At 62.5% G+C, this 57,671-nt stretch carries 48 protein-coding genes (1 of these 48 running past the window's edge); 22 read left to right on the top strand and 26 right to left on the bottom strand.

Annotated features, from left to right (window positions below; all coding sequences use genetic code 11):
* The 3 genes from AB5Y89_RS11770 to AB5Y89_RS11760 form a co-directional block, all read left to right on the top strand.
* Nucleotides 1-637: the 3' end of a TerC family protein gene (locus tag AB5Y89_RS11770; RefSeq protein ID WP_045524375.1), read on the top strand. 905 nt of this gene lie to the left of the window's left edge; the window shows 637 of its 1,542 coding nt (coding positions 906-1,542); its start codon lies off the left edge, out of view; it ends in the stop codon at nt 635-637.
* A gap of 176 nt (nt 638-813) precedes the next feature.
* On the top strand, nt 814-1,923 hold the full coding sequence (locus AB5Y89_RS11765) for an alkene reductase (RefSeq protein ID WP_368223831.1): 1,110 nt from the start codon (nt 814-816) through the stop codon (nt 1,921-1,923).
* Between the two features lie 139 nt (nt 1,924-2,062).
* Nucleotides 2,063-3,049, top strand: a complete 987-nt coding sequence (locus tag AB5Y89_RS11760; RefSeq protein WP_368223830.1) for a zinc-binding dehydrogenase — start codon at nt 2,063-2,065, stop codon at nt 3,047-3,049.
* A 74-nt stretch (nt 3,050-3,123) separates the two neighbouring features.
* Here the strand turns inward: AB5Y89_RS11760 and AB5Y89_RS11755 are convergent, their stop codons facing one another.
* The gene (locus tag AB5Y89_RS11755) at nt 3,124-4,143 is read right to left on the bottom strand and encodes an adenosine deaminase (protein WP_368223829.1); all 1,020 of its coding nucleotides are present in this window, start codon (nt 4,141-4,143) and stop codon (nt 3,124-3,126) included.
* A gap of 201 nt (nt 4,144-4,344) precedes the next feature.
* Here AB5Y89_RS11755 and AB5Y89_RS11750 point away from each other — a divergent pair, with 201 nt between their 5' ends.
* The 5 genes from AB5Y89_RS11750 (at nt 4,345) to AB5Y89_RS11730 (ending at nt 8,894) form a co-directional block, all read left to right on the top strand.
* Nucleotides 4,345-5,094: an HAD-IIA family hydrolase gene (locus AB5Y89_RS11750; RefSeq protein WP_005337281.1), complete on the top strand. Its 750-nt coding sequence runs from the start codon at nt 4,345-4,347 to the stop codon at nt 5,092-5,094.
* 141 nt (nt 5,095-5,235) lie between these two features.
* Complete coding sequence (locus AB5Y89_RS11745) at nt 5,236-5,604, top strand: cupin domain-containing protein (protein WP_201888224.1); 369 nt, start codon at nt 5,236-5,238, stop codon at nt 5,602-5,604.
* 205 nt (nt 5,605-5,809) lie between these two features.
* Nucleotides 5,810-7,474 carry an asparagine synthase B gene (gene asnB, locus AB5Y89_RS11740; RefSeq protein WP_010675117.1) on the top strand — a complete coding sequence of 555 codons (1,665 nt, stop codon included), beginning with the start codon at nt 5,810-5,812 and terminating at the stop codon, nt 7,472-7,474.
* 167 nt (nt 7,475-7,641) lie between these two features.
* The gene (locus AB5Y89_RS11735; protein WP_109113015.1) at nt 7,642-8,142 is read left to right on the top strand and encodes a thioredoxin family protein; all 501 of its coding nucleotides are present in this window, start codon (nt 7,642-7,644) and stop codon (nt 8,140-8,142) included.
* A 128-nt stretch (nt 8,143-8,270) separates the two neighbouring features.
* Complete coding sequence (locus AB5Y89_RS11730) at nt 8,271-8,894, top strand: glutathione S-transferase family protein (protein ID WP_139737036.1); 624 nt, start codon at nt 8,271-8,273, stop codon at nt 8,892-8,894.
* 72 nt (nt 8,895-8,966) lie between these two features.
* Here the strand turns inward: AB5Y89_RS11730 and maiA are convergent, their stop codons facing one another.
* The 6 genes from maiA to AB5Y89_RS11700 form a co-directional block, all read right to left on the bottom strand.
* Nucleotides 8,967-9,605, bottom strand: coding sequence for a maleylacetoacetate isomerase (gene maiA, locus AB5Y89_RS11725; RefSeq protein WP_010675120.1), 639 nt, complete (start codon nt 9,603-9,605; stop codon nt 8,967-8,969).
* 69 nt (nt 9,606-9,674) lie between these two features.
* The gene (locus AB5Y89_RS11720) at nt 9,675-10,673 is read right to left on the bottom strand and encodes a fumarylacetoacetate hydrolase family protein (protein ID WP_336580857.1); all 999 of its coding nucleotides are present in this window, start codon (nt 10,671-10,673) and stop codon (nt 9,675-9,677) included.
* A gap of 10 nt (nt 10,674-10,683) precedes the next feature.
* Nucleotides 10,684-11,832, bottom strand: a complete 1,149-nt coding sequence (locus tag AB5Y89_RS11715) for a homogentisate 1,2-dioxygenase (protein WP_368223827.1) — start codon at nt 11,830-11,832, stop codon at nt 10,684-10,686.
* Nucleotides 11,825-12,979 carry a 4-hydroxyphenylpyruvate dioxygenase gene (hppD, locus tag AB5Y89_RS11710; protein ID WP_052814552.1) on the bottom strand — a complete coding sequence of 385 codons (1,155 nt, stop codon included), beginning with the start codon at nt 12,977-12,979 and terminating at the stop codon, nt 11,825-11,827. The genes AB5Y89_RS11715 and hppD overlap by 8 nt, the downstream gene beginning before the upstream one ends.
* Nucleotides 12,980-13,218: 239 nt before the next feature.
* Nucleotides 13,219-13,872 carry an HAD family hydrolase gene (locus AB5Y89_RS11705; RefSeq protein WP_069651423.1) on the bottom strand — a complete coding sequence of 218 codons (654 nt, stop codon included), beginning with the start codon at nt 13,870-13,872 and terminating at the stop codon, nt 13,219-13,221.
* On the bottom strand, nt 13,869-14,513 hold the full coding sequence (locus AB5Y89_RS11700) for a TIGR01621 family pseudouridine synthase (protein ID WP_029314720.1): 645 nt from the start codon (nt 14,511-14,513) through the stop codon (nt 13,869-13,871). Before AB5Y89_RS11700 ends, AB5Y89_RS11705 begins: the two co-directional genes overlap by 4 nt.
* Before the next feature lie 88 nt (nt 14,514-14,601).
* Here AB5Y89_RS11700 and AB5Y89_RS11695 point away from each other — a divergent pair, with 88 nt between their 5' ends.
* Nucleotides 14,602-16,194, top strand: a complete 1,593-nt coding sequence (locus AB5Y89_RS11695) for a GGDEF domain-containing protein (RefSeq protein WP_010675126.1) — start codon at nt 14,602-14,604, stop codon at nt 16,192-16,194.
* Nucleotides 16,195-16,297: 103 nt separating this feature from the next.
* Here the strand turns inward: AB5Y89_RS11695 and AB5Y89_RS11690 are convergent, their stop codons facing one another.
* Nucleotides 16,298-17,851, bottom strand: a complete 1,554-nt coding sequence (locus tag AB5Y89_RS11690) for a PAS domain-containing methyl-accepting chemotaxis protein (RefSeq protein WP_113977538.1) — start codon at nt 17,849-17,851, stop codon at nt 16,298-16,300.
* A gap of 382 nt (nt 17,852-18,233) precedes the next feature.
* Here AB5Y89_RS11690 and prpB point away from each other — a divergent pair, with 382 nt between their 5' ends.
* From prpB to prpF, 4 genes are all read left to right on the top strand, one after another.
* On the top strand, nt 18,234-19,133 hold the full coding sequence (gene prpB, locus AB5Y89_RS11685) for a methylisocitrate lyase (RefSeq protein ID WP_160837110.1): 900 nt from the start codon (nt 18,234-18,236) through the stop codon (nt 19,131-19,133).
* Nucleotides 19,134-19,197: 64 nt separating this feature from the next.
* The gene (prpC, locus tag AB5Y89_RS11680) at nt 19,198-20,355 is read left to right on the top strand and encodes a 2-methylcitrate synthase (RefSeq protein ID WP_124244567.1); all 1,158 of its coding nucleotides are present in this window, start codon (nt 19,198-19,200) and stop codon (nt 20,353-20,355) included.
* Nucleotides 20,355-22,973, top strand: a complete 2,619-nt coding sequence (gene acnD, locus AB5Y89_RS11675) for a Fe/S-dependent 2-methylisocitrate dehydratase AcnD (RefSeq protein WP_368223825.1) — start codon at nt 20,355-20,357, stop codon at nt 22,971-22,973. The genes prpC and acnD overlap by 1 nt, the downstream gene beginning before the upstream one ends.
* A gap of 156 nt (nt 22,974-23,129) precedes the next feature.
* Complete coding sequence (prpF, locus tag AB5Y89_RS11670; RefSeq protein ID WP_368223824.1) at nt 23,130-24,329, top strand: 2-methylaconitate cis-trans isomerase PrpF; 1,200 nt, start codon at nt 23,130-23,132, stop codon at nt 24,327-24,329.
* Nucleotides 24,330-24,433: 104 nt separating this feature from the next.
* Here prpF and AB5Y89_RS11665 read toward each other — a convergent pair whose 3' ends face one another.
* The 3 genes from AB5Y89_RS11665 to AB5Y89_RS11655 form a co-directional block, all read right to left on the bottom strand.
* The gene (locus tag AB5Y89_RS11665) at nt 24,434-24,667 is read right to left on the bottom strand and encodes a DUF6719 family protein (RefSeq protein WP_102983837.1); all 234 of its coding nucleotides are present in this window, start codon (nt 24,665-24,667) and stop codon (nt 24,434-24,436) included.
* A 159-nt stretch (nt 24,668-24,826) separates the two neighbouring features.
* Nucleotides 24,827-25,873, bottom strand: coding sequence for an alpha/beta hydrolase (locus AB5Y89_RS11660; protein WP_368223823.1), 1,047 nt, complete (start codon nt 25,871-25,873; stop codon nt 24,827-24,829).
* A gap of 96 nt (nt 25,874-25,969) precedes the next feature.
* Nucleotides 25,970-28,126, bottom strand: a complete 2,157-nt coding sequence (locus AB5Y89_RS11655) for a TonB-dependent siderophore receptor (protein ID WP_368223821.1) — start codon at nt 28,124-28,126, stop codon at nt 25,970-25,972.
* 130 nt (nt 28,127-28,256) lie between these two features.
* On the opposite strand from AB5Y89_RS11655, the gene AB5Y89_RS11650 reads away from it, so the two are divergent.
* The 4 genes from AB5Y89_RS11650 (at nt 28,257) to AB5Y89_RS11635 (ending at nt 32,887) form a co-directional block, all read left to right on the top strand.
* Nucleotides 28,257-29,195: a helix-turn-helix transcriptional regulator gene (locus tag AB5Y89_RS11650; protein WP_368223820.1), complete on the top strand. Its 939-nt coding sequence runs from the start codon at nt 28,257-28,259 to the stop codon at nt 29,193-29,195.
* Nucleotides 29,196-29,358: 163 nt separating this feature from the next.
* A complete protein-coding gene (locus tag AB5Y89_RS11645) occupies nt 29,359-30,015 on the top strand; it encodes a Bax inhibitor-1/YccA family protein (RefSeq protein WP_010675134.1) in 657 nt (218 codons plus the stop codon).
* A gap of 264 nt (nt 30,016-30,279) precedes the next feature.
* Nucleotides 30,280-32,430 carry a YccS family putative transporter gene (gene yccS, locus AB5Y89_RS11640; RefSeq protein ID WP_368223818.1) on the top strand — a complete coding sequence of 717 codons (2,151 nt, stop codon included), beginning with the start codon at nt 30,280-30,282 and terminating at the stop codon, nt 32,428-32,430.
* A gap of 112 nt (nt 32,431-32,542) precedes the next feature.
* Entirely contained in the window at nt 32,543-32,887 is a 345-nt protein-coding gene (locus AB5Y89_RS11635) for a TusE/DsrC/DsvC family sulfur relay protein (protein WP_368223816.1), read from the top strand.
* A 105-nt stretch (nt 32,888-32,992) separates the two neighbouring features.
* Here AB5Y89_RS11635 and dedD read toward each other — a convergent pair whose 3' ends face one another.
* From dedD to AB5Y89_RS11600, 7 genes are all read right to left on the bottom strand, one after another.
* Complete coding sequence (gene dedD / locus AB5Y89_RS11630) at nt 32,993-33,790, bottom strand: cell division protein DedD (protein WP_368223814.1); 798 nt, start codon at nt 33,788-33,790, stop codon at nt 32,993-32,995.
* A 179-nt stretch (nt 33,791-33,969) separates the two neighbouring features.
* Complete coding sequence (gene folC / locus AB5Y89_RS11625; protein ID WP_239053740.1) at nt 33,970-35,229, bottom strand: bifunctional tetrahydrofolate synthase/dihydrofolate synthase; 1,260 nt, start codon at nt 35,227-35,229, stop codon at nt 33,970-33,972.
* 2 nt (nt 35,230-35,231) lie between these two features.
* Nucleotides 35,232-36,095, bottom strand: a complete 864-nt coding sequence (gene accD / locus AB5Y89_RS11620) for an acetyl-CoA carboxylase, carboxyltransferase subunit beta (RefSeq protein WP_010675139.1) — start codon at nt 36,093-36,095, stop codon at nt 35,232-35,234.
* 119 nt (nt 36,096-36,214) lie between these two features.
* Entirely contained in the window at nt 36,215-37,024 is an 810-nt protein-coding gene (gene truA / locus AB5Y89_RS11615; protein ID WP_041214976.1) for a tRNA pseudouridine(38-40) synthase TruA, read from the bottom strand.
* 166 nt (nt 37,025-37,190) lie between these two features.
* Complete coding sequence (locus AB5Y89_RS11610; RefSeq protein WP_368223812.1) at nt 37,191-39,317, bottom strand: FimV/HubP family polar landmark protein; 2,127 nt, start codon at nt 39,315-39,317, stop codon at nt 37,191-37,193.
* Nucleotides 39,318-39,610: 293 nt separating this feature from the next.
* Nucleotides 39,611-40,627 (bottom strand): aspartate-semialdehyde dehydrogenase, encoded by a 1,017-nt coding sequence (locus tag AB5Y89_RS11605; protein WP_069785217.1) that lies wholly within the window; start codon nt 40,625-40,627, stop codon nt 39,611-39,613.
* 147 nt (nt 40,628-40,774) lie between these two features.
* Nucleotides 40,775-41,896, bottom strand: a complete 1,122-nt coding sequence (locus AB5Y89_RS11600; protein ID WP_069785218.1) for a 4-phosphoerythronate dehydrogenase — start codon at nt 41,894-41,896, stop codon at nt 40,775-40,777.
* 250 nt (nt 41,897-42,146) lie between these two features.
* Here AB5Y89_RS11600 and AB5Y89_RS11595 point away from each other — a divergent pair, with 250 nt between their 5' ends.
* Nucleotides 42,147-42,869, top strand: a complete 723-nt coding sequence (locus AB5Y89_RS11595; RefSeq protein ID WP_368223810.1) for a phosphatase PAP2 family protein — start codon at nt 42,147-42,149, stop codon at nt 42,867-42,869.
* Between the two features lie 53 nt (nt 42,870-42,922).
* Here the strand turns inward: AB5Y89_RS11595 and AB5Y89_RS11590 are convergent, their stop codons facing one another.
* Nucleotides 42,923-43,744, bottom strand: coding sequence for a MetQ/NlpA family ABC transporter substrate-binding protein (locus tag AB5Y89_RS11590; RefSeq protein ID WP_041214971.1), 822 nt, complete (start codon nt 43,742-43,744; stop codon nt 42,923-42,925).
* Nucleotides 43,745-44,085: 341 nt separating this feature from the next.
* On the opposite strand from AB5Y89_RS11590, the gene AB5Y89_RS11585 reads away from it, so the two are divergent.
* Nucleotides 44,086-44,538, top strand: a complete 453-nt coding sequence (locus tag AB5Y89_RS11585; RefSeq protein ID WP_102948550.1) for a VOC family protein — start codon at nt 44,086-44,088, stop codon at nt 44,536-44,538.
* Between the two features lie 14 nt (nt 44,539-44,552).
* Here AB5Y89_RS11585 and AB5Y89_RS11580 read toward each other — a convergent pair whose 3' ends face one another.
* A complete protein-coding gene (locus AB5Y89_RS11580; protein ID WP_010675148.1) occupies nt 44,553-44,750 on the bottom strand; it encodes a hypothetical protein in 198 nt (65 codons plus the stop codon).
* Between the two features lie 220 nt (nt 44,751-44,970).
* Here AB5Y89_RS11580 and AB5Y89_RS11575 point away from each other — a divergent pair, with 220 nt between their 5' ends.
* Nucleotides 44,971-45,510 carry a hydrolase gene (locus AB5Y89_RS11575; RefSeq protein ID WP_368223809.1) on the top strand — a complete coding sequence of 180 codons (540 nt, stop codon included), beginning with the start codon at nt 44,971-44,973 and terminating at the stop codon, nt 45,508-45,510.
* A gap of 215 nt (nt 45,511-45,725) precedes the next feature.
* Here the strand turns inward: AB5Y89_RS11575 and modF are convergent, their stop codons facing one another.
* Together modF and ppsA are read right to left on the bottom strand one after the other, a co-directional pair.
* On the bottom strand, nt 45,726-47,180 hold the full coding sequence (gene modF, locus AB5Y89_RS11570; RefSeq protein WP_286701167.1) for a molybdate ABC transporter ATP-binding protein ModF: 1,455 nt from the start codon (nt 47,178-47,180) through the stop codon (nt 45,726-45,728).
* 118 nt (nt 47,181-47,298) lie between these two features.
* The gene (gene ppsA / locus AB5Y89_RS11565; protein WP_048207926.1) at nt 47,299-49,671 is read right to left on the bottom strand and encodes a phosphoenolpyruvate synthase; all 2,373 of its coding nucleotides are present in this window, start codon (nt 49,669-49,671) and stop codon (nt 47,299-47,301) included.
* Between the two features lie 307 nt (nt 49,672-49,978).
* On the opposite strand from ppsA, the gene AB5Y89_RS11560 reads away from it, so the two are divergent.
* Nucleotides 49,979-50,791, top strand: a complete 813-nt coding sequence (locus AB5Y89_RS11560; RefSeq protein WP_010675153.1) for a pyruvate, water dikinase regulatory protein — start codon at nt 49,979-49,981, stop codon at nt 50,789-50,791.
* Nucleotides 50,792-50,920: 129 nt separating this feature from the next.
* Here the strand turns inward: AB5Y89_RS11560 and AB5Y89_RS11555 are convergent, their stop codons facing one another.
* Nucleotides 50,921-51,196 (bottom strand): hypothetical protein, encoded by a 276-nt coding sequence (locus AB5Y89_RS11555; protein ID WP_081000923.1) that lies wholly within the window; start codon nt 51,194-51,196, stop codon nt 50,921-50,923.
* A 356-nt stretch (nt 51,197-51,552) separates the two neighbouring features.
* Here AB5Y89_RS11555 and AB5Y89_RS11550 point away from each other — a divergent pair, with 356 nt between their 5' ends.
* Entirely contained in the window at nt 51,553-52,929 is a 1,377-nt protein-coding gene (locus AB5Y89_RS11550) for an amino acid permease (protein ID WP_368223808.1), read from the top strand.
* Between the two features lie 161 nt (nt 52,930-53,090).
* Here AB5Y89_RS11550 and AB5Y89_RS11545 read toward each other — a convergent pair whose 3' ends face one another.
* From AB5Y89_RS11545 to AB5Y89_RS11535, 3 genes are all read right to left on the bottom strand, one after another.
* Entirely contained in the window at nt 53,091-53,792 is a 702-nt protein-coding gene (locus AB5Y89_RS11545) for an SIMPL domain-containing protein (RefSeq protein ID WP_010675156.1), read from the bottom strand.
* 54 nt (nt 53,793-53,846) lie between these two features.
* Complete coding sequence (locus AB5Y89_RS11540) at nt 53,847-54,404, bottom strand: hypothetical protein (protein WP_010675157.1); 558 nt, start codon at nt 54,402-54,404, stop codon at nt 53,847-53,849.
* Between the two features lie 87 nt (nt 54,405-54,491).
* On the bottom strand, nt 54,492-57,653 hold the full coding sequence (locus tag AB5Y89_RS11535) for a beta strand repeat-containing protein (protein WP_368223807.1): 3,162 nt from the start codon (nt 57,651-57,653) through the stop codon (nt 54,492-54,494).
* Nucleotides 57,654-57,671 lie beyond the last annotated feature (18 nt).

Here is a 57,671-nt window from a genome sequence, read left to right as displayed (position 1 = left end):
CATCATGACCCCGCGCTCCGAGATGGAGTGGATCGACGTGAGCGACAGCGAGGACGAGATCCGCGCCCTGCTGCAACGGGCCCCCCACAGCCTGTTCCCGGTCTGTGACGGGGAGCTGGACGAGATCATCGGGGTGGTCAAGGCACGGGATCTGCTGTTTGCCCTCAACGAGGGGCAATCCCTGGCAGCACTTGCCAGACAGAACGAGCCCGTCATCGTGCCCCAGACCATCAACGTGATCCGGCTGCTGGCGGAGCTGCGCCAGGCCAGGGGCAGCCTCATCCTGGTGGCGGACGAGTTTGGCGTCATCCAGGGGCTGGTCACCAACCACGATCTGCTGGAGGCCATCGTCGGCGAGCTGCCGGACGAGGACGAGACCCCCGATGTGGTGCGCGAGGGCGAACACTGGCTCATCCACGGCACCACCAACATCCATCAGGTGGAGCAGGCCCTGAACTGCGACGGTCTGGTGAGCGAGAGCGACGAGTACGTGACCCTGGCGGGCATGTTGCTCTCCCACTTCGGCAGCCTGCCCGACGTCGGTCAGCAGTTGCACCTCGGCCAGTTCCGCTTCGAGGTCATGGCCGTGAGCGAGCGGCGCATCGAGCGAGTACGGGTTACCCCACTCTCCCCCTGATCATCGGCGGCAATCACAGCAAAAGAGGGCCCTTGGCCCTCTTTTTTCTGGCGCGAGCCCGGCCCCTCCCGGGCCATTGCTGCGATAACGGCAATTCTCTTCTGTAATACCCCCTCTTTTTCACAATAACAATCCCCTTTAGAGTCACCTCACTCCCAAAGATTGAGGAATCCATCATGCACCACGATCCCCTGTTCTGCCCCCTTCGCCTCGGCCAGCTGCACCTTGCCAACCGCATCGTCATGCCCCCCATGACCCGCTCCCGCGCCAGCCAGCCCGGGGACGTGGCCAACGCCATGATGGCGACCTACTACGCCCAGCGTGCCGGGGCCGGCCTCATCATCAGCGAAGGCACCCAGATAGATCCCCTGGGCAAGGGCTACGCCTGGACGCCGGGCATCCACAGCGCCGAGCAGGTGGCAGGCTGGAAGCAGGTAACAGACGCGGTCCACGCCGAGGGGGGCATCATGTTCGCCCAGCTCTGGCACGTGGGCCGGGTCACCCATCCTGACAACATCGGCGGCGCCCAGCCCCTCTCCTCCTCCGCCATCCAGGCCAAGGGAGTGAAGGTGTTCGTCGACAACGGCAGCGATGCCCCGGGGTTTGTGGAGACCGTCACCCCGCGCGCCATGACCCAGGCCGACATCGACGCCGTGGTGGGGCAGTTTCGCCGGGCCGCCCGCAACGCCATGGAAGCGGGCTTTGACGGCATCGAGTTGCACGCCGCCAACGGCTACCTCATCAACCAGTTCCTCGACTCCGAGTCCAATACCCGCACCGACGGCTATGGCGGTTCGCTCGAAAACCGGCTGCGCTTCCTCAAAGAGGTGACCGAGGCGGTCTGTGACGAGATCGGTCCCGACCGGGTCGGGGTACGCCTTGCGCCGCTCACCACCCTCAACGGCACCGTGGATGCCAACCCCCAGAAGACCTATCTGGCTGCCGCGCGCCTGCTGGGCCAGCTCGGCGTGGTCTATCTGCACGTCGCCGAAGCGGACTGGGACGACGCCCCCCTGATGGCGGAGAGCTTCAAGCAGGGGCTGCGCGACGCCTTCCCCAACACCCTCATCTACGCCGGCAAGTACGATGGGGAGCGCGCCCGCGCCGCCATCGAGGCAGGCTGGGCCGACATGATTGGCTTCGGTCGCCCCTTCGTGGCCAACCCCGACTTGCCGAACCGCCTGCGCCACGGCCATCCGTTCGCTCCCCATGATCCCGCCACCCTGTTTGGCGGCGGCGAGAAAGGGCTGACCGACTACCCCGTCTATGGGGCAGAGCGGGCATAAGGCGGCTGGCGCTTAACCTCTTCCCGGGCGGACCCCACCAGCGTGGGGTCCGCCTTGTTGTCTTGCCAGTGCAACAACAACCCAAGACATTGTTGCGCCATGTAATTCAATCTGCGCCCCTCTCTTTCAAGGAGTCACCATGAACCATACCCAGGCCTGGTGCTGGCACGCCCCCGGCGAACCGGACCAGCTCATCCTCACCCGGCAGACGCTCCCCGCCCCCGGGCCCGACGAGGTCCTCGTCGCCAACCGGATCATCGCCTTCAATCCGGTGGACTGGAAACTCATCGAACAGGGTCATCCCCACTGGCAGCCAGGCCATGTGCCCGGCGTCGATGGCATGGGCACCTTGGTGGCACTGGGGGCCAACGTCACCCACCTGCGCCCCGGCACCCGGGTCGCCTATCACACCGACCTGCGCCACGGCGGCAGCTTTGCCCGCCACACCCTGGTGCCGGCTCGCGCCCTGATGCCGGTGCCCGATGCCCTGAGCGACGAGGCGGCCGCCGCGCTCCCCTGCCCCGGCCTCACCGCCTGGCAGGCGCTGGCCAAGCTGCCGCACCTGCACGGGGAGGCCCTGCTCATCACGGGGGCTGGCAGCAGTGTCGGCCGCTTCGCGGTGCAACTTGCCCTTAAGCAGGGGGCCCGCGTCTTTGCCAGCGCCAGCCCGCGCCACCACCAGTGGCTCAAACAGCTAGGCGTGCAGGGGGTGGCGGACTATCGGGATCCCGACTGGCTGGCCCAGTTGCAGGCCGCCAACGGCGGTGAACCCTTCGATGGGATCATCGATCTGGTCTCCAGCCAGCAGGCAGAAGCCTTGCTGCCTGCCCTTGGCTATTACGGCCACATGGTGACGGTGCTCGGGCGCATCGCGCGCAACCCGCTGCCCGCCTTTAGCCATTGCCACTCATTGCACGAGATTGCCCTCGGCGCCCAGCACGCCTTTGGCTCGGACAAACAGTGGAGCCGTCTGGTAGCGGCCGGTGTCGCCATGATGGCGCAGATGGCGAGCGGCGAGCTGACCCTGCCGCCGCTGGTGGTGGGCGACTTCGACGCCCTGCCCTCCCTTCTCACTCGCGTCAAGCAGGAGGGACAAGGGGAAAAGTATCTGGTGAGAGTGGGTTGATACCCGCCCAACGATGGCACAAAGAGGCCCGTCATGGCGGGCCTCCTCCATTCAAGGTGTGCAAGGCGACCTGCTCAGTGCAGGCTCACCCCGTGCAGGGCGGCATGGAGGCGAATGTCCCGGGTCAGACGCACCTTGTCCGCGAGGCTCAGCCAGCTCGCCTCCACGGCATTGAGACTGAGGCGGCACAGCTGCTCCTGGCTGGCGCCAAGCCCGTCGGCCAGGGCCTGAAAGTTGGCCCCCAGGTATCCCCCGAAATAGGCGGGATCGTCGGAGTTCACGGTGACGCAGAGCCCCTGCTCCAGCAGCCTCAGCACATTGTGGTGGGCCATCTGGTCAAACACCCTGAGCCGCACGTTGGAGAGGGGGCAGACGGTGAGGGGCAGCCGGGTGTCGGCAAGATAGCTCAGCAGCGCGGGATCCTCGACGCAGCGCACCCCGTGATCGATGCGTTGCACTCCGAGCTCCCGGATCGCCTGCCAGATGTAGTCCGCAGGTCCCTCCTCCCCCGCGTGGGCCACCAGCGGCAGCCCCAGCTCGCGGCAGCGAGCGAAGACCCGGGCAAACTTGCTGGGCGGGTTGCCCTGCTCCCCCGAATCGAGGCCGACCCCGTGCAGGCGCGCCAGGTACGGCGTGGCCTCTGCCAGGGTGGCGAATGCCGCCTCTTCACTCAGGTGGCGCAGGAAGCTCATGATAAGCCGCCAGCTGATGCCAAAGGCTGCTTCGCCAGCCTGCAGCGCCCGCTCGATGCCCCCCAGCACGGTGGCAAAGGGCACGCCGCGGGCGGTGTGGGTCTGGGGGTCGAAAAAGATCTCCACGTGCACCACGTGATCGGCAACGCAGCGCTCGAGATAGGCCCAGGTGAGGTCGAAGAAATCCTGTTCGTGGATGAGCACGCTGGCGCCGAGGTAGTAGAGATCGAGGAAGGATTGCAGGCCGTCGAACTCATAGGCGGCGCGCAGGCTGTCGACATCGGGCCAGGGCAGCGCCACCCCGTTGCGCTGACCGAGGGCGAACATCAGCTCGGGTTCGAGGGTCCCCTCGATATGCAGGTGCAGTTCCAGCTTGGGCAAGCCGGCAATAAAGTGCTCCATGATGACGGCTCCATCGTCAGACTCCGTGCGGGCACCACCGGGGCGGCGCCCTCCCTTCGCCTTCATTGTGCACCCATCTGGCCCGCCGGAGGAGACTTGTCATCAAAGGGCCTTATAATGGCGGCACAAAAACCATAACCGATTGAAGAGACGAACAGAGGGATGCCCTGTCCCCGCTCTTGCGCCCTACAAGGAGAATTCATGAAGAAAAACGTCATCTGTGACATTGACGGCGTCATCCTGCACAACAACGATCTCATTCCCGGCGCCGACCGCTTCGTCCACCGCCTGCTGGAGCAGGGCAGCAAGCTCCTGTTCCTCACCAACTACCCGGCCCAGACCCAGAAAGATCTGCAAAACCGCTTCCGCTCCGCCGGAATAGAGGTGCCCGAGGAGTGCTTCTACACCTCCGCCATGGGCACCGCCGACTTTCTCAAGCGCCAGGATGGCAAGAAGGCCTATGTGATTGGCGAAGGGGCCCTGACCCACGAGCTCTACAAGGCCGGCTTCACCATCACCGATATCGACCCGGACTTCGTGGTGGTGGGGGAGACCCGCAACTACAACTGGACCATGATGCAGCAGGGCGCCAAGTTCGTGGATCAGGGGGCCCGCTTCATCGCTACCAACCCGGATACCCACGGCCCCATGATGCACCCGGCCTGCGGCGCCCTGTGTGCCCCCATCGAGCGGATGACCGGCAAGAAGCCCTTCTATGTCGGCAAGCCGAGCGCCTGGATCATTCGCGCGGCCCTCAACCGGATGGAGGCCCACTCCGACGACACCATCATCATCGGCGACAACCTGCGCACCGACATCCTGGCAGGCTTCCAGGCCGGTCTCGAGACGGTGCTGGTGCTCTCCGGGGTGAGCAAGGTGGCGGACATCGACCGCATGCCGTTTCGACCGAACCACATCTTCGACTCCGTGGTGGACATCGACATCGTCTGATCCCGGGTGCCGCCCTTCCGGTAGCCTTCAGCCTGCACGGGCCCCCTTGGCAAAGGGGGCCCGTTTCGTTTAACGTAAGCGCAACATCGTTAAACAAACTAAACGGGAGCAGGATGCTCCTTCGCCACTCAAGGACGCACCATGAAGAGCCTGAACGACTGGATCCTGCTGGACAAACACACTGTCTCCCCCACCCCGCTGATGCCGGCCCCCGAGCGCATCAAGGCCGGGACGCCGAGCCAGACGGCATGGAACCACTACTCCGACCCGAGCCAGCAGTTTCACGTGGGCTTCTGGGCTTGCGAGCCGGGCTGCTGGGCCGTTCACTATACCGAACACGAATACTGCCAGATGCTGGAAGGGGAGGCGGTGATCCACGACGAGCAGGGCGGCCGGCTGCACCTCAAACCGGGGGATCAGTTCGTCATTCCCGCCGGTTTTGTCGGGCAGTGGGAGACCCTCACCCCTTGTCGCAAGCTCTATGTGATCTTCGAACCCGCCGCGACTTGACGCGCACGTCAACCCTGACCCTCTCTCTTCAGGCGGCCGGACGGCCGCCATCCCCTGCGCAACTTGACGCTTACGGCATGATTTTCTGCGGTTTTCCCGCTTGCAAAAGGGTTTTCCGCTAGGCATTGTGATTGGCGAGGAATGTAAATGGAATTTCGAGCCCAAACGTGGGGGGCTCATATAAAAATCAAGAGGATTACCGCCAATGTGTTCTATTTTCGGCATTCTGGACATCAAGACCGACGCCACTGCCCTGCGCAAATCGGCCCTGGAGATGTCCAAGCGACTGCGTCACCGCGGGCCTGACTGGTCCGGCGTCTACAGCTCCGACAAGGCCATCCTGGTGCACGAGCGCCTGGCCATCGTCGATCCGGGCAACGGCGCACAGCCTCTCTACAACCCCGAGCGCACGCACGTATTGGCCGTCAACGGCGAGATCTACAACCACAAGGAGCTGGAGAAGAACCTCAAGGTCGACTTCCAGTTCCAGACCCACTCCGACTGTGAAGTGCTGCTGGCCCTCTACAAGGAGAAGGGCCCGGCGTTCCTGGACGATCTAAACGGCATCTTCGCCTTCATCCTCTATGACGCCGAGCAGGATGCCTACCTGATTGGTCGCGACCACATGGGGATCATCCCCCTCTATACCGGCCGCGACGAGCACGGCAACTTCTACGTCGCCTCCGAGATGAAGGCCCTGGTGCCCGTGTGCAAGAGCGTCGAGACCTTCCCACCGGGACACTACCTGTGGAGCAAGGATGGCGAGCTCAAACAGTGGTACAAACGGGACTGGATGGAATACGCGCCGGTCGAGCACAACGTCAGCGACAAGGCCGAGCTCAAAGCGGCCCTGGAAGCGGCGGTCAAGCGCCAGCTGATGTGCGACGTGCCCTACGGCGTGCTGCTCTCCGGTGGTCTGGATTCGTCCGTCATCTCCGCCATCACCAAGCTCTATGCCGCCCGCCGGGTGGAAGACGATGGCAAGAGTGAAGCCTGGTGGCCCCAGCTGCACTCCTTCGCCGTCGGCCTGGAAGGGTCGCCGGATCTCGCTGCCGCCCGCAAGGTGGCCGATCACCTCGGCACCATCCACCACCAGATCCACTTCACCGTGCAGGAAGGACTGGATGCCCTGCGGGACGTCATCTATCACCTCGAGACCTATGACGTCACCACCATCCGCGCCTCTACGCCCATGTATCTGATGGCCCGCTACATCAAGGCGATGGGCATCAAGATGGTGCTGTCGGGAGAGGGCTCCGACGAGCTGTTCGGCGGCTACCTCTACTTCCACAAGGCCCCCAACGCCCGTGAGTTCCACGAGGAGAACGTGCGCAAGCTCGCCTCCCTGCACCTCTATGACTGCCTGCGCGCCAACAAGTCCATGGCCGCCTGGGGCGTGGAAGGCCGCGTGCCCTTCCTCGACAAGGAGTTCATGGACGTGGCGATGCGCCTCAATCCCGCCGACAAGATGTGCGGCAAGGGCAAGATCGAGAAGCACATCCTGCGCGAAGCCTTCGAGGATCTGCTGCCCCACGAAGTGGCGTGGCGTCAGAAGGAGCAGTTCTCCGACGGTGTGGGCTACTCCTGGATTGATAGCCTCAAAGCCATGGTCGAGGAAGAGGTGACGGATCAGATGTTCGAGGCAGCGGCCTTCCGCTTCCCCGTCAATACCCCGCTCACCAAGGAGGCGTACTACTACCGCGCCATCTTCGACGAGCACTTCCCGCTGGAGTCCGCCGCCCGCACTGTGCCCTACGGCAAGTCGGTCGCCTGCTCCACCCCGACCGCGCTCGAATGGGATGCCAAGTTCAAGGAGATGGCCGACCCCTCCGGTCGCGCCGTGATGGACGTCCACCAGCAGGGTTACTGATCGCCCCTGACCTGAATACAAAGCCCCTCTCGAGGGGCTTTGTTGTTTTCTGCCATTCCATTGCCGCTTTTTGCCTTCCCCTTCCCTGTTTGCGGCTTGGCGCAGGAAACGCCTCGTGTCACATTGTCTGCGCCTGGAAGCAAAGATAACGACACAAGGAAGAGACCATGAAACGACTGTTACTGCCCCTGATACTGGGCACCCTCCTTTTCAATGGCGCCGCCTGCGCGGGCGACCACCTCTGGAGTCAGAGCCTGCCCGATTACAGCCAGGGTTATGACGAGACGCGGGATCCGGCCCGCGATCTCGCCGCCGCTACCGCCAAGGCCAGTGCCGAGGGCAAGAAAGTCCTGTTGCTGGTGGGGGGCGAATGGTGCAGTTGGTGCCAGGAGATGAACCGCTTTCTGGACCGGGAACCCGATCTCGCCGGCCAGCTCAACCGCACCTTCGTGGTGGTCAAGGTGAACGTCAGCGAGCAGAACAAGAATGAATCCTTCCTGAAAGCCTATCCCGAGTATCTGGGGGTCCCCCACTTCTACGTGCTGGATGCCAAAGGCAGGCTGCTCGAGTCCTTCAACACCGGGCTGCTGGAGAAGGGGAAGAGTTACGACGGGGAGAAACTCGGCAAATTTATCGCCTATTTCCAGCCCAGGACCACCCACGGCTGACTCGCCAGTCAATAAAACAGAGCCCCGCACGGTCAGTGACAGTGCAGGGCACTGATGGCTACGCAAACAGGGAAGTGGCATGTCTGCGACAAACAGGCCATCCATCACCCCGGACAAGGACGAAAAAGATGTTGCGAATACTGGGCAAGGCGTCGTCAATCAATGTGCGCAAGGTACTGTGGACCTGCGCCGAACTGGCCCTCCCCTTCGAGCTGGAGGAGTGGGGATCCGGCTTCAAACCCACGGACACCCCGGCGTTTCTGGCGCTCAACCCCAATGCCATGGTGCCCGTCATTCAGGATGAGGATTTTACGCTGTGGGAGTCGAACACCATCATCCGCTACCTGGCGACGCGCCATGGTGCCAATGCACTCTATCCCGCCGAGGCGAGAGCCAGGGCTCGGGTCGATCAATGGATTGACTGGCAGGCATCGGACTTGAACACCGCCTGGCGCTACGCCTTCCTGTCGCTGGTGAGGCGCTCCCCCCAGCATCAAGACCATCAGGCCCTTCACGCAGCTTGCCTGCAGTGGTCTCACTGCATGGAGATCCTGGAGAGACAGCTTCAAACAACCGGAGGATATGTGGCCGGTCCGCACTTCTCGCTGGCAGACATTCCCATCGGGCTGTCAGTCAACCGCTGGCTGGAGACGCCCTATGATCGCCCGTCGCTACCCGCCGTGGACGACTACTACCAGCGACTGAAAGAGCGGCCGGGGTTTCGACGCTATGGGGCCAATGGCACGCCCTGAGGCGAGCAAGATAACCCGGGCAAGGAAAGAAACGGCAGACCGGGCCAACGCGCTGGCCCGGTCTGCACAGCTTCAGGGCTGGGCATCCGGCTGATTGGCGGGGGCGGCCTTGATAAAGGCCTGCAACTGCTCGCAGTTGGCGACGATGCGCGCAATGGTGGGGTAGTCATCCAGGGTCATGTCGAAACGGCGGGCGTTGTAGACCTGGGGCACCAGCATGCAGTCCGCCAGGGTGACCTCGTTGCCCACGCAATAGATGCCGGCGGTGGTCATGAGAAGCTGTTCCAGCGCGGTGAAGGTCTCGTCTATCCAGTGGCGATACCATGCATCCCGCGCCATCTTGCTCTGCCCCAACTCCTGCTCCAGGTAGTGCAGCACGCGCAGGTTGTTGAGGGGGTGGGTGTCACAGGCGATCATGTTGACTATCTGGCGCACCCGGGCACGTTCGATGGGGGCGGAGGGCATCAGGGGGTAGGCGGGATAGGTCTCGTCGAGGTACTCCATGATGGCCACCGACTGACCCAGATGCACGTCATCGTCCACGAGAAACGGCACCAGCCCCTGGGGATTGACCCGGCGGTAGGCCTTCTCCTTCTGCTCACCCTGCCGCAAGTTGACCGGGTGCTGCTCATAATCGAGCCCCTTGAGTTGCAGTACCAAACGCACGCGAAAGCTGGCCGATGAGCGCCAATATCCAAACAACTGCAGCATAGTGTGTCCCTGTGGTGGCAGGTGTCTGCCACCTGCCGTGTCGCCCGCCCCTCCAGGGGTCGGGCTCTCCTAGCTCGCCCGCTCGGCCGTTGCTTGCGTGACCCGCTGCAAAATGGTGCCAAACAGACTCATCCCGTTGCGATCCTGCATCGCGATGGACACTGTATCACCAAAGCGCAGAAAGGGTGTAGTGGCTTGACCTGACTCGATAATTTCCAGCATCCGCCGCTCGGCAAGGCAGGAGGATCCCCGGCTTCTGTCGTAGTTGGAGACGGTGCCCGAGCCGATGATGCAGCCCGCCCCGAGCGGCCTTGTCTTGGCGGCATGGGCAATCAGCTCATCAAAGTTGAAGGTCATGTCCACCCCGGCGTCGGGCTGCCCGAACAGGGCGCCGTTGAGGTGGGTCACCAGGGGCAGGTGGACCTTGCCATCGCGCCAGTCATCCCCCAGCTCGTCCGGGGTGATGGCCACCGGCGAGAAGCTGCTGGAGGGCTTGGACTGGAAGAAGCCAAAGCCCTTGGCAAGCTCCCCGGGAATGAGGTTGCGCAGGCTCACGTCGTTGACCAGCATCAAGAGCTTGATGTGGCTCGCCGCCCCCTGCGAACGGGTACCCATGGGCACGTCGTCGGTGATGACGGCGACTTCCGACTCGAAGTCGATCCCCCACTCCTCGGAGCCCATCACGATTGGGCCACGGGGCGGCAGGAAGCTGTCAGAGCCTCCCTGATACATCAGGGGATCGTGCCAGAAGCTTGCTGGCATGTCGGCGCCGCGCGCCTTGCGCACCAGCTCCACGTGATTGACGTAGGCACTGCCGTCAATCCACTGGTAGGCGCGAGGCAGCGGGGAGAGACAGGCCTCCTCATCGAAGGGGAAGGCGTCGGGGCAGGCGCCCTCGTTGAGTCGCTGATAAACCTTCGCCAATTGCGGCGCCACTTCGCCCCACTGATCGAGGGCCGACTGCAGGGTCGGGGCAATGGTCGTCACGTGGACGGCGCGCGCCAGATCGCGGCTCACCACCACCAGGGCGCCGTCGCGCTTGCCATTGTTCAGGGTTGCCAGTTTCATATCGAATTCCTTATTTGCCGAGCGTCTCTGGACGCTGCCAGCTGGTGACATAACCGGGGTGTTCGACCCCTTCGCAGATCGGGCCGACGGCCAGGGCATCCCGGGTGTCGAGCATCACCGCCACCTCGTCGGTGAAGGTCTTGGCATGGGCCAACCCCGCCGCAAAGGCCTTGGGATGGGGACCATGGGTGAAGCCGGCAGGGTGGAAGGTGACCATGCCCCGCTTGATGTTGTCCCGGCTGAAGAAGTCCCCGGCGTGGTAGAAGAGCACTTCGTCGAAGTCGTCGTTGCTGTGGTAGAAGGGCACCCGCAGGGCGCCTGGGTCGCTCTCGATGGGACGCGGCACGAAGGTGCAGACCACGAACCGGCTCGCAACGAAGGTGGAGTGGGCCGAGGGAGGCAGGTGGTAGCGGTGGCTCATCAGCGGGCGGATATCCCGCCAGTTGAGGCGCACCACGCACAAGTCCCCGTGCCACCCTTGTGCATCCAGCGGGTTGAACGGCCAGGTGACGACCGAGACCTGATCGTGGCGCTTGATCTGCAGCGACCAGGGGTTTTCATCCTGCTGGGCTAGGAAGCGCTCGTTGATGGCGGGCACGTCCAGGGCCGCCGGATCGAAGATGGCGTGATTGCCCACCAGTCCCTTGTCCGGCAGCTGATAACTGTCTTCCGTCGCCTCGATCATCAGGATGAAGAGGGGTGCGGTGGGCTCGATGCGCCACATGGTGCCACGGGGGATCACCACGTAGTCCCCCTCCCGCAGGGTCAGATGGCCGTAGTCGCAGAAGAAGTCGCCTCCCCCCTCGTGAATGAACAGGAGCTCGTCGCCATCGGCGTTGCGCACCAGAAACGGCATCCTCTCGCTCAGGCGCCAGATGCGGTAGCGGCAGTGGGGGTTGCTGAGCAGATCCGGCATCACCCAGGGGGAGAGGGAGCTCACCTCCTCCTGCAGATCGTTCAAGTCAAACGCCCGTGGCCGAAGCGGCCCTTCCCAGTTGACCCAGTCGGTGGGAGCGTGCTTGTGGTGCATGTGGGTGGCCGGACCGAAGAAGCCCAAGCGCCCCAGCTCGCGCTCATAGATGGCCTGCTCCGGCAGATCGGCATGGGCCTGGCGGGAGTGGGTTCCCTCCCGATGGGGGAAGCTTATCCAGTTACGCATCGCTCGGTTCTCCGTTTTTCTGGCCCTGCGCGGCACTGTTCACCTCCCCTTGCGTGGATCCGTCCAGCACGCCACGGCGGATCTGATCCAGCTCGATGGATTCGAACAATGCCTGGAAGTTGCCCTCACCAAAGCCCTCGTTGCCCTTGCGCTGGATGATCTCGAAGAACACGGGACCGATGACGGTGTCGGTGAAGATCTGCAGCAGGATGCCGTCCTTCGTCGGCGAGCCGTCGATGAGGATGCGCAGCGTCTTCAGCGCGGCCAGATCCTCCTGATGACCCGCGACCCGGCTGTCCACCTTCTCGTAGTAGGTGTCCGGCGTCGGCATGAAGCCGGTTCCCCGCCCTCTGAGCGTGCGGATGGTGTGATAGATGTCGGCAGAGGCGAGCGCGATGTGCTGGATCCCCTCCCCCTTGTACTGGCGCAGGTACTCCTCTATCTGGGACTTGTCGTCCGCCGACTCGTTGATGGGGATGCGAATTTTGCCGCAAGGGGCCGTCATGGCGCGCGAGTGCAGTCCTGTCAGCTTGCCCTCGATGTCGAAGTAGCGGATTTCCCGGAAGTTGCCGATCCGCTCGTAGAAATTCGACCAGAGGTTCATATTGCCGCGGTGGACGTTGTGGGTCAGGTGGTCGATCTCATAGAGCCCTGCGTCCACCTCGGCCATGCGGGCCTGCCAGTCGGGGTAGAAGATAAAGTCCACGTCATAGATGGAGCCCCGCTCGCCATAGCGATCGACAAAGGAGAGGGTACTCTCGCCGATGCCGTAGATGGCGGGGATGTTGAGTTCCATGGGGCCGATTTTGCCCACAAACGGCTTGGCCCCCTGGCCAATGGCGTACTGCTGGGCACGGCCGGCATCGCTCACCCGAAACGCCATGCCGCACACGCTCGGACCATGGGCCCGGGCAAACTCCTCCGCCTGGGAGTGGGGCTCGGCATTGACCACGAAGTTGATGTCTCCCTGGCGATAGAGCCAGCACTGCTTGTGCCTGTGCTTGGCCACTTCGGCAAAGCCCAGTGAGACGAACAGCGCCTTGAGGGCCGCAATGCCCTTGAGATCCGGCGCCGTGTACTCGACGAACTCAAACCCGTCGGTGCCAAGGGGGTTGATGGTGTGAGTACGGGAAGAGGGGGTGGTCATGATGCGCTCCTTGCGATGAACTGATAACGAAACGGTTCACGCCGCAAGGGCTCGACAGGCAGCCCGCACGGCATTGTTAATAACTTGTTTCATTAGAGTGGCGAGCGCAGGGAATGAGAAGGGGCGGCGTTCAGATAGTTTGGCGGGGATCCGCGCCAAAAAATGTAAATGAAATGTGACATAGCAGCCCCAACCTTGCACTGCGCTCGTTAGCGTCCCGCAAGGCTGTCAGCTTTGCCTTACAGCGACCAATAACGGGGTTCGATATGGGGCAGCACCGCCCTCGCCTTTAGCAATCGAGTCCTTTGCGGGTTGATGAGCCAGGCCTGCTCCCCCAACGCCAGCAGGGGCAGATCGTGCAGGCTGTCACTCAGGGTGAGTGCGGCCTCCAGGGTCAGGAGCTCGGGCAGCAGCTTGTGCCTGCCATGGCAATAGAAGCGCGGCACCAGGCCGCCGAAACGGTAACCCATCCGCGAGCCGATGATGCGGTGAGGGAGCCTTGGCAGTTGACGATGGAGCTGGGCACGGACCAGGGCGCGGGGACTGGCGGAGATGACCCAGCAGCGGTGCCCCTCCCCCGTCAGGAGGGCTCGCGCCTCCCGATACAGACCGGGCCGGGTCAGGCTGTACTGCCGTACCAGGGCGCGCCAGGCCAGGGGGGATAGCCCGAGGGTGATGGCCCACCAGATGAGTGCAATGCCGCGACTGCGCTGACCTGGCAGCAGATAGTTCACGGCACCGAACGCCATCAGTGGCCACAGCAGCAGCGGCCAGATACGGCGGCGCAAGATGAAACGCAGCAACCCCGCATGGCTGTCATCCGGCGCCAGGGTGTCATCGAAGTCGGCCAGGATCCAGCCGCGGGCTGGGACTCTCGCGGTTGCTGCGCTCATTCGGTGATCTCTGCGATGGCGGCATGCAACTCGGGCAGGAGGAACAGCGCCCCCTCATCGGGCGGACAGACGAGATCGAAGCTCTCACCTGCCAGGGTGAAGGCGAGGCGCCAGGCGTGCAGATAACCGCGATCCGCCGCCGTGCCGCCGTAACGCTCATCTCCGAGGATGGGGGCTCCCACGCTCTTCAAGGCCACCCGGATCTGGTGGGTCTTGCCGGTCCGGGGCTTGATGCGATAAAGGCGCAGCCCCTCGCGCACCGAAACGGAGTCGAACCAGCTGATGGCCGGGTTATCCTGGGTGCGGCTCAGCATCCAGCTGCCGCCTCGCCCTTTCTCCATGTCACCCTTCACCCAGCCCTGCTTCTTCTTCGGCTTGCGATCGGAGAGTGCCAGATACTGCTTGCTCACTTCCCGCGCCGCGAAAGCCATGCTGAGGGCGCGATTCGCTTCGGCGGTGCGGGCCAGCAGCACCAGCCCAGAGGTCATCTTGTCCAGTCGATGGACCGGATAGAGGTCAAGACCGGTATCCATTCTGACCCGATTGACGAGACCCGGCTCGCCCGCATCATCGTGCATGCCAATGCCCGGACGCTTGTTGATCACCATGAAATCTTTGTGCTGCAATTGTATCCGGTACATGTATAACCCTTTAGAATGTTACTTGTTAACAACTTGAATGCAGGCCTGCAGGCCATCTTCATGGACCCTCAGCACAAGAATCGCACGAATGAAAAAATGCCTGTTTTGGCTGTTGTTGCTTGGCATCACTTGCTTCTCGCCCCTCCAGGCCAGTGAACGGACACGTGATCTGCCGGAGAAGGTGGTATTGCAGTTGCGCTGGCTGCATCAGCCCCAGTTTGTGGGCTATCACATGGCCAAGGCCAAGGGGTATTACGCCGACGCCGGTCTGGATGTCGAGATAAGGCCAGGTGGCAAGGGAATAAGTCCGGTTCAGGAGGTGCTGGCCGGACGCGCCGACTTTGGCGTCGGCAACACCGAGGTGCTGACCCACTACGCCCAGGGCAAGCCGCTGCTGGCGCTGGCCAGCGTCTACCAGCACTCTCCCTCCATCTTCCTGGCACGCCGCGACAGCGGCATTCTCACCGTTGCGGACATGCGTGGCAAACGGATCATGATGTTTCCGGGTCATCAGGATGCCGAACTGCTGGCCACCCTCTACTATCAGGGACTTCACGAGCGCCAGCTCATCCCGGTACCCACTTCGGTCAACATCGACGATCTGATCGCCGGCCGGATAGACATCTTCAACGCCTATCTGAGCAATGAGCCCTTCTATCTGGAAGAGCGCGGCATCTCGGTGTCCGTCATCAACCCTCGCAACTACGGCATCGATTTCTACAGCGACATTCTCTTCACCACCCAGGCACAGGAGCGGCTCAATCCGGAGCGGGTGGCACGTTTTCGTGCAGCCAGCCTCAAGGGATGGCGCTATGCCCTCACCCACCCCGAGGAAGCCATCGCCCTGCTGCGCACGGAGTATGGCGTCAACCGCAGCCAGGCCCACATGGAATACGAGTTGCAGATGAGCAAGGAGATGATCCAGCCGCTCTATGTGGAGATCGGGTATATGAATCCGGATCGCTTCGCTCACATCATGCAGCAGCTGGTCGAGATAGGCCTCCTTGCCAAACCGGTCTCCCTGACCCGTTTTCTCTATCAGGTTCCCTCAGAACAGTGGAGCTTCTGGCGTCCATGGTTCCTGCTGAGCCTGGGTGTTGGTGGTCTCATCCTGCTGCTCTCCCTCTATCTTCTGATGAGCAACAAGCGGCTCAACCAGGAAGTGGCCCTGCGCAAGCAGCGAGAGCAGGAGATACTGCAACTGGCCCGCCTCGATCCCCTTACCGGGCTGCCCAATCGCCTGAGCCTGATGGAGCAGTTGAAACACCAGGTGCAAAGCGACAATCCGGGCTGCCTGCTGTTTTGCGATCTCAATGACTTCAAGCGCATCAACGACAACTTCGGCCACAGCCAGGGGGATGCCATCCTCTGCCAGCTGGCCCGACGGATCCACGACGCCATCGGCCACCAGTGCTATTTTGCCCGCTTGGCGGGGGACGAGTTCATCCTGCTGCTGCCGGGCTACGATATCCGTCAGGCAGAGGAGGTCACCGCCGTGATCCGCCAGGCCATGCAGGCCCCCTTCGTGGTCAATGACCAGCCGATGCAGGTGGGCATCAGCATCGGCGTCAGCCACTACCAGCATGACTGGAGCCCGGAGCAGTGGCTCATTCAGGCCGACAGGGCCATGTATTGTGACAAAGGTGGCCGCGTCATCACGCTGGCGGAGCAGTCCGGCTGACTGGTTCATCTCCCGGCACACAGAGCCGATACCCCCATGAAACCAATAAACAGGAAGGCCACCCCAGGGGTGGCCTTCCTGCATTGCATGAGTCTGACCGCTCTTACCCGAAGGTCTGCCCCAGGGATTTGAGCTGGCGAGCCTTGGTGAGCAGGATGTCGCTCGAAGCGTCCATGTCCTGCATCTTGTTGCTGTTGGTGTGGGAGTGCTGGGAGATGGCGTTGACGTTGCGGCTGATGTCCTCCACCACCGCCTGCTGCTCCTCTGCCGCCGTCGAGATCTGGGCCGAGAGGTCCACCACCCGTTCTATTTCCGCCAGCACCTGATGCAGGCTCTCTGATCCCTGGCGGGTCAGGGTCACGCAGGATTGGGTCTGTTGCAGGTTCTGCTGCATCATTCCCTTCCAGCCGTTCAGGGTACGCTGGATCTGGCCTATGCTGCTCTGGATCTGCTCGGTCGCCTTGTGGGTGCGCGTGGAGAGGGTTCGCACCTCGTCCGCCACCACCGCAAAGCCTCGCCCCTGCTCCCCTGCCCGCGCCGCCTCGATGGCGGCGTTGAGCGCCAGCAGATTGGTCTGATCCGCAATGCCCTGGATCTCGCTCATCAGCACACCGATGCGGTCCGACTCCTCCGCCAGTGCCACGGCGGCCGTGAAGGCATGCTCTGCCTGGGTGGCCAGCTCCGTCACCCTGTGCTGGGTATCTTCCAGCTGCTGATCGGTGTGTTGGCAGTGCGCCTTGGCCTGGGCTATCTGGTTGTCCGTCTCCAGGATATTGCGGGCAATCTCGTGGGCTGTCGCCGCCATCTCGGTGATGGCCGTCGCCACCTGCTGGGTCTGGATATCCTGTTCGGCGATGTCGGCGCTCGCCTCGCTGGAGGCTGTTTTCAGATGCACCGCGAGATCCTGCAGGGAGAGGGTCGCATCGTCCACTCGTCCAAGGACGGTGCGGATCCTGGCCTGCAACAGCTTGATGTGGAAGTCTGCAATGGCACTGGCATCCTCCCCCGAATAGATGAGCCGGGTCAGGCTGTCATATTCGTCCGCGAGCTGTCGCAGATAACGGGGGGTAGTGATGAGGGTGTCACGATAGATCAGGGCCAGCCACAAGAGAGGCAACAGGGTGAACAACGGCCCCCAGGGCCCCATCAGATAGGCCCCCCCTGCCAGCATCAGCAAGACACCGATGATGGCCAGCCCGTGGCGCATCGGGCGCAGGCTCAATCCGCCCTTTCGCTCCCCCCGCTCCACGCTCTTCAATCTGGCATAGGTGCGCCCGGCCACGGCTTTCATCTCCGGCGCGGCGCGACTGCGGACCGACTGGTAGCCATTGATCCGCCCCTGCTCGAAGATAGGGGTGACATAGGCATCCACCCAATAGTAACGCCCATCCTTGCAGCGGTTTTTCACCATGCCGCGCCAGGGTTTGCCCTGCTTGAGCTTGCCCCAGAGGTCAGCAAAGGCAGCCTTGGGCATGTCCGGGTGGCGAACCATGTTGTGGTGCTGGCCGATGAGCTCAGCCCGGCTGTACCCCGCTACCCGGCAGAAGTGATCATTGGCGTAGGTGATCACACCCTGCAGGTCCGTAGTGGAGACCAGCTGTTCATTGGCAGGAAAATCCACCTCTTCGTCGATGAGATGAACCTGGCTTTTCTTCATGGCGCACACCCCTTGTTTGATCACCCACTGAGCGTAGCCAAACGCCTACGGGCAAGCAACGCAGAGACCCAGTCGGGGAGGATGGCTGAGACACAATTTGCATCCTGTTTGACGCCGCGCAAGATTTTGACCCCAAAAGCCCAGGTTTGGCCAAAAAACACTCGGCATTTTCCCAGGTTCACCGCTCTCCCACACGATGCATCACACCAAAAAATGGTTCCAACGAGTCTGTGGTGCTGGCGTTGCCAGGGGTCCGTCAGGGGAGAGCACACTTGATACGACCTTGGACCTAAGCATAATTGACGTTAACGTAAACGTAGTGTGAGATGATACCGTTCACCCTACACATCCAGCAGACACGCACCCCATGAAAGGAGTCACCATGTCCAACCTCTCCCCCTCGGCCGGCAAGCGTTTTCGCACGGCCCTGGCCAACGAAAAGCCCCTGCAGATTGTCGGCACCATCAATGCCTACATGGCGCTGATGGCAGAGCGCAGCGGCTTCCAGGCCCTCTATCTCTCCGGCGCCGGGGTAGCGAACGCCTCCTATGGCCTGCCGGACCTCGGCATGACTTCCATGAATGACGTGCTCATCGATGCCGAACGCATCACGGCTGCCACCCAGGTGCCACTCTTGGTGGACATCGACACCGGCTGGGGGGGCGCCTTCAACATCGCCCGCACCATCCGCGCCTTCGAGCGCGGCGGTGTGGCCGCCGTCCACATGGAAGATCAGGTGGCCCAGAAGCGTTGCGGCCACAGGCCGAACAAGGCGGTGGTCACGGTCTCGGAGATGGTGGACAGGATCAAGGCCGCGGTGGATGCCCGCCAGGACGAGCACTTCGTCATCATGGCCCGCACCGACGCCCTGGCGGTGGAAGGACTGGGCTCGGCCCTGGAGCGGGCCGCCGCCTATGTGGAGGCCGGAGCCGACATGATCTTCGCCGAGGCGGTCACCGAGCTGGATCAGTACGACCGCTTCAAGCAGGCGGCCGGGGTGCCGATCCTCGCCAACATGACCGAGTTCGGCAAGACCGAGCTGTTTGACAAGGAGGCGCTCGCCTTGCATGGCGTGGACATGGTGCTCTACCCCCTGAGCGCCGCCCGCGCCGCCAACCAGGCCGCCCTCAACGTCTATCAGACGCTTCGCCGCGACGGCCACCAGCGCGCCGTGGTCGACACCATGCAGACCCGGGAGTCCCTCTACGATTTTCTCGGTTACCACCACTACGAGCAGACCCTGGACAGGCTGTTCACCCAGGATCTTTCGACCAAGGAATAAGACGGCGACCGGCCGCCTTATGCTGGCGGCTGGCGCATCAACGGACTGAATGAGGAAACATGTGATGAGCGCCCTGCCCGAAACCACCGGCTTCAAGCCGAAGAAATCCGTCGCCCTTTCCGGCACCGCCGCCGGCAATACCGCCCTGTGCACCGTGGGCCTCAGCGGCAACGATCTGCACTACCGTGGCTACGACATCCTGGACGTAGCCACCAGCTGCGAGTTTGAAGAGATAGCCCACCTGCTGGTGCACGGCCACCTACCCAATGTGGCGGAGCTCGCCGCCTACAAGGCCAAGCTCAAGGCCCTGCGCGGCCTGCCCACCGGGGTCAGGACCGCCCTGGAGCAGTTGCCTCCCTCCGCCCACCCCATGGACGTGATGCGCACCGCCGTCTCCGTGCTGGGGTGCCTGTCGCCGGAGAAGGACGATCACAACCACCCGGGCGCCCGGGACATCGCCGACAAGCTGATGGCCTGTCTCGGCTCCGTGTTGCTCTACTGGTACCACTTCAGTCACAACGGCAAACGCATCCATGTGGAGACCGACGACGACTCCATCGGCGGCCACTTCCTGCACCTGCTGCACGGGCACAAGCCACGCGACTCCTGGGTTCGCGCCATGCACACCTCTCTCATCCTCTACGCCGAGCACGAGTTCAACGCCTCCACCTTCACCGGCCGCGTCATCGCCGGCACCGGCTCGGACATGTACTCCTGCATCACGGGAGCCATCGGTGCCCTGCGCGGGCCCAAGCACGGGGGCGCCAACGAGGTGGCCTTCGAGATCCAGAAGCGCTACGAGAACCCGGACGAGGCGGAGGCCGACATTCGCGCCCGGGTCGAGAAAAAAGAAGTGGTCATCGGCTTCGGCCACCCGGTCTACACCGTCTCCGATCCGCGCAACAAGGTGATCAAGGAGGTGGCGCGCGAGCTCAGCCAGGAGCAGCACAACACCAAGATGTTCGACATCGCCGAGCGGCTGGAATCCACCATGTGGGAAGTCAAGAAGATGTTCCCGAACCTCGACTGGTTCAGTGCCGTCAGCTACCACATGATGGGGGTGCCCACCGCCATGTTCACCCCGCTGTTCGTCATCGCCCGCACCTCAGGCTGGTCGGCCCATGTCATCGAGCAGCGCATCGACGGCAAGATCATCCGCCCGAGCGCCAACTACGTCGGCCCGGAGGATCTCAGGTTCGTGCCGCTCAAGGAGCGCAAGTGATGATCAACACGCAATATCGCAAGCCCCTGCTCGGCACACAGCTTGACTACTTCGACGCCCGGGAGGCGGTGAACGCCATCGCCCCCGGCGCCTGGGACAGGCTCTCCTACACCGCCCGCGTCCACGCCGAGAACCTGGTTCGCAAATGCGATCCGACCATCCTCGGCGAGTGCCTCGGCCAGATAGTCCATGGCAAGCGCGATCGCGACTTTCCCTGGTTCCCGGCCCGGGTGGTCTGCCACGACATCCTGGGGCAGACCGCCCTGGTGGATCTGGCGGGCCTTCGCGACGCCATCGCCGAGCAGGGGGGAGATCCCGCCCAGGTGAATCCTGTGGTGCCGGTGCAGCTCATCGTCGACCATTCCCTCGCCGTGGAGTGCGGCGGCTTCGACCCCGATGCGTTCGAGAAGAACCGCGCCATCGAGGATCGCCGCAACGAGGATCGCTTCCACTTCATCAACTGGACCAAGCAGGCGTTCAAGAACATCGAGGTGATCCCGCCAGGCAACGGCATCATGCACCAGATCAACCTGGAGAAGATGTCCCCTGTCATCCACGCCGATCGCGGCCTCGCCTACCCGGACACCTGCGTCGGCACCGACAGCCACACCCCCCACGTGGATGCCCTCGGTGTCATCGCGGTGGGTGTGGGTGGGTTAGAGGCCGAGAACGTCATGCTGGGGCGCGCCTCCTGGATGCGGCTGCCTTCGATCGTCGGCGTGGAGCTCTCCGGCAAGCCGCAACCCGGCATCACCGCCACCGATCTGGTGCTGTCGCTCACCGAATTCCTGCGCCAGCAGAAGGTGGTCGGCGCCTACCTGGAGTTTCGTGGCGAGGGGGCCGCCGCACTGACCCTGGGGGATCGCGCCACCATCTCCAACATGGCGCCGGAATACGGCGCCACCGCGGCCATGTTCTTCATCGACCAGCAGACCCTCGACTATTTGCGGCTCACCGGCCGTGACGACGACCAGGTGAAACTGGTGGAGACCTACGCCAGGGAGGCCGGCCTCTGGGCCGATGCCCTGGCGAGCGCCCAGTACGAGCGGGTGCTGCACTTTGACTTGTCCACCGTGGTGCGCACCCTGGCTGGCCCCTCCAATCCCCACCGTCGCCTGCCGATCTCCGCCCTGGCGGAGCGCGGAATCGCCGTGGATTTGGACAAGGCTCGTGCCCAGGAGGCGGACGGCCTCTTGCCCGATGGCGCCGTCATCATCGCCGCCATTACCAGTTGCACCAACACCAGCAACCCGCGCAACGTGATTGCCGCAGGCCTCCTGGCCCGCAATGCCAACAAACTCGGTCTGGTGCGCAAGCCCTGGGTCAAGTCGTCCCTGGCCCCCGGATCCAAGACAGTCGCCCTCTACTTGAAAGAGGCGGGACTGGACGAGGAACTTGAGCGGCTCGGCTTCGGCGTGGTGGCCTTCGCCTGCACCACCTGCAACGGCATGTCCGGTGCCCTGGATCCCGCCATCCAGCAGGAGATCATCGACCGGGATCTCTACGCCACGGCGGTGCTCTCGGGCAACCGTAACTTCGATGGCCGCATCCACCCTTATGCCAAGCAGGCGTTTCTCGCCTCCCCGCCCTTGGTGGTGGCCTACGCCATCGCCGGCACCATCCGCTTCGACATTGAAAAAGATGTGCTGGGGGTGGTGGACGGCAAGGAAATTCGCCTCAAGGATATCTGGCCGTCTGATGAAGAGATCGACGCCGTGGTCAAGGCGTCGGTCAAGCCGTCCCAGTTCCGCCAGGTCTATATCCCCATGTTCACCCAGGAAGAGGATCAGGGTCCCAAGGTTACGCCCCTGTACGACTGGCGTGCGCAAAGCACCTATATCCGTCGCCCGCCTTACTGGGAGGGGGCACTGGCGGGCGAGCGCACCCTGCGCGGCATGCGGCCACTGGCGCTGTTGCCGGACAACATCACCACAGACCACCTCTCCCCTTCCAACGCCATCCTGCCCGGCAGCGCGGCGGGGGAATACCTGGCGAAGATGGGCCTGCCGGAGGAGGACTTCAACTCCTACGCCACCCACCGCGGCGATCATCTGACCGCCCAGCGCGCCACCTTCGCCAACCCCCAGCTGGTCAACGAGATGGCGGTGGTGAACGGCGTGGTGCAGAAGGGGTCCCTCGCCCGCGTCGAGCCGGATGGCAAAGTGATGCGGATGTGGGAAGCCATCGAGACCTACATGGCGCGCAAGCAGCCGCTCATCATCGTCGCCGGTGCCGACTACGGTCAGGGCTCGTCCCGGGACTGGGCGGCCAAGGGGGTACGCCTTGCAGGGGTGGAGGTGATCGCGGCGGAAGGCTTCGAGCGCATTCACCGCACCAACCTCATCGGCATGGGGGTGCTGCCGCTCGAGTTCAAACCGGGCACCACCCGCCTCACGCTGGGCCTCGATGGCACCGAGACCTATGACGTGGTGGGAGCACGCCAGCCGCGCACCGATCTCACTCTGGTGATCCGCCGTCGCAGCGGCGAAGTGATCCAGGTGCCCATGACCTGCCGCCTCGACACCGCCGAGGAGGTCTCGGTCTATGAGGCGGGCGGCGTGCTGCAACGCTTCGCCCAGGACTTCCTGGCGTCGACCGCGCAAAAGGCCGTGAGCTAAATCGCAACCCGCTCCACCCCTTTGAAAAAGGGGGAGGCATAAGGCACCCTCTCTCTTTGGGAGAGGGTTGGGATGAGGGGAAAGTCTCCTCATCCGCCCTTCGGGTACCTTCTCCCAGAGGGAGCAGGATCTATGACTCTTTTCAGGACACTCTCTATGGCCCACATACCACAAGTAAAAATCCCGGCCACCTACCTTCGCGGCGGCACCAGCAAGGGGGTCTTCTTTCGCTTATCTGACCTGCCCGAGCGCTGCCAGCAGCCGGGCCCGGCACGGGATGCCTTCTTCCTGCGGGTCATCGGCAGCCCCGACCCCTACGGCGCCCACATGGACGGCATGGGGGGGGCCACCTCCTCCACAGCCAAGTGCGTGATCCTCTCCAAAAGCCAGCAACCCGATCACGATGTGGACTACCTCTACGGCCAGGTCGCCATCGACAAGGCATTCGTGGACTGGAGCGGCAACTGCGGCAACCTCTCCACCGGCGCCGGGGCCTTCGCCATCCACGCCGGCCTGGTGGACCCGTCCCGCATCCCGGAGCACGGCACCTGCGAGGTGCGGATCTGGCAGGCCAATATCGGCAAGACCATCCTCGCCCACGTGCCGGTGACGGGCGGTCAGGTGCAGGAGACAGGCGATTTCGAGCTGGACGGGGTGACCTTCCCCGCCGCCGAGATCGTGCTGGAGTTTCTCGACCCGTCCGACGAGGGTGAAGACGGCGGCGCCCTCTTTCCCACCGGCAATCTGGTGGACGATCTGGAGGTACCCGCGTCTGTTGTAAAGAGCGGCGTACTGAAAGCCACCCTGATCAGCGCCGGCATCCCCACGGTGTTCGTCAACGCCGAGGACATCGGTTATGAGGGCACCGAGCTGCGCGAGGCGATCAACACAGATCCGCAAGCGCTCGCCCGTTTCGAGGCGATCCGGGTTGCCGGTGCCCTGCGCATGGGGCTCATCAAGCGCCCCGAAGAGGCGGCTACTCGCCAGCACACCCCGAAAATTGCCTTCGTCGCACCCGCCAAGGATTACCGCACCGCCAGCGGCAAGGAGATTATTGCCGGCGAGATCGATCTGCTGGTGCGGGCCCTCTCCATGGGCAAGCTGCACCACGCCATGATGGGCACCTGCGCCGTGGCCATCGGCACGGCGGCGGCCATTCCCGGCACCCTCGTCAATCTGGCCGCCGGGGGCGGCGAGCGCGAAGCGGTGCGCTTTGGTCACCCCTCCGGCACCCTGAGAGTCGGAGCCCAGGCAGAGCAGGTAGCGGGACAGTGGACGGTCACCAAGGCGGTGATGTCCCGCTCCGCCCGCATCCTGATGGAAGGCTGGGTGCGGGTCCCTGGAGATGCCTTCTAGCCCGCTGCGGCATCACACCGACCAGGCCAGCCAGACGAAAAGAGCCCCAAGGCGACTGCCTCAGGGCTCTTTCTTGGATGTTTCAGGCTGTGAAAATCTCATCATCATTGCGGTCTTGCCACACACTCCACCTTTCTTGGCACATTGTGCTTCGCGTCCCCGCCGATGAGCCGCTTGACCTGCCCGGGTGGGCAGCGACCGTCATCCACATAGGCGGTCTCCCCAAGGGGCAGCCTGCCTGGGGGCGGATCCTGACTCAGATAGGTGACGGGAATGGGCGCAGGCGCAAACCCACTGCACCCCGACATCAGGAGTGCGCCGCACCACAGAGCCAGCATGCCTCCCCTCTTTCCTGCAACCGCCATCGCTCACTCCCTCTGTCGGGGCACCGACCCGGCGCCCCTCGTTTCGGCAGTCTACCCAGGGATGGCGCCGGACCGACACCCGTCTCCGGCGCCGTTGTGACGATTCCAGACACAGGCAAAAATATCGGCTTTTCACGGCTTCGCCCCGTAGTAGTGGGCCAGCAGGGCATCGGCCTCGTCCACGGAGATCGCCATCTGCGGCCAGCGCGCGGCCTTCTCCCTGATGTCCCGCAGGCTCCCCAGCTCCGGGCGCAGTGCGCTGCCGAGGTGGCGGTTCAGGGCATCAAAGCGGGCGATCACCCCCTGTCGGCTGAAGTGCCCGGGCGCCAGATCCAGCCGGTAGCCCTGAAACAGCCACTGGAGTCCCTGATAGACGGCGGGGTGGTAGACGCTGTGGTGATCCTCCTCCTCGAAGTAGCGGCTGGTGACGTGCAGGTTTGCGCCGGGTGCCCCCACTACCTGCCGCGCAAACTGCTGCAGGCGATCCCGGTGAAACGCCGAGCGCCCGAATCCCGGGGTGAAGGGGTTGTTGGCCACCGCCATGAACAGCGAGGAGGCGTGCTTGAGCGGCCCGGTCAACTCCGACGCGATGCGCTCGTAATTGCGGGGGTAATCGAACCAGAGGCTGGCGTCGATGGCGATCACTCCCTGGAACTGGCCGCTATCTTGCGCCTGTGCATCGAGCGCCAGCAGGCCGCCGAGGGAGTGGCCCACCAGCAGGGCCGGCGCCTGGGTCCGAAACCTCTCCTCGATGAGGGGGCGCAGCTCCTCACTCAGATAGCGCAGGAACCGGGGCCCGCCCCCCGTCACGGCATAGCCGGGCCCCGCCGGTGCCCCATTGGGCAAGGTCATGGTGTGGCTCGGGGTGTAATCCCGCATCCGGTCGGTGTTGTGCACCGCGACGATGATGAGGGGGGGAATCGCCGGATTGAGCCCGGCCCGCAGGGCCCGGGTGATGCCGACAACCTCCAGCAGACTCTTCTCCCCGTCGAGCAGATAGAGCACGGGGAACCGAGCCCCGGGCTCGCGCTCATATTCCTGGGGCAGAGAGACGCTGTATTGCCGCGTCTCCCCCAGCAGGGCCGAATGGTGGGTGAAGCGCTGGGCGTAGTGGAGCATGTCTGCCTGGGCAGAAGAGAGTGTGATCATGGTGAGCAGCAGGATGATGAGTCTTGTCATTGGATGAACCAGGATTGCGTCGCCAGCCTTGGGGATCCCCCGTAGGGCGGCGCACAGAGACGACAACAGGGCCCGAGGCCCTGCTGTCGTCGGTCGTTACAGCTTGTAGGTGAAGCCTGCCATCAGGTTCGCCGGCTCGCCGTACATATTGAAGGTGCTGGTGGAGCCGACCCGGTAGAAGTACTCCCGGTCGAGCAGGTTGTAGAGGTTCAGGGTCGCCTGCATCCTGTCGTTGATCTCGTAACGCACCGCCGCATCGAACAGGGCATAGCCCCCCTGATGGGTCTCGACCCCCTTCTGGTTGAAGCCGTAGTCGCTCACCGCCGTCATCCCGGCCCCGAGGTGCAGCCCCTGCACCCAGTCGGCCAAGTGGTAGTCGGTCCAGAGTGAGAGGGCGTGACGGGGGATGGTGTCGAATTTCGGGTTGTGATCCCCGGCCTTCTCCTCGATGTCGGTGAAGGTATAGCCGGTCATCACCATCCAGTTCTGGCTGAGATAGCCGCTCGCCTCCAGCTCCACCCCTTGCGTCTCCACCTTGCCGGTGGCCCAGTAGGTGTTGGTGATGGCAATGCCCTGATCGTCGTAGGCCTGGGCCGCGATGTTGTCGTCCTTCATCAGGAAGAGGGTCGCCCGGGTGTTGAGCAGGCCGTCACGCAGCGAGGACTTGATGCCGGTTTCCCACTGGCTGCCCTCCCGGGGCTTGAGCAGGTTGCCGCTCTCGTCCTGGCTGGTCTGGGGTTTGAACACCTTGGAGTAGCTGGCATACCAGGCGTGTGCGTCGCTCAGGTCATAGACGGCCCCCGCGTAGGGGGTGAGCTTGCCGTTGAACGCATTGGACTCGCCACTCTGGGCTCCGGAACTCAGGGTCGTGCTGACGGCATCCAGATCGTACCAGGAGACGCGGGCCCCGGTGATCACCGCCAGCGGCTCCATCAGCCGCCAGGTCACCTTGCCATACAGACCGAGCTCCGACTGCTCCTCATGGTCATTCTTGGTGTAGCTGTAGTCCGGCTTGGCGACCCGGGTCGGGTCGAAATCGAACACATTGATCTTGCCGAGGTTGCGGTTGGTGTAGGTCTGAATGTCCGACTCGTAGCGCTTGTAGTCGGAGCCCAGCACAAACTCGCTCTTGTGCCCCAACAGATCGAACATCTGACTGTAGTTGGCATCGAAGGCCATGTTCTTCTGCTGGTTCCCCTGGCCGTTGAACATCAGCCCGGTGTTGCCCGCCGCGTCCACGGGGCCGTTGGTGAAGGTCTGCTCCAGCCGCATGTCGTGATCCATGTAGCGGGCCGAGACCTGGCCCACCCCGCCGTTGGCAAAGGCGTGTTGCAGCGAGGCCCCCACATCCGTGGTGTCGGCGTCGAAGAAGTCTTCAGCCGACCCCAGGTAGGTGCTGCGGCCGATGTCAAGCAGGGAGCCGTCCTTGTACGCCGGCAGGCCGTTGGTGGGCAGGATGTCCTTGGTCTGGTGCAGGGCGTAGACGGAGAGGCGGGTGCGATCCGAGAGATCGAACTCCAGGGTGCCGTAGTAGGTACCGTTGTCGTTGTTGTTGTAGTCCACCTGGTTCTTGATGTCGGCGTTGGCCACCACGACGCGGCCGCGCAGGGAACCCTCGTCGTTGAGTGCGCCCCCCATGTCCGCCTCCAGGTAATGCCTGTCCCAGCTGCCATAGCGCGCCGTGACCGAGCCCTTGAAGGCGTCGGTCGGACGCTTGAGCACCATGTTGATCACGCCCCCCAGCTCGCTGGTGCTGTTGAAGAGGCCGGAGGGGCCCCGCATGATCTCCACCCGATCCACCGCCGCCAGCGACGGCAGGGTGCCGTACTTGCTCTGCATGGGCGATGGCAGGCCGTTGAGGTTCACTTCGTCGTACTCATAGCCACGGGAGAAGATGGAGGAGCGACCGCTGTCGTTGACCAGGGTGCGCAGACCCGGCGTGAACTTGGCCAGATCGTCCACCGCCACGAAGTTGCGCTCCTCGATGTAGTCGTTGGTCAACACGGTGATCGACTGGGGGATGTCTTTGAGGGCCGCCGGCGTCTTGGTGCCAACGGTGGCCGAGTCGACCCCATAGCCTCCCGTCTCCTCCGACGGCGACATCCCGTAGAGTGGATTGCCATAGACGACCAGGGTTTCGTCCGGCTTGATGTCCGGTGTGTGTGCCCCTGCCGGGGCGGCAACGGTGACGGCCAGAGCGGCAGAGATGGCCAGAGCCAGCGGGCTTCGCGCTTTATCCTTCAAGACAACCATAGTAAGAGTGACCCCAAGATAGAGATGATAATCATTTTCATTTAATTTTCCGGGGGCTAATATATCACTCCATCTTCCGCCGCAGTTTTGCGGTGTGGTCATTTCACTCTTCGACATGGTCAAATTGCACATGACTGACACAGTGGCAAGGGACACCAGCGCACGCCAACGGGGGCGCTTCACCGGCAGGGTGGAGAACCTGGTGATCCAGGAGGGTCTTCGCTTTCACAACAAGGACATCGTTCACAAGGCAGACTTCGCCACCGAGCGGGAGTTGCCGCCGCAGTTGATCATCGCCATTCCCCTCGAGAGCCGGGCCCTGATGACCTATGGCGCCACTCACAGGCTCAAGGGGTGTCGCTTCCACGAGTCCGACCCCATAGTGGCAACCGCCATCCTCTATACCGAGCCCGACATCGTGCAGGGGGCGGCCAAAGCCCAGGTGCGCAGCCGCAGCATCGTCCTCTCCCTGGACCACACCTGGCTCGCCCACAACCTGGCACAGGCGCATCGCAAGGCTTTCGCACAGACCTTCAGCCGCCATCTGAGCCGCGTCGACTGGACCCTGCCCGCTGCCCTTGGACAGATTGCGGAAGCGCTCAATCTCACCAGCAGCCAGAACGCCTCCGAGATGCTGATGCGCAAGGCCTTTGCCCTCAGTGTCTGGGAGAGCCTGATGACCAACCTCCAGCAGGCCGCCTCCCCCTGTTGCCAGCGCCAGAACGAGCAACCGACGCGCCTCAAGATGCTGCTCAGGGATGAAAAAGCGGACGAGATGACCCTGACCGAGATCGCAGCCACCCTCGGCATGAGCGTCTCCACCTTGCAGCGAGCCGCAAAAAAAGAGCTGGGCATGAGCCTGCAGCGCTACCTTCGCCAGCGAAAGCTGCAGGAAGCGCGGGCCAGGCTGGAGGCGCGCAGCCTCTCTCTGCAAGGGGCCGCCGCCCACGCCGGCTATGACCATGTGGCCAATTTCATCACGGCGTTTAGAAAGCAGTTCGGCTTCTCGCCGACGCGGATTGCCAGACAGGGGAAAGAGCAGGAGCAGGCGCCCTCTGCAACGCCTTGAGCCTCCTTGTTCATGCGCAATACATCTTTGCTCTGGGATAGTAGGCACCACGCAGGTGGGGTGGCGCTTGAAATCAGCGCTCGTCATCCACACATTCAGTGCATACAATGCGTTAACGAAGCACACTTGGTCGCTTCACCCCGGAAATCAAGAGGACATCAAGATGGATACCCGTTCTATCTACACTGGCACCCAGGGTGCCGTGCGCGACACCAACAAGGTGCTGCGCAACACCTACATGCTGCTCTCCCTCACTCTTGGCTTCTCAGCCGTGGTAGCCGGGGTAGCAACCGTCATGAACATGCCGCCCCTGCACTGGGCCGTGTTCCTCATCGGTGTCTACGGCCTGATGTTCCTGACCGAGAAGAACCGTGACAACGGCATGGGGCTGGTGTTCACCTTCGCCCTGACCGGCCTGCTGGGCTATAGCCTCGGCCCCATCATCAACATGTACATGAACAATGGCGGCGGCGAGATCGTGATGACGGCGCTGGGCGGTACTGCGCTCACCTTCTTCGGCCTGTCTGCCTATGCCCTGACCACCAAGCGGGATCTCTCCTTCCTCGGCGGCATGCTGTTCGTCGGGTTCTGGGTACTGCTGGTAGCCATGGTCGCCAACATCTTCCTGCAGATGAGCGCCCTGAGCCTGGCCCTGTCCGCCATGTTCATGCTCTTCTCCTCCGGCGCCATCCTGCTGACCACCCAGCAGATCGTGCGCGGCGGCGAGACCAACTACATCTCTGCCACCGTCACTCTGTATGTCTCCATCTACAACATCTTCCTGAGCCTGCTGAGCCTGCTTGGCGGCAACCGCAACTGATGGATGCTTAAGATGCACAAGACCCCGCTTCGGCGGGGTTTTTATTGGCGCCCATTTCTGTCAGGATAAGTTGCAAATCAAGGATATGAAGCGAAGTGGCCCTGATCCAAATCAGGGCCGTTTCGTTATCGACAGGTTATGCTGTCGCTTTCGTTTCGCTCAAGGGTTGCCTTCATCCCATGCCCATGGACTTCTCAGGTTTATTGCGCCGTCTGCTGACCGACAGCCACATCGATTTCACCTCGTTCAAGGGTGGTTCCTAGCATGCCGATGGATTTCTCCGGCCTGCTGCGCCGGCTGCTGACAGACAGCCACATCTATTTCGCCCTCAAGGTCCTGCTCGCCATCGCGGGGCTGCTCGCCTTCGCGCTGGCAACCGGTGACATCCAGCTCACCGTGCTGCTCTCCCTCGGGGTGGTGGCCGGCGCCATCGCCGAGACCGACGACAGCCTCTGGGGCCGGGTCAAGAACCTCGCCATGACCCTGCTCTGCTTCCTGTTCGCCTCATTGTGCGTGCAGTATCTCTTCCCCACCCCCTGGCTCTTTGCCATCGGGCTCGCGGGCTCCACCTTTATCTTCGTCATGGTGGGTGCCCTCGGCCAGCGCTACGCCACCATCAGCTTTGGTTCCCTGCTGATTGCCATCTACACCATGCTGGGGGCAGCCAAGGCGCCGGATCTCTTCTATCAGCCGCTGGCCCTGTGCGCCGGGGCCCTCTGGTACGGCCTGGTGTCCCTGGTCTGGCTCTGGCTGCTGCCCTACAAGACCCTGCACGAGCAACTGGCCCAGAGCTACTTCGCCCTCGCCCGCTACTTGCAGGAGAAATCCCGCTTCTTCCCGGCCGACGAACACGGCGCCCAGGCCATCCGCCACAATCTGGCCCAGCTCAACATCAACCTGGTCAATGCCCTGAACCAGGCCAAGACGGCGCTCAATGCCCGTCTTCATGCCCCCGGCCGCCACGGGGTTGCCCCCGAGCTCGCGGGCCTGCTGCGCCTCTACCTGCTTGCCCTGGAGATCCAGGAGCGGGCCACCTCCAGCCACTACCCCTACAGCAAGCTGGAAGCGGAGCTCAAGCAGGGCATCGTCCTCGACGGCTTCCAGGAGGTGCTGTCACAGCTTGCCGACGCCTGTCAGCAGCTTGGCTACGCCATCCTGGTGCACAAACCCTACACCCACCACAAACGCATTCACTGGACCCTGGAGGCCCTCGGCGATCAGCTGGAGTTCACCCACCTCAAGCAGCACTACCCCAAGACCCTGCTGACACCGATGAAGTTCCTGCGTCGCAACCTGGCCAGCATCAACCAGTTGCTGCAAAGCGCCGAAGAGCTGCAAAACCCCGCCGCGCCGCCCACCAGCCTGCCTCCCCTGGCACGGCCGGTCGCCCTGCCCTTGCTGGCATTGCTCAGGCAGCACCTGACCCCGAACTCCATGGTGTTTCGCCATGCCCTGCGGCTCTCCCTCGGGCTGGTAGTGGGCTATGGCATTCTGCAGGCGTTTCACCTGGACAAGGGGTACTGGATCCTGCTCACCGTATTGTTCGTCTGCCAGCCGAGCTACAGCGCCACCCGCCGTCGCCTGGTGCAGCGGATGCTCGGCACCTTTGCCGGTATCCTCATCGGCGTGCCCGTGCTCTGGTTCTTCCCCGAGCTGCACCTGCAACTGGGGATCATGGGGCTTGCCGCCTTCCTGTTTTTCACCCAGGTGCGCAGCAACTACAGCGCCGCCGTCTGCTTCATCACCCTCTACGTGCTGATGGCGTTCAACCTGCTGGATGGCATCGGCTTCGCCATCCTCGGACCCCGCCTGCTAGATACCCTGCTCGGCTGCCTGCTCTCCTACGCCCTGGTGGCCTGGCTCTGGCCCGACTGGCAATACAAGCGGTTGCCGACCCTTATCGCCAACTCCCTGTCCGCCAATGCGAAGTACCTTTCGGCGGTACTCGCCAGCCTGCATCGCCAACGGGATGAATCCCTGGACTACCGGGTGGCCCGCAAGTGTGCCCACCTCGCCGACAGCGAGCTGGCCATGGCCTGGCAGAGCATGCTGGTGGAGCCGAGCAAGCGCCGCCGCTTCCTGGATCTCTGCTTCACTCTCACCTGGCGCAACCATGCCCTGCTCTCCTATATCTCGGCGCTTGGGGCCCATCGCGACAAACTCGAGCCCATCGAGGGGCTGGGGGAGATAAGCCGCCACATCAGCCAGACCCTGGAGCAGGCCGCCGGTCACCTGGCGGGGGAGATGCCGACGCCGCTCGCGGGAGCCTGTCCGGCCATCGCTCCGGAGAGCAGCGAGGAGCAGCTGATGCTGAGCCAGCAGCTCACCCTCATCAGCCAGTTGGCAGACGAGCTGCTGATGCTGGCCAACGACGGCCAGCTGCTGACAGGTCAGGGCGAACCTAGCCGGACATAGCCGCCGGGCCTGTCCCGCCCGAGGCAGGCGCCAAGCTCTGCCCCGGTTGCCGGACGGGACGCAAGGCGCTACCATGCCCGCCCCATTGAGATAGCCTTTTCGAGGAAGCGTCATGTCCGAGCCACATCATTTGCAGTTCAACGGCCAACTCATCAAGACCGATGCCCAGGGCTATCTGCGCCACAGCGAGCAATGGAGCGAGGCGCTGGCCCTGGTGCTGGCCGAGAAAGAGGGGATAGTGCTGGAGGATCCCCACTGGGAAGTGGTGCGTTTCGTACGGGCCTTCTATCTGGAGTTCAACACCTCCCCCGCCATCCGCGCCCTGGTCAAGGCAATGGAAAAGCAGTATGGCCCGGAGAAGGGCAACAGCCGCTACCTCTACAAGTTGTTCCCGGAAGGCCCCGCCAAGCAGGCCACCAAGATCGCAGGCCTCCCCAAGCCGGTGAAGTGCATCTAGGCCTCCTCGGCAACCCGATAGCCACACAGCCTCAACCGTGTTGGACACAAAAAAAGACCGCGCCCATGTTGCCATGAGGCGCGGTCTTTTCATTTCATCGTCCTGTCAGGGGTTGTAGGCCACCACGGAGCCGCTCAAGCCCGTCATCTGGCTGATCCGGCTCTGCATGCCCTGCAACTTAGCCTTGGAGACATCCGGCCCGATGAAGACCCGGTTGATCTGCCCCTGCACTGGGGTTCTCGGCGACGTCTGGGCCGAGTAGCCCGCCGCCCTCAGCTTGCTCACCAGGGCATTGACGCTGTCTGCATTCTTGAAGGCGCCGAGCTGCAGTATCCAGCTCCCCTGAGCCGGGGCTGCTGCTGCCGGTGCCGTAGTCGGCTGGGCCATCTTGCTCGCGATGAGATCATCCATGGTCTTGATCTGGCCCGCCTGTGGCTTGGCCTCCACCGGTTTTTGCACCTCTACCGGCTTGGTTGGCACCGGCTTGGGTTTGGGCTGCTCCACCGGTTTCTTGGCGATCACTTCCGGCTTGGGCTCGGGTTTGGGCTGGGGCTTGGGTTGCTGTACCGGCTGCTGCTGGGTGATGGGAACCTGACTGGCTCCCGCTGGATTGGCTCCCCCCTGATTGGCCAGGGTCACGGTATCGCCAATCTCCTCTACCTGCCACTGGGTCGCGGCAGAGGCCTGCTGCTGACTCGCCAGATGCTCGGCCGGCAGGGTGCTCGCCGCCGAGACCTGAAGCGCAGGTTTGGCGGGCTCGAGCTCCGGACGCAGGGGGATCTTGGCGAAGGCCTCGTCCTTCTGCTCCAGCTTGTTGCCGTCCATCAGGTCCGGCAGAAAGATGACCACCAGGGCGACCAGGATGACGGTCCCCACCAATCTGTTTTGAAACTTCGAAGCCAAGTTAATTTCCACCCATGTTACTTAGGATCCATTGCAATCTTGCACACTTCGCAAAGAACGCCTCCCCTCACGCCGGCTGGCGAAGCCGGGTCCCTCGCCACCCACTTGGCCTGAAAGGGGATTATCCAGTGCAAAACCCGGCCCGTCGTCACGATGACGGAGCCAGGGGAGCGAACGGCTCAGACCGCGCCCAGAGCCAGCACGTCGGCGACAGTGTAAAACGAGCCGAACACAATGACCATATCGTCAGGACTCGATGCGGCCAAGGCGGCGCCGTAGGCATCCCCCACGCTGGCAAAGGTGAGCGCCGCGCCCCGGCCGCTGCCAAGGGCCGTCGCCAACTGGTCGGCCGTGGCCGCGCGCGGGCCGTGGAGGCTTGCCAGGAACCACTCGTCAATCAGACCGTCAAGCTCGGCCAGCGACCCCGCCATGTCCTTGTCCTTGAGCATGCCAACCACGGCGCGGCGCTTGCCCTTGCCGGGGAGCTGGCGCAACTGGCTGGCGAGATAGGCGGCAGAGTGGGGATTGTGGGCCACGTCGACGATGACCAGCGGCGAGGTTTGCAACTGCTGCATCCGGCCAGCAAGGCGGGCATTGGCCAGGCCGTCGCGGATGGCGGACTCCGCCAATGGCAGACCGAGGGACTCCAGCGCCGCCAGCACGGTGACCGCATTCATCAGCGGCAGGGCCGGTTTGGGCAATCCCGACCAGTGGTGCAGGCCGTGATAATCCCAGTCACCTTCATGCTCGTCACCACGAAAATCGATGCCGACCTGACGCAGGCAGGCGCCGAGGCGCGCCGCTTCGCTTGCAATGGTCGACGGCGGATTGGGCTCCCCGCTGATGGCGGGTTTACCTTTGCGATAGACGCCAGCCTTCTCCACCGCCACCGCCTCCCGGGTATCCCCGAGCCAGTCGCAGTGATCCAGGGCAATGGAGGTGATCAGGGCGACGTCCGATTCCACCACATTGGTGGCATCGAGCCGCCCCCCCAGCCCCACTTCCAGCAAGAGCACATCGGGCGCGGCGCGGCGAAACAGCCACAGACCCGCCAGGGTGGCGAACTCGAAGAAGGTGAGGGCGATGTCGCCCCGGGCGGCTTCCACCTCGGCAAAGGCCGCGCAGTGATCGCCATCGGCCAGCTCCTGGCCATTGACGCGCACCCGCTCGGTAAAGCGCAGCAGATGGGGGGAGGAGTAGACACCGACCCGGTAGCCGGCGGCCATCAGGATGCTGGCCGCCATGGCGCAGGAGGAGCCCTTGCCGTTGGTGCCCGCCACCGTGATCACCTTGAACGGCAGTTCGGTGAGGCCCATGCGGCGGGCAACCGTGCCGACCCGCTCCAGCCCCATGTCGATGTTGGCCGGGTGGATCTGTTCCAAATAAGAAAGCCAGTCGACCAGCGACCGGCTTTGGGATTGTTGCATGTGTGAACTCATCTTCAGTCTTCGATGACCTGAGTGTTCATCAGCTTGGCCAGCAGACCGGCCAGACGGTTGCGCATTTCGCGCCTGTCGATGATGAGATCGATGGCGCCCTTCTCCAGCAGGAACTCGGAGCGCTGGAAGCCTTCCGGCAGTTTCTCGCGCACGGTCTGCTCGATGACGCGGGGGCCGGCAAAGCCGATCAGCGCCTTGGGTTCGCCTACGTTGATGTCACCCAGCATGGCCAGACTCGCGGAGACGCCACCCATGGTGGGGTCGGTCAGCACGGAGATGAAGGGCAGGCCCGCCTTGGTGAGGCGATCTAGGGCCGCACTGGTCTTCGCCATCTGCATCAGGGAGAACAGGGCTTCCTGCATCCGCGCACCACCGGAGGTGGAGAAGCAGACCAGGCCGCGGCCTTCCTTGATGCTCTCCTCGACGGCGCGCACGAAGCGGGCACCGACCACAGAGGACATGGAGCCCCCGATGAAGGAGAACTCGAATGAACAGGCGACGACCGGTACCCCCTTGAGGGTCCCCTTCATCACCACCAGCGCATCCTTCTCGCCCGTCTCTTTCTGGGCGGCAGACAAACGATCCTTGTAGCGCTTGGAATCCTTGAATTTCAGGATGTCTTGCGGCTCCAGCTCGGCCGCGACTTCGCTGCGTCCCTCGGCGTCGAGGAAGCTCTCGAGACGGGCACGTGCGCTGATGCGCATATGATGGTCACACTTGGGGCACACTTCGAGATTGCGCTCCAGCTCTGCCCGGTAGAGCACCTGTTCGCAAGCGGTACACTTGGTCCACACCCCTTCCGGAATGTTGTGACGACGCGGTGTGGTGATCTTGCTCTTGGGAAGGATCTTCTCAAGCCAGCTCATGGAATTCCTTAATGCATTTGTGCCTGACAAAACACATCGAGCCTTGATTGTTCAATGACTTAACGGCTCGATGGCAATAAACGACGGATCATTAAACCACAAATTTTCGGGCCCAGTTACTAAAAACTGGTCGTACCCGGTGCCGAGTCCGGCAGCCACAGCGGGCCGAGGGGCGGCCGGGGCAACCCGAATTCGGCCGGGTAATCCACATCCACCAGATAGAGGCCGCCCGCCTTGGCGGTCGGGCCCGCCAGGTTGCGATCCTTCGCCGCCAGCACCTCGGCAATCCACTCCACCGGTTGAAGCCCCTGCCCCACCAGCAGCAGGGAGCCGGTGATGTTGCGCACCATGTGATGCAGGAAGGCGTTGGCCTTGATGTCGAGCACGATGTAGGGGCCGGAACGGCTGACACACAGGTGGGTCACATTGCGCCAGGGGGTGTTGGACTGACAGGCGACAGCCCGGAAGGTGCTGAAGTCATGCTCCCCCAGCAGGCTCTGGCCGGCCTGGTGCATCAGCGTCGCATCGATGGCCTCGTGGTAGTGGCTTACGCCTTGGCCCAGGATCGCCGGGCGGTAGTTGTGGTTGTAGATGACGTAACGGTAGCGACGGGCGGTGGCGCTGAAGCGGGCATGGAAATGCTCGTCCACCTCCCTGACCCAGCGCACGGCGATGTCAGGGGGCAGGTTGGAGTTGAGCCCCAGGGTCCAGGCGCCTTCTGCGCGGTTCGACTCGGTATCGAAGTGGATCACCTGGCCGGTGGCATGCACCCCCGCATCGGTGCGACCGGCACACTGGATGGAGACGGGGTGGTTGGCGATGCGGCTGAGGGCTTTTTCCAGCTCCTCCTGAACGCTGATCACTTCGCGCTGGCGCTGCCAGCCGAAGTACCGGCTGCCGTCATATTCAATACCAAGGGCAATTCGCATGGGTAACGGTGTCTTCTGATGAAAGGATGCAGTGAAAGAAACGGGGCGGATTATACGCGCTCGGGCTCAAAAGTCCCAGACCGGGCGAGGCCGCGGTGCGGGGCCCCCAAAGAGAGAGGGCAGCCCGCGGGCTGCCCTCTCTGGTGCATGGATGACAAGGGCCTGCCTAGCCCAGACGCTTGAGCAGCTTCTGCGCCTCGCTGCGCTGGTGCTCGCTGCCCTGGGCCACCGCCTCTTCCAGCAGCTCGCGGGCGCTCTCCTTGTCGTCGATCTCGAGGTAGGCCCGGGCCAGATCCAGCTTGGCCCCCACCCCGCCGTCATCGGCATCCACATCAAAGCCGTTGGACTCCGGCAGCACCTCGGGGAAACCGTCCAGCCCCACATCCAGGGAGAAGCCCTGATAGGGTTCCTGCTCCGTGCTGCTGGCATCGGCATCGGCCAGCAGCTTGTCGATTTCAACGAAGTCGCTGTCTTGCACCTGCTCGCGGGGTTTCACCTCCCCCTGATGGGACTCCACCTCGGCGAAGGCATCCTCGAAATCCGCCAGGGCCAGCTCGCTGGGATCCCACTCGGACGCCGTCGGCTTGGTGGGCTCCAGCCCGAGCTCGGCCAGCATGTCGTCCACATCGTCCTTGCCAAACCCCGTCTCGTCGATGTGCGGCGCCTTGGCGGCAAGCTCATCGTCGGTCGGCTCGCCAAACCCGGTCTCTAGATCGCTCAGATCGAAGTTGGCCAGTGTCTCGTCACGCTGGCTGCGGCTCTCCTCCTGGGCCTGGGCCAGATCCGCTTCCAGATCCGCGTCCAGCTCGGCAAACAGGGCGGCCTGCAGCTCCTCCTCGGTCATGATCTCGTCATGACCACGAGCAGAGGAGGTGGGCTCGTCGGAGAGATCGAGTTCCGGCACCACGGGCAGATCGAAGTCCCCCTCGTGGGCCAGATCCAGCTCGGGCACCAGATCCGGATCCCGGTTCGCCGTCGTCACCGCAGGCTCCACATCAAAAGCGGAGAGCGCCGTCTCGTCATCCCGGAAGATGACATCGGCGGCAGCACTGGCGCCATCTTGCTTCCTGCTCACTTCCGGCTCGTTGAGATCCGGCATGCCATGGAGGGGCTCGTCATCCGCGATGCCCACCGTCATCAGCTGATCAAACTCGCTGTTCTCGTCTCCCATGACCATGGAGGTCGACTCGGAGAGGCTCTTCTCCTGCTCTTCCAGCTCGCGGCGGGCACGAGCACGCAGCCAGAGCGTGACCAGGGCAAGCACCAGGAGTACCGGCAGCAGGATGATCATGGCGAGATTGAGCGGCGAAGAGAGCAGCTCCATCAGCCAGCTCTGTTTGGGCACCGGCGCCACCACGGGAGGCGTCGGATTGGCCTTGAGTTCCGCCACCTCTTTTTGCAGGGCGGTCTGATCCTGCAACTGGGCCTTGAGGGTCTCCACCTCTTCGGTCAGGGCTTGCAGACGCAGCTTGAGCCTGTGGTTCATCTCGGTGACCTGGCCGAGCTGGGCGTTGGCATCTTCCAGGGCCAGCGCCATCTCGGTAGAGGGTTTGCCCACCGCAGTGGCGGGCAGGGGCGCCGGCGCCGTGCTGGCGGCGCTGCTCGCAGCAGCGCTCACCACCACGGGGGTGGAGACAGCCGCCTTGGCGGTCTCCTTCACCTCGGGAGCTGGAGCCGTCGCCTTGGGTGCCGCCGGGATCGGCGCCGCCTTGGACGGTGTGCTCTTGGCCACCACAGCCGGCTTGGCCGGAGCAGGCTTGCTCGCCACCGGCTGGGCGACGTGGGATTGCTTGTTGGCCAGGTATTTGGGGCTCAGCCCCTTCCAGCTCGCGTTGTCGCTGTTGAAGCGACGGCGTGCTTCGGCATCCGTGATGCGCCCCGCCTCTGCGGCGGTGGGCAGCAGGATGTGGGAACCCACCAGAATATGGTTGATGTTGCCGTCTGCGAAGCTTCGGGGGTTCTTGTCATAGATGGCCACCATGGTCTGGTAGACGCTTACCCGGTTGGACGGGCGATGCTTGCTCGCCAGACTCCAGAGGGTATCGGTGGGACGCACGGGACCATAACTGCCAGCCGACGCAGCAGGCACCTGACGCACGATGGGCTCGGCTCTGGGCAGGGTGACGGGCGCCACGGGCTGGGCCCGGGGCTCTGGTTGCACCGCGGGGGGCGGTGAGCCATCCGGTCCCTTGAGTTCGACAAAGAAGGGTTCTCGCGCCCCCTCTTCGGCCTGAACCGTGCCCAGAAGCCCCAATGCGAGTAGCGTTGCCAGCGTTATGCGGGAATGTCCCATATTCGTTCCTTCGTATGACGGCCCTATCACATTGAAAAATCTGGATAGTTACCCCAAAACAATCGGCTCAATATAAATCAGGCGCCGGTCTCAAGCCAGCGATCCGACATATTTCGCGCCCGGCGGCGACCAGAAAGCAGCCCCAGACGCGAACCAGAGTGTAGAAAAAAACCTAGTCCACTGATATCACACGGTATTCCAAAAACCGGAGAGTGGGTTCCCGGTCACATCCCGGGCCCAGGGCGCCCACATCAAGGCGGGGTTCCCTCCCCGCCCGGGGCCGACATCCGGCCTCAGAGGTAGTCGCGTACCAGCAGTTCGGCAATCTGCACGCTGTTGGTCGCCGCGCCCTTACGAACGTTATCGGCCACGATCCACATATTGATACCACTCGGATGAGAAATATCCTGGCGCACCCGCCCGACCATCACATCATCCTGGCCGGTGGCATCGCGCACCGGGGTCGGGTAGTCCCCTTCATCATCAAACAGGGTGACGCCCGGGGCATTGCGCAGCAGCTCCTTGACCTGCTCGGCGTCCAGCGGCTGGTGCAGCTCCACATGGACCGCCTCGGCGTGACCGTAGAAGACCGGTACCCGCACGCAGGTGGGGTTCACGGCGATGCTGGCATCCCCCAGGATCTTCTGGGTCTCCCACACCATCTTCATCTCTTCTCGGGTGTAGCCGTTGTCGGTGAAGGCATCGATCTGCGGGATCAGGTTGAAGGCGATCTGCTGCGGATAGAGGCTCGGCTCCACCGGACGGCCGTTGAGCAGGTGGGCGGTCTGGCCCGCCAGCTCGCTCACCCCTTCCTTGCCGGAGCCGGAGACGGACTGGTAGGTCGCCACGTTGATGCGACTGATGCCTACCTCGTCGTGCAGGGGCTTGAGCGCCACCAGCATCTGGATGGTGGAGCAGTTGGGGTTGGCGATGATGTTACGGTTGCGAAAATCGGCCAGCGCGTCCGGGTTCACTTCCGGAATGACCAGGGGGATGTCCTCGTCGTAGCGGAAGCAGGAGGTGTTGTCGATGACGATACAGCCGTGCTCGGCGGCGATGGGCGCCCATTTGGCCGAGACCTCGGCACCGGCGGAGAAGAGTGCGATCTCCACCTGGCTCCAGTCAAAGGCCTCCACATCAAGGATGTCGACGTTCTTGCCGCCAAAACGCACCGTGTCCCCAGCGCTGCGACTGGAGGCGAGCGGATAGAGGGTCGCTACCGGGAAGGCGCGCTCCTCCAGGATCTCGATCATGGCCTGACCCACGGCGCCGCTGGCACCCAATACCGCTACGTTGAATTGCTGACTCACTGATCTGTTCTCCTGTGATGCGGCCCGTCGGGGCCGGGCATGAGGGCCCCGGCTGGCACGCGTATCGGTTTGATGACAGGCCCGCCATGATGCCGGGCCGGGGGGAAGCGCCGCCTGGGCAAGCCCCTCCCCTTGTTGAAATCGGGTTTATTGCTTCGAGACGGCAAAGCCCAGTCGGGCCAGTCTGTCGTCGGCGAAGGGCCCTTTCAGTTGCAAGGCGCCCAATTCGCGCCGCTCGGGGTAGCGCTTGCGCTGCTCATCGAAGCTGCCGGGCAGCCCGATCCGGTTGCGAAAACGGGCGTCGTCACGGCGCACGTCATAAACAAGGTGGACAAGCTGCTTGATGAGCGCCTGATCCGCCGGCTGCCCCGGCGTCAGCTCGCGCACCTCGGGGGCAGGCAGCAGGGATTGCAGATCCTGGCGCGGGGTGCGCCCCAGTTGCCGGCACAGCGCCTCATAGAGCATCCAGGTGCCACGGGCCTTGCCTTCCAGGCTGTAACCGGCGATGTGCGGGGTGGCCAGCTCGGTATGGGGCACCAGTTCATTGAGGGGCTCCGGCTCTCCTTCCCACACGTCCATCACCAGTCGCAGGGGATGGGGTCCCTGCTGGCGGACAAGCAGGGCACGGTTGTCCCACACCTCGCCGCGGGATGCGTTGATGAGGATCTGCCCGGCCGGACGCTCGGCGATCTCCTCGGCTCCCAGCAGGTGGAAGGTGGCCTCATCCCCTTCACGAAGATAGGGGACATGGAAGCTGACGATGTCGGCATCCAGGGCAGTGCGGTAATCCACGAAGTCGCCAGCGGCGCCGCTACGGGCCAGGGGCGGGTCGCAGCGCAGCACCTTCATCCCGAGCGCCTCGGCCTTGCCGGCCACGCTCTCGCCGGTGTTGCCAGCGCCGATGACGGCGAGGCTCATCTCGCTCAAGGTCAGCTCATGGCGTTCCGCCAGAACCAGCAGGGCGGAGAGCACATAGTCCCCCACCGACACCTTGTTGCAGCCGGGGGCGCTGAAGAAGGGGATGCCCCGCGCCGCCAGCAGCCCCTGATCGATGTGATCCGTGCCGATGGTGGCCGTGCCGACAAACCCCAGCCTGGGGCAACTTGCCAGGAGCGCTTCGTTGACCCGGGTCACGGAGCGCACCAGCAGCACATCCACCTCTTGCAGATCCGCGGCCTTTATTTCTCGTCCCGGCAGGGGAACCACTTCACCAAATTCCGCAAACAGCTCCACCGCATGGGGCATATTTTCATCAACGACGATCTTCATCGGCACGCATCTCGTCCACAAGGGCCACAGGCGCGCCATTCTAGCCCAAACGCGACGGATTTTCAGAGGCTTGTTGGCAGACCGCTCTGCGGCCATCTTTCCGCCTCCCGGCCTCAGGTGCGGGCACGATGCCCGGCAGCATCATATGTAACAGCCTGTTGCCCTCGCCCCCTTCGCCTTGACCAGAGCAACCTGACTGGCACAATGACGCCTCTTTTTAGCCGCTCGCGCCACCGAACCGGACCCCTTGATGCCGACTCACTCCTCTTCGTTGCCACGCCGCAAGGTGCTTCATTTCAATGCCCTCCTGCTCCTCCCCCTGCTGCTGCTCGTCTGCCTGCCCTGGCAGCCGTTCATGACCCAGGCCCTGCAATCGGGCTGGCTATGGTGGCCCTATGCCCTCACCCGCATGGTGGACTTGCCGGGACTGGTCTTCACCATTGCCGCCCTGCTGCTGCTCACAAGACACAAGCTGACGCTGGACGGTTGCGCCCTGTTGGCGCTGGCTGGCGCCCTCTTTGCCGTGCTGGCGAGCGACTGGGTCATCAAGAGCCTCATCAAGCTGCTGACCGAGGAGCCCAGGCCCTACCTCATCTGGCTGGAGAGCCAGGAGCTGATCCCCGCCATCCGCCAGTTCTATGGGGGAAGCCAGGCCCTTCGCAGTGAACAGGTCCACGCCGCGACCCAGTTGCTGGCGCTGCCCGCCTGGCTCGGTCAGCACTGGCAGGCAGAGGTCAACTACGCCTTTCCCTCCGGTCACAGCATCGCCGCCATGAGCCTCGCCCAGTTCTTCGGCCTGATCTGGCTGGCCCGGGCACCCGCCGGGGCCTGGCTGCTGCCACTCTGGGCCATCGGGATCGGCCTCTCGCGCACCCTTATCGGCATGCACTGGCCCCTGGATGTGCTGGCAAGCGCCCTGCTTGGCAGCCTTACCGCCCTCCTGGCCGCCCGCTGGTGGTTGCGCCACTACTGACGTCCAATAAAAAACGGGCACCTTGGTGCCCGTTTTTATCGCTTGTACGCCACTCACCCCTTCTGCTGCCAGCCCTCGGGATACTTGTAGCCGACGAAGCGCTTGGCGGCATAAGCCTTGAATTCGGGGGAGTTGTAGGCAGCCGCCACATCCTTGGCGAACGGCTTGCCCGCATCGGCGCTCTTTACCACCACCCAGTTGATGAAGTCATAGCTGCGCTCGAGGAAAAGGCCGGAGCTGAACGGGATCCCGCTTGAGGCGGCAAAGTTGCCGTTGATGACGGAGAAGTCCACATCCTCACGAGAGCGCGGCAGCTGCGCCGCTTCCAGCAGCACCAGCTTGAGGTTGTGGGGGTTCTTCACCACGTCGAACTCGCTCGCCTTGAGAGGATTGATCCCCTCCTTGAGGCTCAGCCAGCCCAGATCCTGCAACATCAGCAGTGCCCGCGCCTGGTTGGTGGGATCGTTCGGGATGGCGACCGTGCTTCCCTCTTTCACCGCCTTCAGATCCCCCAGCTTGCCGGCGTAGAGCCCCATGGGGCCGGTCGGCACCTGGGTGATGGGCGCCAGAGAGAGACCCCGGTCTTTGGCGAAGCTCTCCAGATAGGGCTTGTGCTGGAAGCAGTTAACGTCAAGCGACCCGTCCGCCAGGGCGATATTGGGGGTCACGTAATCGGTGAACTCCACCAGTTTGACCTTGTAGCCCTTGGCTTCGAGCTGCGGCTTGATAGAGTCGGTCACCATGTCGGCAAAGTCGCCAACCGTGGTGCCGATGACGATCTCTTTCTTCGCCTCATCGATGGCAAAGGCGGACAGCGGCAGGCTGCTGGCGAGCAACGCCAGGGCGGAAAGGGTGAAGAAGGAACGACGTTGCATAAAAACTCCCTGTCAACATGATCATCAAAACGGTGAGCGGTCGGGGGCGCAAACATGCAGTCAGCGCACAACCATCTAGCCATCCAAACGGCTAACTGAGCACACCATAACAGAGCTCGTAGCCTTCGCCAAGCAACAAAGCCGGGCAAGCTTGGCCAGCACGAAGCAAAGCGCATCCCGCAACTGGATGAAAAATCTTTGACAGAGCGCGCAGTTATGCGCCTTGCCCTCTCCCTGCCTGGCGTCAAACTGGCTTATTGTGGTCATTCGATACCCATTTACACAAGTTCCAATGAGGGCCTGATGGGCTGCTCTACACCCAGACAACACAAGGAGTCACCGTGTTCGATCATGTTGAAATCAAGGTGGTGCGTTTTGACTCCTGTCAGCATTTCTACGCCACCGTGCTGGCTCCTCTTTTGATAGAACTCAAATGGTCTGATGAGACGGCGGCCGGTTTTGGCCTGATGGGCCGCGATCACGTGGGCTTCCTGATTGAGCGGGGGCAGCAGGGCGCCTCCTGCCATCTCGCATTCAGGGCCGACGACGCGACACAGGTGGATGCGTTCCATCACGCGGGGATCAAGGCAGGCTTTGCCTGCAATGGGTTGCCGGGACTGCGTCCCCACTATGCCCCCAATTACTACGCCGCCTTCCTGGGCGATCCCGATGGCAGCAACATCGAGGCGATGACCTACATTGAGTCCTCACACGCCGCAAACACATCGCAGCACTGTGCCACCCAGCAAAAGGCCCTGCATTCGGTGAATCCAGGGCCTGAGAAGTACACGTAATGAGTCGGGTTAGATTATTTGACCGCCTTGCTGGCGTTCTCCAAGGCCTGCTTCTCGGCGGCGTTCATGATGGACGCCTGGCGGTTTTGCTCGGCCTGGTAGCAGGCGTCCTTGCTGATCCCTTGCGCCTGGCATTCCGCCATGCGTTGTGCCGGGCTGGCGCAACCGGCCAAAAGGCCAGCCAGGGAGACGAACAGGATTATCTTCTTCATGGTACTTCTCATCGTTAATGGAAAATCGTCCAACTACGCAGTAGCGGGTTGATGCGTCGCCCCTTGTCATGCACACCACAACTGAGAAAACGGGCTCCATGACGGGCATCCTAGTGCCCGCCACGCCGTCGGTCAGCTCACAATTTGTATCAAGATGTACGCGAGAATGGCTCCCAGGATGGCGCTGTATCTCATCCGCAACGGAGAAAGGAGACAAAAAATGCAGAAACACCATCACCCAGGCCTGCTGGTGGTCGATATTCAGGGCAAGCTGGCCCGCCTGGTCGAGGAGAGCGACGCCCTGATTGCCAATACCGCCAGGCTGGTGCAAGGGGCCAGGGTGCTGGGGCTGCCGGTTGTCTGGCTGGAGCAGAACCCGGACAAGCTCGGTGCCACCGTGCCCGAATTGCAATCGCTGCAGGCAGGCGATCTTGTGCTGCCCAAATACAGCTTCGGCGCCCTGGGGGAGCCCACTGTGGCGACCGCGCTGGCCGAAAGCGGGGTAGAGCATTGGCTGGTATGTGGCATCGAGACCCATATCTGCGTCTACCAGAGCGTGCTGGGACTTCTGGCCAGCGGCGCCCGGGTCTCGCTGGTGGTGGATGCGGTGTCGTCTCGCACCCTTGCCAACCGGGATCTCGCCATCGCTCAGCTGGCGGCCCGGGGCGCCGCCCTCACCTCGGTGGAGATGTGCCTCTATGAGCTGATGGGGGACTGCCGCCATCCGGCATTTCGCCAGATCCTCTCCCTGGTGAAATGACCGCCATGATAGACAATATGGCGCCCTTTCTGTTCGCCCTCATCGCCTTCGGGGCGGCATTCATGGTGACTGTGACGGGGATGGCCGCCACCCGTCACTATCTGGCCTAGCTCTGGCTGGGGATCATGCTCTTCTTCGGGCTGTGGTGGACGCTGCTAGGGATGCCGCCGCTCCTCGCCGAACCGGCCCCTCTCTGACCATGCCGCCCGGACGGCTCAGCTCCCCAGACGCTCCTGCAGATAGTCGTATCCTTCCCCCTCCCTTGGCACGAAGCTCAGCCTGTGGGTCAGACCGGGGGGCGCATCATCGGCATGATGGGAAACGAACAACAGCTGGGTTCCCTCGCCCACGAGGCGCGCTACCATCTCCCGCACCAGGTGACGGTTGAGGGGATCCAGTCCCTGCAGGGGTTCGTCCAGGATGAGCAGCGGCGGATGCTTGACCAGGGCACGGGCGATCAGCACCAGTCGCTGCTGACCGAAAGAGAGAGAGTGGAAAGGCTGCGCCCCCTGATCGGCCAGCCCCAGCAGGGCCAGCCACTGGTTGGCCAGCGCCAGCTGACGATCCCCCGGCCGGGTATAAAGCCCGATGGAGTCGTAGAAACCGGAGAGGATCACTGTCTGCACCGGGCAGCTGACACGATAGTCCAGATGCAGCGCCGGGCTCACGAGCCCGATGTGGCGCTTGATCTCCCAGATGCTCTCGCCGCTGCCCCGCCGCCGTCCGAACAGATGGAGCTCATTGTTGTAACCTTGCGGGTGATCTCCGGTGATGAGGGAGAGCAGGGTCGACTTTCCAGCCCCATTTGGTCCCACCAGTTGCCAGTGCTCCCCCTCGTCAATGGTCCAGTCGAGCCCGTCGATGATCACCTGATCCCCGTAAGCGATACGCATGGCTTTCATGACGACCCGAGGGCCGGGAGGCAAGGGCTCGGGTATCGTCAGCGGGGGCGGCAAACGGGGGGATACCGTTTCGGCGCGTGCCAGCTGGGCCACCTCCTGGCTACCGAGCACCGCCTCACGCTCCCCCGCCAGCAGCAGACGACACTCGCCGAGCAGGCCGAGGTGAGTGGCAAAGGGGGGGATCTCGTCAAAACGATTGACGATCACCACCAGGCGCAGCCCCTCTGACACCAGGTCGGCCAGCAACATCATCAAAGAAGCCCTGGCCCCCTGATCCAGGCCATCGAAGGGTTCGTCCAGCACCAGCAGCTCGGGTCGCCCCAGCAGGGCGCGAGCCAGCAGCAGCTTGCGCCCTTCCCCGCTCGAGAGGTAGCGATAGGGGCGATCCCACAGGGGTTCGATGCCAAAACGGGCCAGCAGCGCGCGTGCCTCATGCTCCTCGCCCCCCGCCTCCAGCATCAGGGTCGATACCCGATACCCCGCCTCCTCCTCTTCTCCCAGCATGTCGGTATTGCGCCGCTGCCAGTCCAGCTCCCCCAGCTGTTGCTGCGACTCGAACGAGAGTCGCTCGGCCCGGACTCGACCCGATACCGCTCCGGCACGCACGGCCAGCTCGCCGCACAGGGCCGACGCCAGCGCCGTCTTGCCGCTGCCGTTGCTGCCGACGAAGGCCCAGCAGGCCTGCGGAGTGAGACAGAGTTCGGGAATAACCAGGGTGTGGTGGCCACGCAGGGCCAGGGTGGCGGATTGCCACTGCAATGAGGTCATGGGATCGTCCTGTGATGGGTGCGGAGCGCCTTGCTCTTTCCCCTTTTAACAGAAAAAGGGGGGCGCAGACAAAAACGGCGCCATTGCGGCGCCGTGTCATCAAAAAGCGGGGACGGGTTTAGCCGGCCTTGTGCTGCTCGGCCAGATAGAGCCAGGTGTCGACCACGGTATCCGGGTTGAGCGACACGGAATCGATCCCCTGCTCGACCAGCCAGGCGGCGAAGTCCGGGTGATCGGACGGCCCCTGGCCGCAGATCCCCACGTACTTGCCCGCCTTGCGGGCGGCGGCGATGGCCATGGCCAGCAGCGCCTTGACCGCCTCGTTGCGCTCGTCGAACAGGTGGGCGATGAGCCCGGAGTCCCGATCCAGCCCCAGGGTCAACTGGGTCATGTCATTGGAGCCGATGGAGAAGCCGTCGAAGTGCTCGAGGAATTTGTCCGCCAGCAGCGCATTGGAGGGCAGCTCGCACATCATGATGACTTTCAGGCCGCGCTCGCCACGGCGCAAGCCGTTCTCAGCCAGTATCTCCACCACCTGCTCCGCCTCACCCAGGGTACGCACGAAGGGGATCATCACCTCGACGTTGGTCAACCCCATGACATCCCGCACCCGTTTCATCGCCTCGCACTCGAGGGCGAAGCAGGGGCGGAAGCTGTCGGCGATGTAGCGCGACGCACCACGGAAACCGATCATGGGGTTCTCTTCATGGGGTTCGTAACCACGGCCCCCCACCAGGTTGGCGTACTCATTGGACTTGAAGTCCGACATCCGCACGATGACCCGCTCAGGCCAGAAGGCGGCCGCCAGGGTAGCGATCCCTTCCGTCAGCTTGGCTACGTAGAACTCCCTGGGGCTCTCGTAGCCCGCGATCATCCTGGTGATGGTGGCCTGGAGTTCCGGGGTCTGCTGATCGAACTCCAGCAGCGCCTTGGGGTGGACCCCGATCATGCGGTTGATGATGAACTCGAGGCGGGCCAGGCCCACACCGGCATTCGGCAACTGGGCAAAATCGAAGGCGCGGTCCGGATTGCCGACGTTCATCATGATCTTGATGGGCAGGCGCGGCATGTTGCCCACCTCGGTCACCGCCACGTCAAAGTCGAGCTCGCCGTCATAGATGAAGCCGGTATCCCCTTCCGCACAGGAGACGGTGATGAGCTGACCATCCTGGATGTGGTCGGTGGCGTTGCCGCAACCCACCACTGCCGGAATGCCAAGCTCCCGGGCGATGATGGCGGCGTGACAGGTGCGTCCACCCCGGTTGGTGACGATGGCGGAAGCGCGCTTCATGATGGGCTCCCAATCCGGATCCGTCATGTCGGTGACCAGCACATCACCGGGCTGCACTTCATCCATCTGGCTGATGGAGGAGATGACACGGGCCGGACCCGCGCCAATCTTGTGGCCGATGGCACGCCCCTCGATCAGCACCTTGCCGGTTTGCTTGAGGGCAAAGCGCTCGAGGGTATTGGCTTCCTGGCGGCTACGCACGGTTTCCGGACGGGCCTGAACGATGTAGAGCTTGCCATCCTGACCATCCTTGGCCCACTCGATGTCCATCGGGCGACCGTAGTGCTGCTCGATGATGAGGGCCTGCTTTGCCAGGGCCATCACTTCCTCGTCCGTGATGCAGAAGCGGTTGCGCTCGGCATCGGTGGTGTCGACCACCTTCACCTGACGGCCATGACCGGCATCCCCGGAGTAGGTCATCTTGATGAGCTTGGAGCCCAGCGTCTTGCGCACCACGGCGGGGCGCCCGGCCTTGAGGGTCGGCTTGTGCACATAGAACTCGTCCGGGTTGACGGCCCCCTGCACCACCATCTCGCCCAGGCCCTGGGCGCCGGTGATGAAGACCACGTCGTTGAAGCCGGATTCGGTATCCAGGGTGAACATGACGCCGGAGGCGGCGAGGTCCGAGCGCACCATGCGCTGCACCCCGGCGGAGAGAGCGACCCCCTTGTGGTCATAGCCCTGATGGACCCGGTAGGAGATGGCGCGATCGTTGAACAGAGAGGCAAACACATGCTTGATGGCAGTCATGACGGCATCGATGCCGCGCACGTTGAGGAAGGTCTCCTGCTGACCGGCAAACGACGCATCCGGCATGTCTTCCGCGGTGGCGGAGGAGCGCACGGCAAAGGATGCCTCGAGCCCGGCGCTCAGCTTGTCGTAGGCCTCGCGCACCGCCTGCTCCAGAGCGGGCTGGAAGGGCGCTTCCACCACCCAGTCGCGGATCTGCTGACCGGCCCGGTTGAGGGCGGCGATGTCATCCACATCCAGACTGTCGAGCAGGTCATGGATCTTGCCGTTGAGGCCGCTTAACTCCAGAAACTCGTTAAACGCAAAGGCCGTGGTCGCAAACCCGCCCGGCACGGACACGCCGGCCCCCGAGAGGTTGCTGATCATCTCGCCAAGGGATGCATTCTTGCCGCCGACGCGTTCAACGTCCTGCATACCGAGCTGTTCGTACCAGAGTACGTACTGTTGCATTTGCATGTCTCCAGGTTGGGGGGCCAGGGTGACAATTCACCTGCTGTGCCAAGTCGTGTGTTTTTGTTAGTGTCTGTTGCCAACGACCATGAAAACGTTTTCTATTTATTGTCAAAAAAATCCCCGAGCAAGAGTTGGGGATGGTCGTTTGACACAGGCATTCTACAATAGCGACACAAAAAGGTAACGACTCAGGTTTGCAAGCGAGTTCACAACTTGGGCATGGCAGATCTGTTGACAAAAACGATATGGTTTCGAGAGATACTTATTTCTCGCCGCCCCCTGGAGCGCACCACAGGAGTCCGCAGTGCACACCGTATTCTATGTATCCGACGGCACCGCCATCACCGCCGAAGTCTTCGGCCACGCCGTGTTGAGCCAGTTTCCCCTGGCCTTCGAACAGGTCACCATCCCCTTTGTCGAGACCCAGGAGAAAGCGCGCCAGGTACGGGCACGCATTGACGAGCAGTTTCGCCAGACCGGGGTGCGCCCCATCCTGTTTCACACCATCGTCGACCCCATGGTGCGTGAAGAGGTGCTCAAGGCCCAGGCCAGCAGCCACGATTTTCTCAACACCTTCGTGAGCCCTCTCGAACAGGAGCTCGGTATCAAGGCCGAACCCAGGTTGCATCGCACCCATGGCATGGAAAACCGCAAGCTCTACGACGATCGCATCGAAGCGGTCAACTTTGCGCTGGCCAACGACGATGGCATCACCACCAGGGAGTATGACGAGGCAGACATCATCCTCATCGGGGTCTCCCGTTGCGGCAAGACACCGACCAGCCTCTATCTGGCGCTGCAATTTGGCATTCGCGCCGCCAACTATCCCTTTATCGAGCAGGACATGGGATCGCTGGAGCTGCCCGCCGCCCTCAAGGCCAATCGCCACAAATTGTTCGGCCTCACCATCATGCCGCAGCGGCTGCACGAGATCCGCAACCAGCGCCGCGCCAACAGCCGCTACTCCTCGCTTGATCAATGCAAACAGGAGCTGGCCAGCGTCGAGAGGCTGTTCCGCCAGGAGGCGATCCGCTTCCTCGATACCAGCTCCCACTCGGTCGAGGAGATCAGCGCCAAGATCCTGGAAGCGACCGGCCTTCGCCGCCAGCTCTGCTAACCTGCAAGGCTGCGACAGCACAACGCACCATGAGACAGAGGAGTGGCAAGATAACGAAACAGAAGAACAGGATGAAAAAATAATGCCAGCATCATCGCTGGCATCCCATCACTCGCGGGGCAAGCAGGCTCAGGGCTTGTTGAGTTCCTTGTTGTTCATCAACATGCCGTGAAAATTAATGAGTCCCCTGCCCTTGCGGACTCGCTCGCTCAGCCAGCAAGCTGGCACCAGCCCCATCCCGGCAGCAAGGATGAGCACCATGGCGATGTGGTTCACCAGGTAATCCGCTCCCAACCAGCCCCAGACAACAAGGCTGCTCATCGCCATCGTCAGCAACATGGGGGATAGCCAGATCCCGAGCCAGAGCACGACCATCACCAGGCCACCGACTATACGCTCCATCATATGAGTCCCTTTTTATCAAAGGGCAACAAAGCCATGAAAACCGGACTGAGTCAATAGATGGAAATCCATCAGAACACAAAACCAGCAACCACTCTCAAACCCCCTTTCCAGATCATGAAAAACCTGCATGGCGCACAAAATAGCAGCCGATGATGAGGAAAACAGGTGCATGAATGGTCGATTATCACTATTCTGCTCGGGTTGGTAGCCGCTACAAAAAACAGCCAGCGGCAAACCGTAACGATATAAATACGGATTTCGTCACGTTTTCGGCACAAGATGCCGCGCCAGGCAGAGGAAGTGCTGTGTCTGACGGGACGCGAGCCGAGTGATTTCAGCGACGTAAGGAAGGAAGCATGGATCTTCAACAACACGGCGAGGAGCTCAAGCGCGGTCTGAAAAACCGCCATATCCAGCTTATCGCACTGGGCGGTGCCATCGGTACAGGCCTGTTCCTCGGCATTGCCGACACCATCAAGATGGCGGGCCCTGCGGTGCTGCTGGGCTATGCCATCGGCGGCTTCATCGCCTTCCTCATCATGCGCCAGCTGGGCGAGATGGTGGTGGAAGAGCCGGTTGCCGGCTCATTCAGCCATTTTGCCTACAAGTACTGGGGTGACTTCGCCGGCTTCGCCTCCGGCTGGAACTACTGGGTGCTCTATGTGCTGGTGAGCATGGCCGAGCTGACGGCAGTCGGTATCTATGTCCAGTACTGGTGGCCCGAGGTCCCGACCTGGATGTCGGCGGCTTTCTTCTTCGTGCTGATCAACGCCATCAACCTCTCCAACGTCAAGGCGTTCGGCGAGATGGAGTTCTGGTTCGCCATCATCAAGGTGGTCGCCATTCTCGGCATGATCGGATTCGGCGGCTGGATGCTGTTCTCCGGCAGCGGCGGCCCCGAGGCCACGGTCAGCAACCTCTGGGCCCAGGGTGGCTTCTTCCCCAACGGCGTCGGCGGGCTGGTGATGGCCATGGCCTTCATCATGTTCTCCTTCGGCGGTCTGGAGCTGGTCGGCATCACGGCAGCGGAAGCGGACAATCCCGAGAAGAGCATCCCAAAGGCCACCAACCAGGTGATCTACCGCATCCTCATCTTCTACATCGGTGCCCTCACCGTACTGCTCTCCCTCTATCCCTGGGGCAAGGTAGTGGAAGGCGGCAGCCCGTTCGTGATGATCTTCCATGCGCTCGACAGCAACCTGGTAGCCAACGTACTTAACCTGGTGGTGCTGACCGCCGCGCTGTCGGTGTACAACAGCTGCGTCTACTGCAACAGCCGCATGCTGTTTGGCCTGGCCAAGCAGGGCAACGGCCCCAAGGCCCTGCTCAAGACCAACAAGAGCGGCGTGCCCCTGACCGCCATCACCATCTCGGCCGCGGCCACCCTGCTGTGCGTGCTCATCAACTATTTGATCCCGGGCAAGGCCTTTGGTCTGCTGATGTCCCTGGTGGTCTCCGCCCTGGTCATCAACTGGGCCATGATCAGCCTGGCGCACCTCAAGTTCCGCAAGGTGATGGCTGCAGAAGGCGTCACCACCAAGTTCAAGGCACTGTGGAGCCCGTTTGGCAACTACCTCTGCCTCGCCTTCATGGCCGCCATCCTGGTGATCATGTACATGAACGACGGCACCCGCATCTCGGTCGAGCTGATCCCGGCCTGGGTCCTGGTACTCGGTATCGGCTATCTGCTCAAACAGAAGAGCCAACGCAAGCTGGCTACCAACCTGGGCTAGGCATCAAGCCTCCTCCAACAAAAATGCCGGTCACTGACCGGCATTTTTTATTCCATTCCCGTTTCACCTGACCCAATTCGCGGCTCACTTGTCCTGCCAGCCCCTGCAATGACAAACCCGAGGGGTTGCCTCGGGTTTGAGTGATGGACAAAGGGGTTGTGTTATTCCAGCAGGAAGACGGCTTCTACATTGTCAGTGATGCTGATCTGCTGCTGTTGATAGCTGTTTTCCATCATGTCGGCGGCAGGGGCTGCCGCAGCCTTCATGGCACGGGTATAGACCGGCATGGGGGAACTGTTGCGGTATTCAACGCTATACACCTTGCCAAGCTTCATGCCGAAAGCCTTGGCCAGGGATTCCGCCTTGCTCGTGGCATCAGCAACAGCACCAAGCCGGGCCTGCTCCTTGATGACCTGTGGTGACTTCAGGCCGTACTCTATCTGGGTCACGGACTCCAGACCCGCCTTGAGGGCGGTGTCCATCAACTGGCTGAGTTTGTCCAGTTGATAGAGTTTGACGGCCAGTTGGCGCTGGGCACGGTAACCCACCATTTCGGGTTGCTTGTTCTGGGGGTACTGGTACTCGGGGGAGATCACCAGATTGCCAGCCTCCACGTCGCTGCGCTTGATGCCCAGGCTCTCCAGCTGGCCAAAGAAGGCTGCTACCTTGGTATCTACCTGCTGTTTGGCCTTGATGCCCTGCTTCTCCAGTGCCGTGACGGCGACATTGAGCGTCAGCATGTCTGGTTCAGCCTTCTGCTCCGCATAGCCACTGACGACCAGATGGGGGGCCTGAGGAACCTCGATGGCAAGCAACGGAGCACTGACAACCAGCGCGGACAGGGTAAGAAGGGGACGCCACATAAAAAAACCTCCATCATTTAGATGGAGGTCATTATGCATGTCGTCGATTGGGATTCATATATCGTGTGTCGGCGGGATCTGGTCCAGCACCTGATTGGTCATGTCGATATTGATGCTGATCTCCCCTCCTCCTGAATTGCCATGGCTTGTCATCACGGGAGCAGGCGCCTGGCTGCCAAACAGCGATTCATCCTCAAAGTGGAACGAATCCCACGACAGAACATGACCTTGTGATGGCAGATTCGGCTCGGACGTCGTCACGACGGCCAGCGCACCCCAGTCAAGCTCCTCGCCGTGGCTGAGCAGCCCCTGCAAGGAGGTATCGCTCAGGCTCTGCAACGAATACTCCTGCTGCCCCCACTCATGGCCGACCAGCACCATCATATGGGGCAGGGGCGCATCCTCTGCCGGCGTGAAGCTGATACGAGAAGCGGCAAAGTCCACATTCAGCAACCCCGCCACCTCACCATCTTCGCTCTCCAGCTCCAGACCGTTGAGCGTGTCACCCGTCATCGTGGCCTGATAGCCAAAGCGGCCGGTGCAGACGATATTGTCCTGCCCGTTCCAGCTATAGCGAATGCCGTCGATGTCGACCCAGTTGAATGACTGCATGGTGACCCTCTCCTGATACTGCAGCTATCTTATCTGCCCACTCCATCAAATAACAGGGGCCGGGCACACCCGGCCCCCATACCCTGCTTACGGATCGACCTTGAGGTTGCCCTGATCCAGCAGATCCTGAATGATCTGCAGATTGGATTTGCCAGCCGTCAGATCCACGTTGTCAAAGAGGATGGTATGAGTCGTGGTGCCACTTCCCGCTCCATCCAGATCAATGGTCAGTGTCGACTTGCCACTGCCCGGACCAGGAGCAAAGGTAAGATAGTGATCCAGTGTGCTCGCATCGGCATGCTCACCACTGAGCAGTTCACTCAGGTCCAGAACATCTCCATTGGCCCCCGTGGTGAAGTCTTTGATGGTATCCGTGCCTCCTGCATCACCTGCCATCCATTTGAAGGTATCCTTGCCAGACCCACCAGTCAGGGTATCACTGCCGGTACCCCCAATCAGCAGGTCGTCGCCACCACCACCACTCAAGATGTCGTTACCTGCCAGTCCGCTCAAGACGTTGGCATTACCATCGCCGGTCAGGCTGTCGTTGAACATGGACCCTACCAGATTTTCCATGTTGCTCAGGCTGTCTGTCCCTGCCCCTCCGGTATTCTGACTGGCACCATTGACTGTGACCGTGACCCCAGCAGCGCTGTCGAAGTAACTGGCCGTATCATTGCCGTTGCCGCCGTTCAGGGTATCGTTGCCAGCGCCACCGATCAGGAGATCATTGCCCTCACCACCATTCAAGGTGTCGTTACCGAGTCCTCCAAGCAGGATGTCGTTCCCGGCATTGCCGTTGAGCGTATCGTTTCCAGATCCCCCAATAAGGATCTCGTCGAGATAGCTCCCGGTAAGTGTCAAACCGCTCTGCACATCCACATACACCTTGGCCGTATCTGTGGTCGTGCTATTGGTGTAGTTGAACGAACCCTCGTAAGAGTTGGGAGTCGCATTGCCGGAGGTATCATCAAATGTTACCGAGCCTGCATTGTCTGTGACGGTCCCTCCAACGGCTCCCGAGACGCCCGTGATCATCTGGGTCGCAGCCAGAGGCCCGGTGTCATTGGCAAGCAGAGCCCAGTCCGGAATGGTCGCCGGGTCCTGGTTGGTGATGATAAAGTCATCACGAACCACGGTAGGACCGACCGCCGGGTTGATAACGATGGACAAGGTGCTGGACGCAGTATCCCCATCATTGTCTATCACACTGTAACCCACGACCTGGTTTATCCCCCCGACCGGAATGGATGTCGGCGGAGTATAGGTGTAGGCGCCGTTGTCCATATCCACCTTGAGGATGCCGCCTGCAAGTGTAATGGTCCATTCATTGGTCGCTGTATTGAAGGTCCCGGCTGATGTCCCTACCGAGACGCCAGCGGAGTCCGTCTTCTGGTTGTAGGTATAAGTCACCCCGCCCACGGTAATGGCATTGAGCCAGCCACCGTCGGCCCCAGCACTCGCTGCTACCCCGTTGATCAGTTGTCCTGCCAGGGGCGGAGCTACCACAGTGCTCAAAAGGGTCGCGGTCAGTTGGCTGAAGTCAGTCACCACCACTGCGGTGGTATTCGCCGGGCTGGCACCACTGACCCCGTTGTAGGCAATGGGATCCAGTGCAGACTGGGTCGCTCCCGAGCCCATCCCGAGCGCGTATGAATTGATGTTGTTCGCCGTCAGGAAATCGGCCCAGTCCTTGGTTTCACCGCTCAGTGTCGTGCCGTCACCATCGATCCCGTTCCCACCGCCAAGCGAGTTGTTGCCATCAGGAACTGTGGCGGGGGTACCGCTCAACGAGTTGGCATTTGGCAGACCATCCGACATGAAGTAAGAGACATTTTGCGCATTAGCGAGTCTACCTGTATCGCCAAAGGCTTTGATTGCCTCGTTCAGTGCATCATCGTAGTTGGTCGAGTCCGTGGGGGTAAGGCCAAGGATGATGGCCTTGGCTACATCGACCGAGACCCACACCCCGGTCGGATTGGCGGCTGAAGTGGAGAAGGTCACGATATTGACCATGACGCTGCCGTAGGCGCTGTATTTGTCCAGCAGCTCCAAAGCGGACTTTTGCATCACCTGCATCCGAGTCATGCCTTGATAGCCCGATGGATCACCCATACTGCCGGAAATATCGAGGATCAACATCAGATTCGTGTTCTGCACCTGAGTCGCCTGGCCTGCATTGGTAACAGCATTGGCAATGGGGGCATCATCACTGATCACAACCTGCAGGTTACCCGTGCCACTGTCGCCACTGGCATCCGTAGCCGACACGACGAAACTCGGACCATTCGCTGTATCACTGTTGCCCTGAACGTTGTGAGTCAGCACATTGTCTTTGAGCGTGTAGGTATAGTTCACCGTGTAGACACCGGCTGTGGGGCCGCTGACACCGGTTACCGTCAGCATTCCTTCCGTATTGTTGATCAAGGTCTGACTGCCGCCACTGGTCAAATTGTAAGCCTGCCCACCGATGGTCAAGGTAGTCAGATTTTCACCTTGGGTGTTGATGGTGAAGCTGCCATTGAATATCTCCGAATTACCACTGGCAGCGGTCCCCTCAGGCAGTCCCTCCTCATCAACCGTCGCATTGCCGATGGTCAATACAGGGACACGGGTATCCTGAGCAATATTGATGGTCAGTGTTGCCGGATCCGTATCACCATCGCCATCTTTGAGCGTGTAGGTAAATACCTCCGAGGCCCCCACGGGAACCGATGCCGCCGTGAGCGTATAACTGTATTCGCCATCCAGCCCCATGGTCAGCGTCCCATACAGCCCGGTCACGGTGAATCCACCGGCAGGATTACTGTCTGAATTGCCGTTCGAGCTCACGACCTGGCTAATTGCCGCACCATCAGCCCCCATGACGTCCACCCCGGCACCGGCTGTGCCGCCGATGGTACCCGCCCCGGTAATGACATTACCCGTCACCGGAGTGAACACACCTTCAGTAGCACTGTCAGCATCATCGTTGGCCGTCGGCACATCATCCACGATCTGCACGCTCAGGGTGTTCGAGGCCGAGTCACCGTCGCTGTCCACCAGGCTCACCGCGAAGTCTTCGAACAGGCTGTTGTTGCCGTCCGCCGTCGGGTGCGCCTCGTTGTCGTTCAGGGTGTAGCTGTAGCTCACCAGCCCCGTCGCCGGGTTGTACCCGGTGATGGTCAGGGTGTTGCCCAGCGGCGTGGTCACCCCGCTCAGCGGGAAGCCCGCCACCACCCCGTTCACCACGATGTTGATGCCACCCACGCTCAGGGTCTTCACCCC

Source organism: Aeromonas sp. s4 (genome assembly GCF_040907855.1).
Taxonomy (GTDB): Bacteria; Pseudomonadota; Gammaproteobacteria; order Enterobacterales; family Aeromonadaceae; genus Aeromonas; species Aeromonas caviae.
The sequence above is the reverse complement of the archived record's forward strand: the minus strand, read 5'-3'. Positions and strand labels throughout refer to the sequence as shown.

Excerpts from the sequence above, each read along its gene's own strand:
- AB5Y89_RS11555 (WP_081000923.1), bottom strand. The coding sequence starts at position 51,196 with ATGATGGAGCGTATAGTCGGTGGCCTGGTGATGGTCGTGCTCTGGCTC.
- AB5Y89_RS11575 (WP_368223809.1), top strand. The coding sequence starts at position 44,971 with ATGCAGAAACACCATCACCCAGGCCTGCTGGTGGTCGATATTCAGGGC.
- AB5Y89_RS11765 (WP_368223831.1), top strand. The coding sequence starts at position 814 with ATGCACCACGATCCCCTGTTCTGCCCCCTTCGCCTCGGCCAGCTGCAC.
- modF (WP_286701167.1), bottom strand. The coding sequence starts at position 47,180 with ATGACCTCATTGCAGTGGCAATCCGCCACCCTGGCCCTGCGTGGCCAC.
- AB5Y89_RS11610 (WP_368223812.1), bottom strand. The coding sequence starts at position 39,317 with ATGGGACATTCCCGCATAACGCTGGCAACGCTACTCGCATTGGGGCTT.
- AB5Y89_RS11665 (WP_102983837.1), bottom strand. The coding sequence starts at position 24,667 with ATGCTGGCTCTGTGGTGCGGCGCACTCCTGATGTCGGGGTGCAGTGGG.
- AB5Y89_RS11545 (WP_010675156.1), bottom strand. The coding sequence starts at position 53,792 with ATGTGGCGTCCCCTTCTTACCCTGTCCGCGCTGGTTGTCAGTGCTCCG.
- AB5Y89_RS11745 (WP_201888224.1), top strand. The coding sequence starts at position 5,236 with ATGAAGAGCCTGAACGACTGGATCCTGCTGGACAAACACACTGTCTCC.
- AB5Y89_RS11650 (WP_368223820.1), top strand. The coding sequence starts at position 28,257 with ATGACTGACACAGTGGCAAGGGACACCAGCGCACGCCAACGGGGGCGC.
- prpB (WP_160837110.1), top strand. The coding sequence starts at position 18,234 with ATGTCCAACCTCTCCCCCTCGGCCGGCAAGCGTTTTCGCACGGCCCTG.
- AB5Y89_RS11755 (WP_368223829.1), bottom strand. The coding sequence starts at position 4,143 with ATGGAGCACTTTATTGCCGGCTTGCCCAAGCTGGAACTGCACCTGCAT.
- AB5Y89_RS11705 (WP_069651423.1), bottom strand. The coding sequence starts at position 13,872 with ATGAGCGCAGCAACCGCGAGAGTCCCAGCCCGCGGCTGGATCCTGGCC.
- AB5Y89_RS11540 (WP_010675157.1), bottom strand. The coding sequence starts at position 54,404 with ATGCAGTCATTCAACTGGGTCGACATCGACGGCATTCGCTATAGCTGG.
- AB5Y89_RS11715 (WP_368223827.1), bottom strand. The coding sequence starts at position 11,832 with ATGCGTAACTGGATAAGCTTCCCCCATCGGGAGGGAACCCACTCCCGC.
- ppsA (WP_048207926.1), bottom strand. The coding sequence starts at position 49,671 with ATGCAACAGTACGTACTCTGGTACGAACAGCTCGGTATGCAGGACGTT.
- AB5Y89_RS11720 (WP_336580857.1), bottom strand. The coding sequence starts at position 10,673 with ATGAAACTGGCAACCCTGAACAATGGCAAGCGCGACGGCGCCCTGGTG.
- asnB (WP_010675117.1), top strand. The coding sequence starts at position 5,810 with ATGTGTTCTATTTTCGGCATTCTGGACATCAAGACCGACGCCACTGCC.
- maiA (WP_010675120.1), bottom strand. The coding sequence starts at position 9,605 with ATGCTGCAGTTGTTTGGATATTGGCGCTCATCGGCCAGCTTTCGCGTG.
- AB5Y89_RS11635 (WP_368223816.1), top strand. The coding sequence starts at position 32,543 with ATGTCCGAGCCACATCATTTGCAGTTCAACGGCCAACTCATCAAGACC.
- prpF (WP_368223824.1), top strand. The coding sequence starts at position 23,130 with ATGGCCCACATACCACAAGTAAAAATCCCGGCCACCTACCTTCGCGGC.
- AB5Y89_RS11590 (WP_041214971.1), bottom strand. The coding sequence starts at position 43,744 with ATGCAACGTCGTTCCTTCTTCACCCTTTCCGCCCTGGCGTTGCTCGCC.
- AB5Y89_RS11655 (WP_368223821.1), bottom strand. The coding sequence starts at position 28,126 with ATGGTTGTCTTGAAGGATAAAGCGCGAAGCCCGCTGGCTCTGGCCATC.
- yccS (WP_368223818.1), top strand. The coding sequence starts at position 30,280 with ATGCCGATGGATTTCTCCGGCCTGCTGCGCCGGCTGCTGACAGACAGC.
- AB5Y89_RS11760 (WP_368223830.1), top strand. The coding sequence starts at position 2,063 with ATGAACCATACCCAGGCCTGGTGCTGGCACGCCCCCGGCGAACCGGAC.
- AB5Y89_RS11700 (WP_029314720.1), bottom strand. The coding sequence starts at position 14,513 with ATGTACCGGATACAATTGCAGCACAAAGATTTCATGGTGATCAACAAG.
- AB5Y89_RS11600 (WP_069785218.1), bottom strand. The coding sequence starts at position 41,896 with ATGAAGATCGTCGTTGATGAAAATATGCCCCATGCGGTGGAGCTGTTT.
- folC (WP_239053740.1), bottom strand. The coding sequence starts at position 35,229 with ATGAGTTCACACATGCAACAATCCCAAAGCCGGTCGCTGGTCGACTGG.
- AB5Y89_RS11580 (WP_010675148.1), bottom strand. The coding sequence starts at position 44,750 with ATGAAGAAGATAATCCTGTTCGTCTCCCTGGCTGGCCTTTTGGCCGGT.
- AB5Y89_RS11750 (WP_005337281.1), top strand. The coding sequence starts at position 4,345 with ATGAAGAAAAACGTCATCTGTGACATTGACGGCGTCATCCTGCACAAC.
- accD (WP_010675139.1), bottom strand. The coding sequence starts at position 36,095 with ATGAGCTGGCTTGAGAAGATCCTTCCCAAGAGCAAGATCACCACACCG.
- truA (WP_041214976.1), bottom strand. The coding sequence starts at position 37,024 with ATGCGAATTGCCCTTGGTATTGAATATGACGGCAGCCGGTACTTCGGC.
- AB5Y89_RS11735 (WP_109113015.1), top strand. The coding sequence starts at position 7,642 with ATGAAACGACTGTTACTGCCCCTGATACTGGGCACCCTCCTTTTCAAT.
- AB5Y89_RS11595 (WP_368223810.1), top strand. The coding sequence starts at position 42,147 with ATGCCGACTCACTCCTCTTCGTTGCCACGCCGCAAGGTGCTTCATTTC.
- AB5Y89_RS11550 (WP_368223808.1), top strand. The coding sequence starts at position 51,553 with ATGGATCTTCAACAACACGGCGAGGAGCTCAAGCGCGGTCTGAAAAAC.
- AB5Y89_RS11660 (WP_368223823.1), bottom strand. The coding sequence starts at position 25,873 with ATGACAAGACTCATCATCCTGCTGCTCACCATGATCACACTCTCTTCT.
- hppD (WP_052814552.1), bottom strand. The coding sequence starts at position 12,979 with ATGACCACCCCCTCTTCCCGTACTCACACCATCAACCCCCTTGGCACC.
- AB5Y89_RS11645 (WP_010675134.1), top strand. The coding sequence starts at position 29,359 with ATGGATACCCGTTCTATCTACACTGGCACCCAGGGTGCCGTGCGCGAC.
- AB5Y89_RS11695 (WP_010675126.1), top strand. The coding sequence starts at position 14,602 with ATGAAAAAATGCCTGTTTTGGCTGTTGTTGCTTGGCATCACTTGCTTC.
- prpC (WP_124244567.1), top strand. The coding sequence starts at position 19,198 with ATGAGCGCCCTGCCCGAAACCACCGGCTTCAAGCCGAAGAAATCCGTC.
- AB5Y89_RS11730 (WP_139737036.1), top strand. The coding sequence starts at position 8,271 with ATGTTGCGAATACTGGGCAAGGCGTCGTCAATCAATGTGCGCAAGGTA.
- AB5Y89_RS11690 (WP_113977538.1), bottom strand. The coding sequence starts at position 17,851 with ATGAAGAAAAGCCAGGTTCATCTCATCGACGAAGAGGTGGATTTTCCT.
- acnD (WP_368223825.1), top strand. The coding sequence starts at position 20,355 with ATGATCAACACGCAATATCGCAAGCCCCTGCTCGGCACACAGCTTGAC.